Here is a 57,109-nt window from a genome sequence, read left to right on the forward strand (position 1 = left end):
TGATTACGAAGCCGATCTCAGCGGTGAAGTTAAGTTTGATGTGATTGAGCTGGTCTAAATCCATCGAGTATTGAGAAAAGGCCGGGTTTCCGGCCTTTTTTACGCCTGTCACCCAGCCGCTCATCAGTCCAGTTGATCGTTGACAGCAATAAATTATCGTTTTACGATAATTTATTGCTGTGTTTAAGGATGAAATCGCTATGGGCGCTGCGCCACGGATCCACCTTCCGCTTTATGTACGTTGCTTGTGTTTGTTGATCATGACGATGCTGATTGTCAGCACCGGCGTGGAGATGTTTATGATTGTCCAGGGTTGGGTGCAGGGCGAGGCGTTCAACAGCATCGTGGCGTCCTACCGTGACTATTACCCAGAACTGAACGCCTATGCCGTTCCGCAGCAACGCTGGGCTTTAGTGGCCACCCTGTTGTTGGACATGTTCGCCTACGTGCCTTATTACAGCGCATTACTGTGCGGCGCTGGGCTGTTTTACCAGTTCTATCGCGGCAACGTTTGGCACCGCAACAATATGCTGCTGTTACAGATCATCGGTATCCTGCTGATTGTCGATGTGCTTTTCCCCTCGCTGGCCGGGATGTTGCAGGTGATGATACTGACGGCCAATGAAAAAATGCTGCTAATAATTTATTATGGTATCAACAGCGAATCGGTACGCTCGCTGATCGTAGGCTGCGCAATCCTGGTGTTTAGCCGGGTGTTCCTGGAAGCGTTGCGGCTGAATGAAGAACAGCTTTCTTTCGTGTGAGAATAGAGTGGCGATAATAGTAAGTCTTGATGTCATGTTGGCCAAAAGGAAGATGCGTTCGAAGGAACTGGCGGAACAGGTGGGCATCACCGAACAAAACCTGTCCCTGCTGAAGAACGGCAAGGTGAAGGGCGTGAGGCTGGAGACGTTAGATAAAATCTGCCGGATCCTCGATTGCCAGCCTGGCGATCTCCTGGCCTGGCAACCGGATAACCAAGACTAGCGCGGTGGCGTGCTTTGCGCGCCATATCGTCAATATATTGATTAATTATTATCGTCGGTACTGTAAGCCTTTTTATTGTCAATTAAATCATTAGTCACCTTATTTAAAATTAATAAGGTCGTTTTGACGTTGCTCGCGTTTGAAGGGGGGTTATTAAACTAAAAAAAGTCATTTTTTTATTTACCGTTGCTAATGATAGCGTTTATTTTAAAGGAGGATATATGAAATTTTACCAAGGGATCCCGGTATTGTTAATTATGCTAAGCGGTTGCAGCAATATTCAACCCGGCTTTTCGTCTTCAAGCCCTGGCTGGGAACAGCCAAAGCCGGCGACACGTGAGCAACGGCAGCGCATCAGCGCGGGAGAGTCGGCTTCTGCGGTGCTTAACGAGAGAGGGCCGAGTATCGGTGGAACCATCGATTGGTCAACATTGTGGGATCGCTAATTCACTAAATATATTTATCCTGCGAATTAAAAACCCAATGGCACTCATTTAATTAAGGTTTACGCTTTGCCGGGTAATATGTTGTTCTTCTCGCGTTGTTTATTTTAACAGCAATAAGTACTTTTCATTATTTAATGGGAATGAGCGCCATTATGGGCCTTATTACAGGAGTTTATTGTGGAAAAAGGCATCCCCGTTATTTTCATATGTCTATTATTGCCCTGGTGCCAGCAGGCTGCCGCCGCGCGTTATGAGCGGGAGCATGAAGGCGTCTCTTCGGTGCTGTTTCGCAAGAAACTCAAAGAGGTGGCTCATGACTTCTGGGACGAGATGGGCAACGAGAAACAGCGACCTCTGGTATCGACGCAAAGTGAAGACAATACGCTGGCTCAGCGTAAAGCCTGCAAAGGGCAGAGGGGCAAGGCTGCCGCCGCGAGTGAACCGCATCCATCGGCATTGCCGCGCGAAGAACGACCGCTGCTTATCAACGGTTGCTAGCCTCATGCACTAATGGAGTTTTTGCTTTTGAAATTGACCTCTTTAATGGCAGCGGCACTCGCCCTGTTGGCGTCTTCTTGTTGCTATTCGTTTGTCGACAAGCACGCTCAGCGCGCCGGTTTCGAGACGGGGGAAAGCCGCGTGGATTACCGATTACGGTTTAACGGGCTGTTGCAACATCTGTGGTACGTAGAGCAAATACGTTCGGAACAGACGCGTCTTGCCGTGATACGCCTTGAGCGCAAAACGCTGGAGTCCGCGATGTTGCCGCGTGTATGTCGGGCAACACCTGTGCCGCTGTTTTTAGTCGGTAAGAGCGCCATAGCCAGAAGATAGTTTTGTGAGTCAACAGGTGAATTTAATATCAGGAGTCTATCAGTGAAACGGATTTTTCTTGCCTGCGTGGCGCAGTGGTCTTGCTTCTCATTGCAGGCGTCGGTTGACTGGCAATACCATGCCGCACAGCCGCTGGATAACAAAATCTCTGAGGAGTACCAGCAAAAGCGCAGCGGGTTAAAACATAAAGTATGGAGTGCCGAGGGCGTGGCGTTGGCCAATGAGAAGGCGCTTGAATTGGAACGGCAACGCGCCGCCGCCGAGCAGGCCAACCGGCAGCAGCTTAAAACGCTGTATGGCGAGTACCACTACCCTTGTGGCAAGCGGAAACAAGAATACCGCAAACTGTGCAACCTGCCGCGCGGGATGACGGATTTTCCCGGGCACAAACGCCACCTTTAGTTCCCTGGCAACTGGCTTGGCATCTGCGCCAGCAGGATGTCGATCGCCGCCCGCGTTTTGGCTGGTAAATAACGGCTGTGAGGCCAGACGGCGTGGATTTCACTGGGCAGCAGGCGAATTTGGCTGAGTACCGGCACCAGTTCACCGCTGCGCAGGTAACGGGTCGACAGCCAGTTGGGGAGCCACACCAGGCCGGTCACGGCGCTGTCGCATAATGAGTTGCTGGCCCGTACCGTCCCGGCAGCCGAATTGCTGGTGTTGCCGGTGGTGCATCTGTCCAACGTGGAGCGCCAAGAGGATTTTGTCGCCGCGCTGCGCACCTTTGTGTAAAGGTAGTGAGATTAAAAGAGTGGCCCCTGGACGCAATGATGCGTGATGAGCCCCCAAGGGGCATCGTCTAGCGGCAATACTCTTTCAGCATGGCGACCGCGTCCGGCTTTAACTGGTAAAGATAGACCGGTCTGCCGGTGGTGCCGTACAGGATGCGGGTGCCCAGAATGCCACTTTCCGCCAGATAGATAAGGTATTTACGGCAGGATACGCGCGAAATGCCGATAGCGTTGGCCAGGTTGTCTGTCGAAAACTCCCCATCGTGCTGCTGTTCGATCCATTCGCATACCGTACTTAGCGTAATGCTGGTTAACCCTTTCGGCAGTTTCTTGCCTTCGCTGCTGTTGGGCTGACGCCGCAGCAGGCTGTCGACATCGGCCTGTGAGAATTCGCGCTGTGCCAGGATCTGCGACTGCTGCTGGTAGTTACTCAGCGCCTCTTTGAAACGGCCGAACTGGAAGGGTTTAATCAGATAATCCACCACGCCGTAGTGCAAGGCGCGTTGCACCGTGTCCACGTCGCTGGCGGAGGAAATGATAATGACGTCGGTTTTTTCACCCAATTCGCGCAGGCCAGGCAGCAGATCCAGGCCATTCTCCTGCTGCATATAGATATCGAGCAGGACCAGATCGATACTGACATCGGTATCGGCCAGCAACTCGCGTGCCTGCGCCAGCGTAGCGACGGTGGCCTGACAGTGAAAGCCGCTTACCTGGCTGAGGTAGTATTTGTTCAACTCCGCTACCATCGGGTCGTCATCAATAATCAATACGTTAATCATGGGTCAGCCCTTGGCCTGATAGGGAATATGGACAAAGAACTGGGTCAGTACACCCGGTTCAGATTCAAAATCAATGCTGCCGCCCAGTTTTTCCAGGCTGCTGCGGATCAACGCCAGGCCGATACCGCGTCCCGGCCCTTTGGTGGACACACCCTGCTCAAAGATACGGGCGCCGAGAGCCGGATCGATGCCGGGGCCGTCGTCGCTGATTATACAGTGTAAGTGATTCTCATTGTGATGAAAGCTCAGGTTGATCTCGTGTCCCTCAACGCCGTCGATGGCGTCAATGGCGTTTTCAATCAGGTTGCCCAGCACGCTGATCAGCACATGGGTGGTTTCCGCGTCGTCGGTTTCCGGCAGCAGGATGGTCTCATCGATGGTCAGCTCAATGCCGGCCTCATGCGCGCGGCTGATTTTGCCGATAAAAAAGCCGGCGACCTCTGGCGACTGTATTTTTCGTAGCAGCGCGCCGATCTCTTCCTGGTAGTTACTGGCAGTGTTGATGATGTAGTTTTCCAACTGCTGGTAAGCCTTCATATGCAGCATGCCGAGGATCACGTGCAGTTTGTTCATAAACTCGTGCGACTGTACGCGCAATGCGTCGGCGTAGTGGGCCATACCGCTCAGGCGCTGCACCAACTGGCTGATTTCGGTTTTATCGCGGAAGGTGGCGATGGCGCCAATCACCTGGCCCTTGACGATCACCGGCACGGTATTGGTCAAAAGCTCGCTGCCGTTAAAACTGATCTGCTGGTCGCGTAACGGTTTGCCGCTGGCCAAAACTTCCGCCAGATGCAGTTGGGCCGGCCAGTACTTACTGGCGGACTCCAGCAGCAGATTTTCGAAGGGGCCACTTTGGCGCAGCAGGCGTTTCGCCTCGTCGTTAACAATGGTGATACGTGACTGGTTATCGACCGCGATGACGCCTTCTTTAATCGATTGCAGCATGGCGTTGCGCTGTTCAAACAGGTTAGAGATTTCGTAGGGTTCAAAACCGAGCATGATGCGCTTAAGCGCTTTCACCAGGAAGAAGATACCCAGCGTGCCGACCAGCGCGGCGAACGCGAGGGTTAAATAGATAATCCAGCGGCTTTCGGCCACCACCCGGTGGACGGTATCGAGAGCGATGCCCAGCGCCACTACCCCTATCTGTCGGCGCTCGCTGTCGTAGACCGGTGCAAAGACGCGCAGTGAAGGCGCCAGCGCGCCACGGTTGATGGCGCTGTTGGTTTTCCCGTACAGGGCCGGTTCTAAATCGTCGCCGATAAAATGCTTGCCGATCAGCCAGGGTTTAGGGTGCGAGTAGCGGATGCCTTTCATGTCCACCACGGTGACGAACAGCAGCTCGTTTTGATGTCTCACCTGCTCGGCGAAGCGCTGGATCGCGCCACTGTGATCTTCCCGCTGCAGGCCGTCAACGACGTTACCGGAAAGCGCCACCGTTTCGGCAATTGCCATCGCCTTTTGGCGCTGCTGATCTTGCCCCTCGTGACTCATCTGCACAAAAAACAGCGCGTACACCACCAGCAGCACCGAAGCAATAATGGCAGACACCATCAGCGTGAGGGTGGTGCTGAGTTTCAGCGGTATCCGTTGTTTGGGCATGGAGGTTCTCCGAATGGGCGTATCAGGATTTTAGCGGGGAATGGGGCGCGGGGCAGCGACCGGCAGCAGGTTATAACATGCTGCCGCCGGGGGAGGGATTATTTTAATTACAAAAGCCGGGATCAGGGTTGATGGTAGATTTCCAGCCCTTGCTGGCCGCTGGCTCCCTGATGGATGATCGCCATCAGCGCGCGCACCACTTTTGACGGATTATCGTGTTGATACACATTGCGGCCGTACACCATGCCGGATGCGCCCTGTGCCATCAGCGCCGCAGATTTCTCCAGCACCGCACCCAGTTCACCTTTACCGCCGCCGCGGACCAGCGTTGGGCAACGCGCCGCTTCAACGACGCGGTGGAAGTCTTCCACCCGTTCGGTAGGGTCGGCTTTGATGATGTCGGCGCCCAGCTCACGCGCCAATCGCACCAGCGGCACCATTTTTTCGACGTCGCCCAATGAGCCGTAAGCCGACCCTTGACCGGCCGGCGCCATAACCAGCGGTTCGACCATCAGCGGCATGCCATAGCGATCGCAGGCATGGCGCAGGCGGCCGATGTTTTCCACGCACTGGCGGAAAATGCCCGGTTCATCGGGGATCAGGTACAGATTCACCACCACGGCCGCGGCATCCATCTGCAGCGCGGCGAGGATCGGCGCTTCCGGATTATGCAACACCGCCCACATTTCACGGTGACGCGCGGCGTTATAAGCGTTGCCGACGTCGGTACGCATCACCAGGGCCGGTTTATCGCGTTGCGTCGAGCATTGCAGCAAATCCGCCTGGCCGTAGTTCACCTGAATGGCGTCGGGGCGGGCGACGATCAGGCTATTCATGACCCGTTCAATATCTTCCAGACCGATTAAAAAATCCGGTTCATTGGCAATGCCGTGATCAATCGCCACGTCGAGGCACTTGCCGTTATTGAATAGCCGGTTCATCCGTACCTTACTGCTGAGCTGCATGTCAGATCCTCCTGAAAACACATGTCCATTCAGTATTGTCGAGTAAACCGCGGGATGAAACCGTGGATCCACAAACTGCGCGCTCGCTCGCATATTTACTGAGAGAACCCCTCGCGTTTTTTCATCACGGCAGAGCGTTTCTCGTCGCTGAACGCACTAAAGGAACGCGTACGCTGATGGCTTTTGCGCCATTTGTTAGATCCGTGTCATGTTTTTGTTACTTGGTTATTCCAAAACGCATGTTTCGCTTGTTTGGGTTAAAAAGTTTCAATAATCTCAATTTTGAAATAAACATTTGAAAGTTACGATATGACGTAACGAGTTAGGCAAGGGTTTTATTTCAATTGATTGTTTTTAATCTATTTTGAGACATTGATCAAAATTTCACACACTGCCAGAAGACGGAAGAAAAGCGGTAAATCTGCCGTATCAAAGGGATATCACCGACCGGATTGTTGTTTGAATGTAAAAAATATTTTTCATTAGCTGTCAAATCAACAGGCCTCTTCACTCTAACGATTAAAGGGTACAGAACATGAAGCTGAAGAAACTGATCGTCACCTCGGTATTGATGTGCATGCTGCCGGCCAGCGTATTGGCAAAAGACATCAAAATCGGCGTTTCAATGGCTTATTTCGATGACAATTTCCTCACCATCCTACGCCAGTCCATGCAGAGCAAAATGAAACAGGACGGCAACGTCAGCGGTCAATTTGAAGATGCCAAAGGGGACATCGCTCAGCAGATCCAACAGATTGAGAACTTCGTCAGCCAGGGCGTCGACGCCATTATCCTCAACCCGGTCGATACCCAGGGCGTGAAGCCGATGATCAAACTGGCGGAAAGCGCCAAGATCCCGCTGGTGTTCGTTAACCGCCGTCCGGAAGTGACGCTGCCTGCGGGCATGGCCTACGTAGGCTCAGATTCCAAACTGGCCGGTAAGCTGCAGATGGAAGAGTTGGCCAAGCTGATGAACGGCAAGGGCAACGTGATGATCCTGATGGGCGAACTGTCCAATGAAGCGACCCGCGACCGCACCCGCGGCGTGGAAGAGGTGGCGGCCAAGTATCCCGGCATCAAAATTCTCGACAAGCAAACCGCCAAGTGGGGCCGTAAAGAAGCCGTCGACATTACCACCGACTGGGTGCTGACCGGTCAGCAGATTGATGCCATCGCCTCCAACAATGACGAAATGGCCATTGGTGCGATCCTGGCGCTGAAACAGGCGAAGAAGAGCGGCGTGCTGGTAGCTGGCGTGGATGGGACTCCGGATGCGCTGGAATTCATCAAGAAGGGCGATCTGGCATTGAGCGTATTCCAGGATGCTAAAGGCCAGGGCGAAGGCGCGGTGCAAACTGCCATTCAGCTGGTTAAAGGCGAGAAGGTGGAAAGCAACGTCCTGATCCCTTATCAGCTGATCACCAAGGCCAATTATCAGGAATTTGCCGACAAGAACAGAAAATAAGCGTTAAAGCAGCGCGGTTATATCCATTGCCGTATTTATCCGACACTCGACGGTAAATACGGCAGGGATGCATTGACGAACGGCGGAGGTTATCAGTATGTATCCTTATGTTCTTGAGGCTGAAGGCATCAGTAAGCAGTTTCCCGGCGTGAAGGCGCTGGATAAGGTCTCAATTAAAATCAAACCAGGCAGCGTGCACGCTTTAATGGGCGAAAACGGCGCGGGAAAATCCACGCTGATGAAATGTTTAATCGGTATTTATCACCCCGATGAAGGCACCATTAAAATAAAAGGCCAACCGGTGACCTTCAGCGACACGTTGCAGGCGCTGCATTCGGGCATTTCCATGATTCACCAGGAACTCAACCTGGTGCCTTATATGACGGTGGCGGAAAATATCTGGCTGGGGCGTGAGCCGGCGAAGCTGGGCTTCGTAAACCATGACCAACTGAACAAGAAAACCCGCGAGCTGCTGGCGCGGCTGAACATCAAACTCAAGCCGGAAACGCTGGTGGGTGAGCTGAGCATCGCCAGCCAACAAATGGTGGAGATCGCCAAGGCGGTGTCTTACAACGCGGACGTCCTGATCATGGACGAACCCACCTCGGCCCTGACCGAAGGCGAGGTGGTGCATCTGTTTGCCATCATTCGTGAGCTGCGTGAGCAGGGCAAAGGCATTATCTACATCAGCCACAAGATGGACGAGATTTTTGCCATCACCGACGAGGTGAGCATCTTCCGCGACGGCACCTTTATTGCCAGCGATAAAACCGAAAACCTGACCAAACAGTCGCTGATCACCATGATGGTAGGGCGCGAACTGACCCAGATGTTCCCTAAATTCAACAACAATATCGGCGAGGAAGTGCTGCGGGTGGAAGGACTGCGGCGTTCGGACTGGTTCCACGATGTCTCGTTCAGCGTGAAACGGGGCGAGATCCTCGGCGTCGCCGGGCTGGTGGGGGCCGGCCGCAGCGAAGTAATGGAAAGCCTGTTCGGCATGCACCCGGCGGACGGTGGCAGCATTTTTATCGAAGGCAAAGCGGCAAAGGTCGATTCACCCTCAAAAGCTATTGAACTCGGCCTGGCGTTCCTCACCGAAGATCGCAAAAAATCCGGGCTGTTTTTGGTGCTGTCGGTGGTTGAGAACATGAGCATCGTCAACCTGTCGGAGTACATCGGCAAGAACGGGTTTGTCAGCCATGTGCAAATGGCCAAAGACTGCATGGAGCAGATCAAAAAGCTCAACATCAAAACCCCGACCATGGACCAAATCATCAATAACCTCAGCGGCGGTAATCAGCAGAAGGTGCTTATTGCCCGCTGGCTGCTGGCCCAGCCCAAAATATTGATCCTCGATGAGCCAACGCGTGGCATCGACGTCGGGGCCAAGGCGGAGATCTATCGCCTGATCAGCGAGCTGGCGAACCGCGGCGTCGCCATTATTTTGGTGTCATCGGAATTACCGGAAATTCTCGGCATGAGCGACCGGGTGATGGTGATGCACGGCGGCCGTATTACCGGCATTTTGGATAAAGAAGAAGCGGATCAGGAAAAAATCCTGGCGCTGGCCTCTGAATAACGCAAAGGTGAACCACCATGAGTAATGTAAAAATTGAGAAGCCGCTTGCGGGTAAAGCGCCCCTGTTCTCTGGCCTGAGCGGCAAAATGCCGAAAGATACCGGCATCTTTATCGTGATGATCGGCATCGCGCTGGTCTTTGAAATCCTCGGCTGGTACATCCGCGACCAGTCATTTCTGATGAACCCTAACCGGCTGCTGCTGATCGTGTTGCAGGTAGCGATTATCGGCATCATCGCGGTGGGCGTGACCCAGGTCATTATCACCACCGGTATCGATCTCTCTTCCGGCTCGCTGATTGCGTTGACGGCGGTGGTGGCGGCCAGCCTGGCGCAAACCTCAGACAGCATTTCGCCGATGTACCCGGCGCTCCTCGATCTGCCGGCGGCGATCCCGATCGGCGCGGGGATCGGGGTAGGTATTGTTTGTGGGTTTATCAACGGCTTCCTGATCACCCGTACCGGCATTCCACCGTTTATCGCCACTCTGGGCATGATGGTGTCGGCACGTGGCCTGGCGCAGTACTACACCCAGGGTAACCCGGTCAGCTTCTTGTCCGACGGCTTCACCTCAATCGGCCAGGGCGCGATGCCGGTGATCATCTTCCTGGTGATTGCGGTGATCTTCCACATCGCGTTGAAGCATACCCGCTACGGCAAATACATCTACGCCATCGGCGGCAACATGACCTCCGCCAGAGTTTCCGGTATCAACGTCAATAAATACCTGGTGACGGTCTATACCATCGCCGGCGGTCTGGCCGGACTGGCGGGCGTGGTCCTGGCGGCGCGCGTCAGCAGCGGTCAGTCGAGCATGGGGATGTCCTACGAGCTGGATGCGATTGCTGCCGCGGTCATTGGCGGTAGCAGCCTGATGGGTGGGGTTGGGCGCATTACCGGCACGCTGATCGGTGCGGTGATCCTCGGGCTGATTAAAAGCGGATTCACCTTTATCGGCGTGGACTCCTATATTCAGGACATTATCAAAGGCGTGATTATCGTCGCCGCGGTGTCTATCGACATGCACCGTAACCGCAAAAAACACTGATTGCCGTAAATCTCCGCCGGTGCGGCTTGCCCGGCGGTTTTTTTTACCTCAGGGGAATCACCATGAAATACCTAAAAAGAATCGTGCTGGTGGCGGCGCTTAGCTGTTCCACCTCGGTACTGGCGGAAACTATCGGCGTGTCGATGGCCTATTTTGACCAGAATTTCCTCACCATCATCCGCCATTCGATCGACAAAGAGGCCAAGGCGCGCGGTATTACCGTGCAATTCGAAGATGCCCGCGGTGACGTTGGTCGCCAGACCGATCAGGTGCAGAGCTTTATCAGCGCCGGGGTGGACGCGATTATCGTCGACCCGGTCAACTCGGCGGGCACGCCTGCGATCACCAAGTTGGTGACCAAGGCGGGTATTCCGCTGGTGTATGTGAATCGTACGCCGGGCGACAGCACGCTGCCGTCCGGCGTGGTGTTTGTCGGCTCCGACGAGAAGCAGTCCGGCACCTTGCAGATGGAAGAGCTGGCGCGCCTGGCGAATTACCAGGGCAACGTAGCCATCATGATCGGTAACCTGACCGATGCCGGTGCACTGCAACGCACCAAAGACGTGGAGCAGGTGGTGGCGAAGTACCCGAAAATGAAAGTGGTGCAGAAGCAAAGTGCCAACTACTCACGCAGCGAGGGTATGGATCTGATGCTGAACTGGGTAACCAACGGCGAGTCCATTGATATCGTCGCGGCCAACAACGACGAGATGGCGATTGGCGCGATCATGGCATTGCAACAGGCCGGTAAAAAGGACAACAAAGTGCTGATCGGCGGAATCGACGCCACCCCGGACGGCCTGAAAGCATTATCTTCCGGCAAGATGCAGGTCACGGTCTTCCAGGACGCCGTCGGCCAGGGCAAGGCCTCGGTCGACGTGGCTCAGCGGATGATCAAGGGCGAAAAGCTGGAACCCTATTATTGGATCCCGTTTGAACTGGTCACGCCGGCCAATATGCAAAAATACGCGGCAAAGTAACAGACTGTACCCACATTGAAAGGACACTGCTTAGGCAGTGTTTTTTTTGCCGTTCGGTTGTGTCAGCGCTTGGCAGATTTTGCAATTAACTGGATTTATATACAGTTAATTGGCGGCAATCATGCCGTCACCTGGAGATGTACCATGACTGACACCTGCATAGATATCGTTGCTCTGGCCCAAAAAACGGCACCGACTGGCACCTTGATGGAGGTTGCTGCCTTCGATGCCGCGCGATTGAATAAACAAATCCGTAGTACCCTCGGGGGCGGCATATTTGTTTCGATCCCGGCCAGTGGAATTACCCTTGATGGCTGTATCTACGTTACTCAACCTGCAAGTTCACCCTATTGTTGGATGCGGAAGCTTGACGCAGATTCAGTATTAAATCCGGAAATGTTCGGCGCAGTGGGAGATGGAACCAACAATGATTACCTGGCGGTAAAACGCATGTTCAGTTACGCCGCTAGCGTTGCCAGCGCGCAGACGCCGCAAAAAATGATCCTCGAGGGGCGTTACCGTTTGGCTGATGTCGATGCTAATACCCCCTTTGTGACACTAGATGCTCCGGGTTTTAGCACTATTGTCGGCGGTGGGCAGCTTTATCTGGATAGTGATAAAACCAACTTAACCATGGTGCAGTTTGTTAATAAGAGCGATTTCGTAATCAACGGTCTGACGTTAACCCGTAAAGGCAGTGATCCGACTCGCCTGTGGTCAAAACAGGCCACTGCGTTATTTATTGATGGTGGCCAGCGTTTCCGATTGTCCGAACTCGATCTGTTTATGCACACCGATGCCATCAGCATCAGGCAGTCGGAAAGTTTTGAGGTTTATCGCAATAAGTGCCATGAACTGGGTGAGGAAGGCATTGCGGTGCGTGGCAGTCGTCGCTGGGTATTGAGAGATAACGAAATTTATCACCATAACGGCGATGGCATTTTGCTGAAGACCTCTTCGACCCCGAGCTTTGACGGCAAGATCCTCAATAATCGGCTGTACGACGCTATTGGTGCGCCAGATACTGCCCAAGGGCACCGTGGCGGTGGGATCACCCTCAATGATGAGAATGGCGGTTCAACGACTTTCTTCCAGAATTTGCTGGTTCAGGGCAATTCGCTTACCAACCTCTCATACGGTATCGCATTCACAAATATTGAAGATTGGGAGGTGGCGGATAACTTTGTCGATGTTATCGATCGTTTCGGCATTATCGTCGACAGTGAGCTCAGTAATAACCCGCAAAAGAACCCGATCCAACGCAGTAAATGTATTGGAAACACGGTGCGAAACACGGTTCAGAATGGCATCAGCTTCACTACGCTGAATGACATTAAAGTTCAGTATGCGCTTATCGCCAACAATCAGGTGGACACTTGTGGCACCAGTCCAACGGCCGAGTTTCCTGGTATTTCCGCGACCAACGCTACAATTAGCGGTAATCGAGTACTCAACTGCAAGGTGGGGCTTTCTGCCAATGGGTGCGTGACCAGCGGTAACATCTTTGAAGGATCGACGTTCACCAATGCCGGTTCTGGCAGCAATTACATTAAATTAGGGTCGGGTGGTAGTTTTGTTGGAAACCGGGTAACCGACACCAACCAGGGGCACATCCGCCTGTCTAATCCTGGCCGCTTCGTGTTTGCGGATAATATTGTGCAACTTAACTCTTCTTTTGCCGGGTTGTATTTCATGGGGACTGATTTTGGACCCAACACCCTGATCGGTAAAAACGTGTTTGATACCGCTTTTGTTCCGGTAACCAAATTCGAAATTGGTGCCGCCAGCATTCGTCGTATTCAGATGGACTCATCTGCTTATGGACGTCGCGAATTTCGTTATGATGGTCAAACCCCGACGGATATTGACGCTCGAGCTGGAGACGAAGTGTATAACTTTAGAGCCGTGCCGGGGCTGGCGCGTAAATACAGTTACGTTACGGTGGGGGAGAGTTCGGCTTGGGTAGCGGGGGATTTTGTCGATATTGTTGTCTCGTCGACGTCTCAGGATGTGACATTGGCACCGGGGGCGAGCATGGATATTGATGCGCAACTGGCGGCGGTACTGCCAACCTTTGTCGCTCATGGCGTGAAGTTCAACCAGAATCCAAAACGAGTGAAAAGTACGGTATGTGTCAGTGAGGCAGGTACGGTGACTTTTACGTTGATCAATCCGACGGCTACTGTGGTAACCCTCCCGGGCTTGATATTGACTACACGCTGTAATAACGCAGTCTAAACCTTTAGGCGCTGTTTGCCGCGTCATCATATAGCCAGCAGCGTATTAGTTGCTGCTGGCTATATTCGTCTATCGCAAGGGGTTTGGTCTATCAAAGCGCAGCAAGATGTTGTCGCACGATCTCGCGGCCGATCTCCAGTGAGGCGGTCGCCGCCGGGGAGGGCGCATTGCAGACGTGCAGCGAGCGGCGGCCCTTAACAAAATGAAAATCATCCACCAGTTTGCCGTCGGCGGTCAGCGCCTGGGCGCGAACCCCGGCCGGGCCGGGCCGGATATCTTCCGGTTGCAGCTCGGGGATAAGCTGGCGTGCGTTCTCGGTAAATAGTTTGCGTGACAGGGAGCGTCGAACTTCTGCCAGCCCCTCGCCAAGATAATTGCCGGCGATTTTCCAGAATCCTCGATAGCCGAGCACCTCGCTCAGATCCCGCAGGCTGAAATCGCATTTGCGGTAACCTTCACGTTTGAATGCCAGCACCGCATTGGGGCCAACGTCGCGCTTGCCGTTGTACATACGGGTAAAATGCACGCCGAGGAAAGGGAAGTCCGGGTTCGGTACCGGGTAAATCAGGTGGTTCACCAGATAGTTTTTTTCGTCGTTCAGCACAAAGTATTCACCCCGGAACGGCACTATCTTCATCCCGGTCTGATAGCCGGCCAGGGCGGCGATGCGGTCACTGAACAGGCCAGCGCAGTTAACCAGCCACTTGCCCTGATATTCTGCGTGAGGGGTGCGCACGCTGACGCCGTCACTGCTTTCAACGATGCCCTCAACCTGTTGTCCATAGTGGATCTCGCCGCCGCGTTGCTGGATCACTTCCGCCAGCTTTGCCGCCACCTCGCTGTAGTTGACGATACCGGCATCGGGCACCAGCAGTGCCTCAATACCGTTGACGTGCGGCTCACGTTCCTTTAACTGCGCCTGCGACAATCGGCTGACCGCCAGCCCGTTCTGTCGCCCGCGCTGGTAGATATTCTCCAGTAAAGCCAGCTCCTTCAATTGGGTGGCCACAATCACTTTGCCACATTGATCCTGATAGAGGTCATGCTCGCGGCAGAAGGCGAACATGCTTTGGTTGCCCAGTTTTGCCAGCCGTGCCTTCAGGCTGCCGGGTGTGTAGCAAATGCCGGAATGCACTACGTTACTGTTATGGCCACTTTGGTGGGCAGCCGGGCCATTTTCTTTTTCCAGGATCAGGATACGCAGCAGGGGGTTCGTTTCCTGCAGCGCGTTGGCGACGCCCAACCCCACCAGACCTGCGCCGATAATGATCACGTCATGCATGGTTATCCTAACTCCTCATGGTCCAGGCGGCGCAATTTGCCGCGTACGTTGCTGAGATGGTTTTGCATCGCGGCAGTGGCTGCCGCCGGATCGCGAGCCTTGATTGCCATAAATACCCGTTGGTGCTCGTCGATCACCCGTTGGCGCTCGTCCTGACGGCCCAGGTTCTTGCTGAGTGAATACACCAACACGCCGAGATACAATTCGTGCATGTTATCCAGGATCTGCACGAAAAACGGGTTGTGCGAGGCCTGCATAATGGCGCGGTGGAACAGATAATCCTCTCGATGACCAATCAAACCTTCGTCGAGGGTGCAGCGTTTGAAGTCGTTAAGGGCCAATTCAATCGCCCGCAGTTCCTGCTCGGTATGGCGTTCGGCGGCCATACACGCCGCCTGTTGCTCAATCACCTCACGCATTTCCAGCAGCGCTTCCACTTCACCCGGATCGGCTATTTCCAACACCAGCGGCTGGTATTTGCTCAGCAGGGAATGTTGTTCTACCCGATGGCCGCCCCCCTGCCGCGAGGAGATGATGCCGCTGACCTCCAGAATGCCGAGCGCCTCACGCACGGGTACCCGGCTGACGCCAAAGGCCTCCGCCAGCAGGTTCTCTGACGGCAGTTTTTCCCCGACGGGGAAGGTGCCGTTACAGATGCCTTCCTTCAACTGCGCCAGGACCTGATGAGAAGCTTTCTGGCGCGTAACCTTATTGATCATTTACAGCCCTCTGCGGATGACTCCGCCTGAAACGCAACAGATGCACGGACGCCGCAGTAACAATCAGCGCCGCGCCGCCCAAGTCGGTCAGCAGCCCCGGTTTAATCAGCAGGATAGCCGCAAAGGTAAACAATATCCGCTCCAGCCAGTGGGTTTTCATCATCCAGAAATTGGCGCTGGCGATCGACAGCGCATAAATCCCTACCAATGCGCTGATCACCATATGGATCACCGACAGCGCATTAAGGTCGTCGCCCTGCATCAGCAGCATCGGGTTATAGACCAGAATGAATGGGATGATAAAGCCCGGTAACGCCAGGCGCACGGCATCCCACGAGGTCTGCATAGGGTCGGCGCGAGCGATGCTGGCGGCGGTGTAACTGGCCAGCGCTACCGGCGGCGTGATGTTGGACAAGGCGCCAAACCAGAACACAAAGAAGTGCGCCGCCAGCGGCATCACACCGGCTTTGATCAGGATCGGCGAAACGGTAACCGCCACCACGATATACAGCGCGGTAGAGGGCAGGCCCATACTCAGTACGATGCACACCAGCATCACCACCAGCAGGATCATCCACAGGGTATTGTTGGTCATCGCGACGATATTAAACGCCAGCGTGGAGCCGATACCGGTCATGGTGACCACGCAGATGATTACCCCGATGGCGGCGCAGGCTATCGTCACCTGAATAGAACCGCGAGCCGCTTCGTTCAGTGCTTCAGCGATTTTTTTCGGCGTCATGCGTACGGTGGTATCGGGGGTGATCCAACTGGCGACGATGATCGAAATAATGCCGAGGAACCCGGCATAGATCGGCGTTTTGCCCAACAACAGGGTGCCGATAACGATGATCAACGGCAGCAACAGCAGGCCGCGCGCCTTCAGCACCGCTTTCACTTTGGGAATATTTTCTTTGCTGATGCCTTTCAGACCCTGCTTTTTAGCCTCCAGATCGATGGCAATAATCAGCGCCGCGTAATAGAGCAATGCGGGAATAATGGCGGCGATCACGATGGTGGTATACGAAATGCCGAGGAAGCCGGCCATGATAAAGGCGGCGGCGCCCATGATCGGCGGCATGATCATTCCGCCGGTGGAGGCGGTGGCTTCAACCGCACCGGCAAAGCGGGGCGACAGGCCGATGCTTTTCATCAGCGGGATGGTGAAGGTGCCGGTGGTGGCGACGTTAGCCACCGCGCTGCCGCTCAGGGAGCCGGTCAGCGCCGAGGAGATCACCGCGACCTGCGCCGGGCCGCCGCGGCGCCGACCGGCCATCGCCAGCGCCAAATCGTTGAACAATGCCGTGGCCCCGCTGACGCTGAGGAACGCGCCAAACAGGATAAATACCACGATAGCGGTGGAGGCGGTGGACAGGGTGATGCCGAAGATCCCTTCGCTGGTCATAAACAGCCGGTACAGCAGGCGTTCGAACGAGAAGCCGCCGTGGCCGAAAATGCCCATAAAGTACTGGCCGAACAGTGCATAGACGATCGCGAAGGTCGCCAGCCCGGGAATGAAATACCCCGTGGTGCGGCGTGCGGCTTCAAACAGCACGCCGATACCGATCACCGCCATCACGTAGTCGGTGGTATTGGGAATGCTTTTGCGCACCACGTGCAAGTCCAGATAGCTGGCGTAGAAATAGCCGTAGCTGACCAGCGTCAGGATAATGAACAGGTAGTCCCAGCGGTTGAATTTGCTGGTGGCGTGGCGGCGTGATACCGGAAACAGTATGAAGCCCAGGATTAAGATACCGCTGAGAAACGTGGTATTGCGATAAAACTCCTGGGTATTCGACAGCGCATTGGCATAAATGGCGTAAGCGGAAATCGCAATGGCCAGCACCGTGGCCAACTGCAAATAGATACCGCTCAGCGGGCGACTGCCGGCCCCGGCTTCTTTGTCCAGATCGACGGCATTTTGCGGCGACAGGTTGTTAGTGCTCATACGACCTCCTTATCGATTGACGGCAAGCGCTGCCGCTTCCGGTGGGATCAGATAGTCGGGCACGCTGACCCCGGCCTCGAGATAATATTTATAAGCACCGATATGCAGCGGTACAGAAACCCCTTTCAGCGCATTCTCCAGCGAAATGTATTTGGCGGCGCTGTGGACCTGATGCACTTCCGGCAGGTTTTCAAACAGGGTTTTGGTCAGGTCATACACCAGCTTTTCATCAAGGCCATTGAGCGCCACCAAAATATTGGGCTGGGCGATGGTGGAAACCGCCTGACTCTGCCGTGGGTAGGTATCGGCTTTAATATCAAAACGGAACCAGGAATTGGCGATGGCGTTGATGTTGGCCAACTGTTCATCGGTGACGTTGAGGATGCGTGAGGGCACGCCGCTGGCGAACATGTCGGTTACCGCTGCCGCCGGTACCCCGGCAGGCAGGGCGCCGCCGTCAAGTCGCCCGTCGCGCATGGCTGAAACGGTGTCGCCATAGCCCAGATATTCCGGCGTCAGCGATTTCTTGCTCAGGTTAACCCCTTGCAAAATGATCAGCGTGGACTGCTCGGTGCCGCTGGCCTGTGGGCCAACTGAGAAACGGCTGCCGGCGATGTCATTCAAGGTGCCGTCCTTGACTTTGTTTTCCAGCATCACAAAGTGTTCTACGTTCGGCCACAGCATCGAGATGGAACGCAGATGGCCGTAGGCGCGGCCTTCAAAGTTGCGTACGCCCTGGTAGGCTTCGACGGCGATCAGGCTTTGCAGGATCGCCAGCTGCGCCTCGTTTTTCTGCAGCAGATCGATATTCTCTATCGATCCCGCAGAGGATTGCCCGCTGACCTGGATGCCGTTCTGCTTCAGGCGGTTGCTCCAGACATTGGCCAGCCCGACGCCCATCGGGTAATAGGTGCCGCCGGTGGAGGCGGTGGCTACGGAAAGGAAGGTCTTGTCGGCATTCTCCACCTTGCCGGCGACCGCCAGCGCCGCGACGGCAGCCAGAGCACCCGCAGCCAGCAACAGCTTGATTTTTCTATTTTTCATTATTTTTACCCGAGGTTTTTGAAACAAATAGAAAACATTTACGCAAACTTGTATACAACATTGCAGCTTTTATCACCTAACACGCATTGTTTGATTTGTGATCAGGGCGGGTGAAAAGTGTTCAAAAAATGGCGAGAAATGTGAGGGAGGATGGGATAACCCCGTGACGGTTGCCACGGGGGAAATGCAGATTACCAACCTTTAACGGCATCGCCCTTGTAGATTTCGGCGGCGCTGGCGGCAACTTCATCGGTCTGATAGGCCTTGATCAGATCCTTCACGTTTTCGTTGTTTTGGTTATCCACCCGAGTGGCGAAAACATTGACGTAAGGCGAATCTTTGTCTTCGACAAACAGCCCGTTCTTGGCGGGCGACAGACCAATTTGGCTGGAGTAGTTGGTGTTGATGATCGCCAGGGCGATCTGTTTGTCGTCTAAAGCACGTGGCAACTGAGGCGCTTCAATCTCGACGATTTTCAATTTCTTCGGATTACTGACGATATCCAATGAGGTAGGCAGCAGCCCGACGCCCTCTTTCAGTACAATCAGCCCCTGTTTTTGCAACAGCAGCAGCGAACGGCCGAGGTTGGTCGGGTCATTGGGCACCGCAACCTGGGCACCGTCAGGCAGTTGGCTGAGCGACGTGATTTTTTTGGAATAACCGGCGATGGGATAAACGAAAGTATTGCCTACCGCCACCAGTTTGTAGCCGCGCTCCTGGATCTGTTTTTCCAGATAAGGCTTGTGCTGGAAGGAGTTGATGTCGAGATCGCCATTATTAAGCGCTTCGTTGGGCAACACGTAATCATTGAAGGTCACCACTTCCACATCCAGATCGTATTTCTGTTTGGCGATTTTCTGTACGGTTGCCCACATAGCCTGATCGATGCCGGAGCTGATGCCGACTTTGATGTGGTGGTTGTCTTGTTCTGTCGGTCCACAGGCAGTCAGCAGCAGGCTGCTTGTTACCACCAGCGCCGCGGCGAGTTTTTTCAGCGTAAATGTCATTTCCCAGAGTCCTTGTCAAAATAGCCTGCTGGTTATTGCAGGCTGAAGAGTGGCACTGACTCTAGATAATCGGCTGGCTAAAATAAAATACTGATTCTCTATGATTAATAGCGATTTGCTATGAGGGATTTCAGGCTCCGCGGCTGCGCCAAAATAGCGCAAACAGTTCGGACTGCGTGTTGATGCCCAGTTTCGAGTACAGGTGCTTTTTATGCGCTCGTACCGTCTCGATAGAAATCTGCAGGCGGCGGGCGATCTCCTTGGTAGAACAGCCTGCCAGCATCAGTTGGCTGACCTGGTTTTCCCGTTCCGTCAATTGCGCGCCGCCGGGCAACGACGACAGTGAGAAGTTGCTGTCGCCATCATCGCTGGCGTTTTCGAAACGCATCCGCTGACGCATCAATGGCAGTAGCCAACTTTCGACCAGAGCCAGAATGCCGAGGTGACGATCGCTGTAGCGCCGCGAGGCGCCCAACGACAGGCAAAGCATGCGCTGCGGCTCCACCAGCAGGTTGAAATGCACCTCATCGCCGCCGACGTTATGGTTGAAATAGTGTTGATAGTATTCCGTCGCCGCAAAATTGGCGGGTGCGACGTCATCCAGGCGCAACAGTCCGATGCGTTGGCGCGCCCAGGCGTCCAGGTAGAAAGGATCGAGCAGATAGAGGCCTTTCTGGTAATCGTGAAACAGCGCTTCGTCACTGCCGTCGCTTTCGTCGCTGGCAGCCAGGATCTGTGGTGGATGCTGTGGAGAAAACAGCAGCGCCACCCAGTTTTCGAACGGGATATGCCCCTTCAACAGGCGCGCACAGCTCAGCCAGAAATCCGCCCCGTCGAGGTTATCGACCAGTTGGCCGAATGCCCGATGCCAGGCCAGCGTCTCGGGAGAAATAAGGCTGCTGTTACCCACTGATGTTACCCCTGTCATGGAATAGCCAGAACGGCTGTTTCGGGCATACTACCATTATTACTACTGTGTTCCGCGTGGAGGATAAAATGGAAATAACCCTGGCCCAATTGCCCTGTCGTGAAGGCTGCGTTGCCGACAACCTGGCGCAGGCCCTGGCATTCATTGAGCGTTACGCTAAGGGCGGCAACCTTATCCTGTTCCCGGAAACCCAGCTCACCGGTTTCGCTGCGGCGCAGGGTGACACCGATTATGCCCTGCAAAGCGACGGCGCGGAGTTGCTGCAACTGGTTCAGGCCAGCCGCCAATACGATGTCGCGCTGGTGATTGGCTTTCTTGAACGCACCGATACGGGGGTGTTCAACAGTACGGTGCTGATCACGCCGGAACAGGGGGTTTATCTGCACTATCGCAAGACCCATTTGTGGCCGGATGAGCGTAATACCGTTCTTCGCGGCGATACGTTAGTGTGCGGCGTTTGGCGTGGAACGCGTATCGGGCTGCTGATTTGCTACGATCTTGAGTTCGCGGAAAATGCCCGGGCGTTAGCCGTTATGGGCTGCCAATTGCTGCTGGTGACGAATGGCAATATGGATCCCTATGGCCCGGTGCACCGCAATGCCGCGCTGGCCCGCGCGCAGGATAACCAGATGTTTGTCGCCATGACCAACCGCTGCGGTGAGGGTGATGGATTGCAGTTTGCCGGCGAAAGCCTGATTGTCGATCCGCTGGGGCGCGAAGTCGCAGGAATGGGCCGCGAAGAAGGGGCGCTGTCGGCCACATTGGATTTTACCCTGCTAGAGCAGGCTCGCCGCCACTACCGTTATCTGGACGATCGGCGCTTACCGTTAGCGGGAGAAGCGCAGTGGGTTGAAGGGGAAGAGGGGCGTCGGGGGTGGCCACTGGGGTAATCGGCCTGGCGTATCCTGTTTGTGCCCTGGTATACAGTTTGTTTTGACGGGGGATCCGCCTGCTTATTATGATGACGGAAAGCCCAACCGGGGCGCGAATAGCCAAAGGAAAAGACAATGCGATTTAACATGTGGCGCAAGGCGTTGCTGCCATTGGTGGTTTTGACTTGCGTATCAGCAGCTCAGGTTCAGGCGGCGGAGAGCGTGGCGGAACCGATCCCGAAAATGTTATTGGGCAACTGGCATATCAGCAAGATCCTGCCGACCCAAACCGTGGGTTGCTGGGATGAACAGCAGGCGAAAGGCCTGATCGGCGGCAAGATCGGTTATAAAGCAGGGAGTTTCACCTGGAACGGTACCGAGTTGAAAAGCGAGGGGGCAACCCTCAGCACGGTGGAAGCACAGGAGTTTGTTGAGGACAACTCCGGCAGCAGTTCTTATATCGACTTCCCGATGCTGGGCATCAGCACGCCAGCGGTTGAACGGGTGATGATCCAGCATGCCGATACCACAATCAAAGGCATTACCGATCAGGGTACCGACGGCGTACCGGGGGATAACGTGCTGGTAAAAGATGCCAACACGCTGATCCTGTCGGTGTGCAACGTGTGGTTCGAAGCCCAGCGCGTGCGGTGACCCCTGCCATCGGCTTATCTTGTCCTGCCCTCATTGCGTCAGCGCGATGCGACCGAAGAGGGCATGACTCCCTTGCGGGGTAATGGCCGAAAGCTGATCCAGGCGGCAAACCCGTTGATTATCGAAATAAATAAACTCTCCCTCATTCTCCAGCGTCTGGGTGGTTAACGCCGTTGCCTGGAAACACTGCCCGTTAACCAATTCAACGTTCAGCCGGTAACCGTAGAGGCAGGCAATTTCCAAATAATCATGCAATTCGCAGTCTATCGGCCGGTAAGCTGTCATGACATCCCCTGGCAACCCTGCATTTTAAAAATGTAATAGCCCGTTTGGCCAATAGCCTGCTCCACCTCAGGGCTGGAGGACTCGCTGTGGCAGAATGCACAGCTGCTTTGGCTGATATTGTCCTCCTCAATATTGTTCTGTTTGAGGAACTGTTGCGCATAGTGTCTTGCCTGAGCCAGATCGTTGCTGTCGGTGAACACGTCGAAATGCAGATAGCGACCATCCCTGGTATGTACATGAGTGTCAAAAACATTGATATACATAGTTATTTATCCTTTTGCTTGTTTATCTGAATGCAATGTTGGTATCGATTCGATACCATGATGCTCGCATTTGATGAAAATCCTGTCAACGGCGCTTTTAGCCAAAATGACCGGTTGAGAGCAGAGCACAAGGGAAGGGCCATAAACCCTAAAGAAGCGTTTCAATATGAAAATGAGCGGGTAGAGCCGGTGATTTATTTCTGTCGTCACGTTTACCGAATTAATTTTTTATAAAATCAAAGCACTATCCGGGTTTGGAAAATAAAGGGGCGTTTGAAATCTTGGGGATATTTCAATGCCGGGATGCTTCAAGAAATTAGCCGCCGATTTTATATCGGCACGCTGATAGGCAAACACTATTACAGCTATAGGCGCAGGCTGGGTTATTCATTGATTGTTATCAATTATGCAGCGCATCTTCCTCTCTACTATTACCGGGCGACTGTCTATTGGATGGGCAATACCTTATAAGGATTGAAAATGAAAAAGGTCACCCGTATTGCGGCGATGTCCCTTACCGGCATTGTCTTATGTTATCTGGGGCTTTCGGGCTATGTTTGGTATCACGATACTCAGCGTACGGTGTACAGTCAGGCACCGCGATCTGCGCTGGAGAAGAATAACCAGATTCTCGGATTGCTGAGAGAAAAGGGCTGCGATTATTGCCATACACCTTCTGCCGATCTTCCCTTCTATGCCTCATTTCCCATTGCCAAACAGCTGATGGAATACGATATCCGCCTTGGGTATCAGTCTTTTAACCTGGAACCTGTACGTGCCAGCCTGATCGAAGATAAAGCGGTATCACAAAGCGATCTGAACAAGATTGAATGGGTAATGCAGCATAAGACCATGCCGCCGACACGGTATGTCGCCTTGCACTGGGCGGGGCAGGTGGATGAGCAAGAGCGCGAGACCTTGCTTGGCTGGATAGCGCAGCAGCGCGCGCGTTACTACGCCAGTAACGAGGCTGCCGCGGAACACCGTAATGAGCCGATTCAGCCGATCCCCAAGGCATTGCCTGTCGACGCACAGAAAGTGGCGCTGGGTTTCCGACTGTATCACGACCCGCGCCTTTCCGGAGACAGCACTCTCTCTTGTGCCCACTGCCATTCGCTCAATACCGGAGGCGTAGACGGCAGAAAAACGTCGATTGGCGTTGGCGGCGCGGTAGGGCCGATAAATGCGCCAACGGTATTCAACTCCGTGTTCAACAGCGAGCAGTTCTGGGACGGACGTGCGCCAACGCTGCAGGTACAGGCCGGTGGACCGCCGCTCAACCCTATCGAAATGGCTTCCAAATCCTGGGAGGAGATCATCGGCAAGCTGGACAAGGATCCGGTACTAACCCGTGATTTTGTCGCCGCCTACCCGCAGGGCCTCAGCGGCGACACTATCACGGATGCCATCGCCGAATTTGAAAAAACCTTAATCACGCCGGATTCGCCTTTCGATAACTGGCTGCGCGGCGATGACAAAGCCATGACGATGCAGCAGAAACACGGTTATCAACTGTTTAAGGACAACAAATGCGCCACTTGCCACGGAGGAACCATTCTCGGTGGGCGTTCCTTCGAGCCTTTGGGGCTGAAACGCGACTTCAATTTTGGGGAAATTACCGCCGCGGATATCGGGCGGATGAACGTCACCAGCGAAGCGCGCGACAGGCTACGGCAGAAGGTGCCCGGCCTGCGCAATGTGGCACTGACGGGGCCTTACTTCCATCGCGGGGATGTCGCCACGCTGGATGAGGCGGTCAAACTGATGCTGCGCTATCAGGTGGGTACCGAACTGCCGCAGCAGGATGTCGATGATATTGTTGCCTTCCTCGAGAGCCTGACGGGCGTATATACCCCTTACACCCAAAGCCAGAAATAACGGGCTGACGGCCCGCGTCATCATGGTATCTCCAGCCCCGGTAATGGGGCTGTTCCAACGGCAAGATGCCCGTTCATCTCTCCGGTTTCTGAACTAAAATTATCCATAACGGGACAACAGAAATGTTGCCGTGCAAACCGGGGTCTCTATGAATCAATGACAGGAGGCGCTATGTGCTATCAACATATTATGATTGCCACCGACCTGAGTGATGACGGAAAACGGCTGGTGGAAAAAAGCGCGAGATTGGCCGCGGCGCTGCAGGCCAGGCTCTCTCTGATCTACGTGGATATCCACTACGATACCTACCATGCGGCGATTGGTTTTTCTGAGCGAAGCTACGACGGCGTACCTTTTGAAGAGAAGATCAAGAAAGAGCTGGAGCCGCTGACCCAGAATGTGAATTACCCGATCAACGAGGTGATCATCGGACACGGCGATTTTATCGAAGAGTTGAAGAATGCCGTGGTGGATAAAAGTGTCGATCTGGTGGTTTTTGGCCATCACCACGATCTGTGGAACAAGCTGTTTTCCTCAACCCAGCATGCCATCAACCAATTGAATGTCGACGTACTGGTCATCCCAATCAAACAGTAGCCAGTCGATTAACCCTGCCAGTATTCACTCTGGCAGGGTGACGGACAGATTAGCGGGTGAAAAAGTCGTTATACAACATGTAAAGGTGCGCCGCGCTCCAGGAGAAATTCGGCGCGCCCTGTTGCATGCCGGTCAGCGGGTTGTAGTTCTCGCGGATGGGACCGTCGGTCATCAGCCCGTCGGCATGGTTGAAGAAAGCCTGGGCCATGGCAACAGCGTCGGCGCGATAGCCGTAGCTCTCCATGCCTTTCAGCCCGAAATACAACTGATCTACCCAGACCCGCCCCCGCCAGTAAATATCGGCACCGAACGCCGGATTGGTCAGCGCTGCCGTACCGAGAGGGACGTAGGTGTTGAATTCGCGCGGATCCTTCATCACTTTAACCACTGCGTCGGCATGTTGTTGGCTGGCGGCGCCATTAAATAGTGGAGACCAACCTTCAGGCCCTTTACCTCGCTCTACGATGGGGTAACCGGCGCAGCCATTGGGCAGCGGTTTATCCTCGATGCGGATGTCGTAGAAGAAACCGCTGGTGCTATCGAACATGCAGTTATTAATGTAATCCGCCAGTTTATCGGCCTTGCTGCGGAAGGTAGCGGCCTCGGCATTGTGGCCCAGAATATCGGCCATCTCGGCCAGGTATCTGTTGTCGCTGTACATGTAGCTGGCCTGATCGACAGATTCCTGCAGCAGCGAATAGCCGAGCAGAGTACCGTCCGCCGCGCGGTTTTCAGCAAACTTCACCTGCCAGTCCTGTCGTTTACCGCCCTGCGCCAGGTAACGGGCCAACTGATCCGGGTCGATAAAGCCAAAGGCGGCGGCGTCGTCACGGCCCGACTCCCAGGACGCGGCGACCTGAGCCGGGATTTCAATGCTGTCGAAACGCCCGGAACGTACCACCCGATTATAGTTGTTCAACCCGGCAAGCTTTTGCTGATGCTGCCCGCGTTTAACGGTAAACAGCATCTGACCGTCCGGCGTGTTGTGTGCCTTGTCGCGCGTGGCGCCATACTCTGGCACCCCGTTGCCGTTATGGTCCCGGTTGCGCAACCACCAGTCGTGATAGGCGACCAGCGTCGGATACATCTCGGCCAGCCACTGTTTATCGCCGGTGGTGTTGTACACCTCCATCACCGCCCAGGCCGCCAGGCTGGGTTTGGTATTGCGTTCATTCCAGTTACTGCCATCGCCGCCGCGTTCCGGGCTGGGGTTATAGGCGATCAAATCGGGAATAAAGCCGGCATCCCACGGGCGCAGCGGGTCGTCTGGCTGGATCTGGAAAGCGAACACCGCACGGATATTATCCTTGGCGACGTTGGGATTAAAATGCGCCATTGCGTACGCCTGCTTCCAGGTATCCCAGGGCCAGGTCTGGTTGCCGGAGAACCAACGCCCGGTGACAGAAGGCGTCACCGAATCAAATTTCATCGCACCGGCGGCCCCGCGCCAGTTGGCGTTTAAGGTTTCTATCGCTTTAACCGCCACGCGTTCCTGCGCCTGGGTGGCATGCGGATTCGACAGCCCCTGGTCGAGATAATTTTCCCAACGCTGCGCCGATGCGCTCATGTAGCGCTGGGGATCGGCGAGGATCGAAGCAATCTTGCTTTGTTCCTGCTGGACTTCTGCGGCGGTGAGCAGGTGAGAGTAAGTGGTATAGAAGGTGGTGGAGCCGGAAATCGTGGCTTTGGCGATAAACCTATGGCCATTGACCGTCGTTTGCTGCGGCAGCGATTTATGAATTTGGTATTCGGACTCGCCGGAGGTCATCAGTTGTGAAGCCGCGCGCACCCTGCCGAAGGTAACCCGCAGGCCGTCCTTGGTCGGCAACAGCTGCCGCGTATAGTCAGGGAATGCCTGCTCGATGGTTGGCGGGGACTGTGGTTTTTGTTCTTTGGCATAGTATTTTTCCAACAGTTCGCCATCCCACACCAGTTCCAGCGGCGTATCGCTAGTGATTTGGGTTTCGAGCAGTGAAGTGCGGGCAGTAGCGAATCGCAGCGTCAGTTTAACCGTGATCCCTGGGGCGGTAAGCCGCTGGATCAGCGCGCCGGGGATGCTGTAGGCGGTCATGCTGAAGCGGACTTTCTCCCCGTTTTTATACAGGCTGAGTCGGTCGAAGTTATTGGCCATAAAGTTAATGTATTCTTCGGTGAGCAACGCCGGACCCGGGAAGCCGCCCATGCCTTCCGGGCCGTTTGGCAGCAAATGACCATGCCAGGCGCCAAGATCAAAAAACGGATTAAAGCGTTGGTGTTCATCGAAATCGTAATCGAGCATGTAGTGTGGGGCACCGCTGCGATTAATCACGTTTTTATAGGCTTCCGCCCGCAGGGGGCTTTCGTTACCCGGGTGAGAGATGCAGCCTGGTATCATCAGGGCCGCGGAGATAACCAGGGCCAGAGACGGCAGTTTATTAATCATCTTCATTATGTTTGCCTTTATGCGTTACCAATAAAAATACTGCATCAGAAACACCGAGTTGCTGGCGTCGGTGCTGTCGTTGGTCATATAAAATTTGCTGTCCAACGCGGTGGCCAGCCTGCCGCCGGCATATTCGTACCAGATACCGACCTGCGCGTAAGAGGTTGCGGTGTCCGGCGCATTGTCCAGCCGGTGGCGGGCGTAGCTGTAGGCCGTCGAGAAATACAGTCCCTTGGCGGCCTCAACCATGGCGCTCAGCATCAGGCCCGACTCCGAGCCCGGGTGATTGCCGTCCCCCTTGCCGGTGTGCTGCCAGACCCGACCTGCCAAATTTTTCCCTTTCAGCCCCAGCAAATAGAGTTGTCCCATGCCGTCGGTGATTTCCAGACCGTTTAATAACGTCAGGCCTTCCTGCAGATCGTATTGCGTATAGCCGTTGACCATAGCCCGGTAGCGGTACTTATCCGAATAGCGGTCATATTTGCCAAAGTGCAACAGCGCCTTGCTCTCGTCGATGCGGCTTTCTGGCGCGGCAGTCAGGCTGTAGCGGAATTTACCGGTCAGGTTCTGCAGCTTGGCTGCATAGGTGAGATCACGGGTATTGGGGATCACATAACCGTATTCCGGGGTAAAGTCTGCCCACCATTGCAAATCGTCCAGCGAAGAATCATTACGCAGGCTAAGCATCATTTCGGTACCGTCATCGGTGCGGTATCCAGCGTAAAAGCGGTTGATGCCGCCCTCAAACCCGCCCCAACTGTGGTCCGGCGTCCAGGCATTACCCTGATGGTCGGCCTGTACCGTCCAGCCTTCGCCGTAGAGCAGGCCGAACCAGTGGCCGTGCTTGATCTCCAGTCCGCCTTCGATATAGGTGCCATCGCTGTATTTGTGTTGGTGCTCCCCGTTTAAATAGACGCTGCCGCCGATACCCAACTCGCCGTAAAAGCGCAGGGCGGTCGGGCCGGTATTTGTCAGTTCGGGGGGCGGCAGAACGTTATGTTCCGCCGGCACCACGGATTCCTGAGCTAACAGCGGCAGCGGCAATATCAGCAGTAACGTGGGCAATATTTTATTATTGGATTTAATTTTCATCTGGACACGCATTGGGTTTGGGTCAATGGCGAGCCTGCGGGGGGATCCGCCAACTCGAACCGTTAACGCCATGTGGGCCGGCCCCATTCCCTGGGAGGAGATAAAAATACCGTCGCATAGCGGCGGTAAACGGAGAACATATTAGTAAATGTTTTAGTAAAAAATACCGAAAAATCAGTAAATCGTTAACTTGATCACAAAGGGTGAAATGGGTATCTTCGCTACGGGCGTTGCGAACCGCAGAGCTACGCATAGCACCAGCTACCGCCGCGCTGGAGGTAAAAGGACGTTTCTGGCGGTTTAAAGGGGGGGGGGGGAGTATCGAGGCGTATACCTCGTTGAGCTGTCCCGGTAAGCTAGCGTTTTTGTCTATTCGTTGAGACTCTATGGCCACACTGAAAGAAATCGCAGAAGCTGCAAACGTGTCTGTCGCTACCGTTTCGCGGGTGCTGAATGACGACCCCACGCTGAGCGTGAAGGCGCAAACCCGGCAAAAAATCCTGGAAGCGGCGGAGCGTCTCGAATACAAAGTCCAGCCCTCAAAACGTCACAGCGGGCATCGGCTGACTTTCGCCGCGCTTTTCACCTATAAACAAGCCATAGAGATTAACGATCCCTACTATTTGGCGATGCGCTATGGCATTGAAACTCAATGCGAAAAGTTGGATGTTTCGCTGGTGGCCTGCTACGACTTCAACGGTGAAAAACCCTTGCCTGTGGCTGACGCGCTGTTGGTCATCGGCCGGCCGCAGCCTGCGCTTTACGAACAGCTAAGCCAGCAGCGAGTGCCGGTGGTGTTCGTGGACGGTGTCATCGACGACCCGCAGTTCGACTGTGTCAATGTCGATCTGACCAAGATCAGCCAGAAGGTGATCGACTATTTCATCGAATGCGGTTACTCGCGCATTGGGTTTATCGGCGGACGTGACGATCCGGCGCTGGCCGATCAGCGCGAGCAAGCCTTTGTGGAATACGGCCGCTTGAAAAACGTGGTGCGGCCGCAGGATATTTACACCGGCGACTTCAGCAGCCAGGCGGGCTACCAGTGTGCCAGGCAAATGCTGGAGAAGAAGGGCGGTTATCCGCCAGCTCTGTTGGTCGCGACCGACTCTATCGCCATCGGGGTACTGCGTGCCTTGCACGAGCATTCGGTTCAGGTTCCTGGCCAGATTGCGCTGATCAGCGTGAACGATATCCCCACGGCACGCTTTATTTTCCCTGCGTTATCAACCGTTCGCATACCCTCTGAAACCATGGGCGCTCAGGCCGTCAATCTGTTGACTGAGCGTATTCGTGACGAACGGACCATTCCATTATCGATCTTTGTTCCCAGTTCGCTTCAGTTACGCGATACCACCGTTGCCTGAAAAGGTCCCCTGTGCCCTATGCCGATTGCGGCAGCACAGGGAGGCCGAGCGGCCAAAAATTAACGTCATGATTAAAAAAGACATTTCATATTTATTGTGATCCCGTCGTCATTAGGTAAATATGATCTGTAGTTTTTACTAAATATTTACTATCGTTCTCCCATTGAAAGCTGTCGGGAGACGTGACGTGAATAATTGGGAAAACATAGAAAAACAGTCAGAGAATCGCTTACCGCCGCGAGCGAGCTTCTTCAGCTATCGTAATGCCACGCAGGCATTAAGCTTCGATCGCAACGCCAGTGCGGCATTTCAACTGCTGAGCGGCCGTTGGCAGTTTCGTTACTTCGAACACCCTGATCGGGTGCCGGCGGCGTTCTATAGCCAACTGATGGCGGACTGGGGCGACATCACCGTGCCGGGCATGTGGCAGATGGAAGGTCACGGCCAATTGCAGTATACCGATGAGGGCTATCCCTTCCCGATCGACGTGCCTTACGTGCCGACCAACAATCCGACCGGTGCCTATCAACGCCAGTTTACGCTGGACGGCGACTGGGAAAACCAGCAGGTCATCATCAAGTTTGACGGCGTGGAAACTTACTTTGAGGTGTATCTCAACGGCCGCTACGTCGGTTTCAGCAAAGGTAGCCGTTTGTCCGCCGAATTTGATCTTAGCGACTATGTGAAAGCGGGCGAAAACCTGTTGTCCGTTCGCGTTATGCAGTGGGCCGACTCGACGTATATTGAAGATCAGGACATGTGGTGGATGGCCGGCATCTTCCGCGACGTTTACCTGATCGGTCAACAACGCACCCATATTCATGATCTCACGCTGGTCACGCGTTTCGATGAACAGTATTGCGACGCAGTGCTGGCACTGGATGTCGAGCTTGGCAACCTGAACCCGTCCGTGGCAAGCGGTTATCGCCTGCAGGCTCAGCTTTTTGACGGTGAAGCCTGCGTCGCCGAACGCTGGGAAAATGAGCTCAGTATCGGGGCCAGTGCCCGCTGCCGATTTGAGATCCCGGTCAGCCAGCCGCAGCAATGGAATGCAGAAAACCCTTATCTGTATCAATTGCTGCTTAGCCTGTATGACCACGCCGGTAATCTGGTGTCGGTGGTGCCGCAGCGCGTCGGGTTCCGTGAGATCGGCGTGCGTGAGGGGCTATTTTATGTCAACGGACGCTATTTAAAGCTGCATGGCGTGAACCGCCACGATCACGATCATCGCAAAGGGCGCGCGGTGGACATGGCGCGGGTTGAGCGCGACATCGTGTTGATGAAGCAACACAACATCAACTCGGTGCGAACCGCCCACTACCCGAACGATCCGCGCTTTTACGAATTGTGTGATATCTACGGCCTGTTTGTGATGGCGGAAACCGACCTGGAAAGCCACGGTTTCGCTAACGTTGGCGATATTAGCCGCATCACCGACGATCCTCGCTGGGAAAATGCCTACGTCGAGCGCATTGAGCGCCATGTGATGGCGCAGAAAAACCATCCCTCAATCATTATCTGGTCCCTGGGCAACGAGTCCGGTTATGGCTGCAACATCCGCGCCATGGCTAAACGCTGCAAGGCGCTGGATCCCACTCGCCTGGTGCATTACGAAGAAGACCGCGATGCGGAAGTGGTCGATGTGATCAGCACCATGTATTCGCGCGTGGCGATGATGAATGCCTTTGGCGAGTATCCCCATGCCAAGCCGCGAATTTTGTGTGAATACGCCCATGCCATGGGCAATGGGCCGGGAGGCCTGTTCGAATATCAGTCGGTGTTTAACCGCCATGCCAGCCTTCAGGGGCATTACATCTGGGAGTGGTGCGATCACGGTTTGCTTAGCCATGACGCGCAGGGACGCGAACGCTATCAGTACGGTGGTGATTACGGCGATTACCCGAATAACTATAACTTCTGCATGGATGGCCTGATCTACCCGGATCAGCGCCCCGGTCCTGGCCTGCGTGAATATAAGCAGGTGCTGTGTCCGGTAGAGGTCAGCGGCGCAGGCGAGATGACGCCGGTGCTGCGAGTTAAAAACCGCTATTGGTTCAGTTCGCTGGCCGATATTACGCTGGTCGTCAGCGTGAAGGCCGGGGGGCGTCAACTGGCCAGCTATGACATCAAACTGCCGCACCTGCAGCCGGGCGAGTCTGAAGAACTGCATTTTCCTGAGCTGGCGCTGGGCACGCAAGAAACCTTTATTGACGTTGCCGTGTATAAGGACAGCGCCACCCGTTACAGCGAAAGTGGCGATTTGCTTGGGCAGTATCAGCATCTGTTGCAACCCGCTGCGCCGCTACTCATTGCGCCGCCGGGAGATAAACGCGCTTCGCCGCTGCAATGCCATGAAGAAAACCACCGGTTGGTGGTCAGCGGCGACAATTTCAGTTTGGCTTTCTCACGTCTGAGCGGTGAACTGCTCTCTTGGCAGGTGGCGGGGGACGAAGTGGTGGGGCGTGCGCCACACCTTTCCTTCTTCAAACCGGTGATCGACAACCATAAGCAAGAGTACGAAGGGATTTGGCATCCGCACCACCTGCAGATTATGCAACATCACTTCCGCAGTCTGCACTGGGAGCGTCAGGGCGACGACCTGGTGATTGAGGTTTGCACCCTGATTGCACCGCCGGTGTTCGATTTTGGCATGCGCTGCCGTTACCGCTGGCAGATATCGCCGCAGGGGCATATCAGCCTGGATCTGTCTGGCGCGCCTTATGGCGACTTCCAACAGGTCATTCCGAAGATTGGGCTGGATTTCGGCCTCAGCCGCCGCTTTGAACAGGTGGAATACTATGGCCGTGGGCCGGGTGAAAACTATCAGGACAGCTGCCAGGCCAACCTGATCGGCCATTATCAGCAGCGGGTGGGCGAGTTGTTTGAACACTATCCGTTCCCGCAGGATAACGGCAACCGCCAAGAAGTCCGTTGGCTGAGCCTGCAGGATGGCGAAGGCAAAGGGATATTTATTCAGCCGCGACGGCCGATCAACTTCAGCCTGTGGCCTTATAGCGCCGACATGCTGCATCAGGCTCAGCACATTAACGAGCTGCAAGAAAGTGATTACCTGACGTTAAACCTTGACGATCAAATTCTGGGCCTTGGTTCCAACTCCTGGGGATCGGAGGTGCTGGATTCGTATCGGGTTTATCTGTCGCCGTTCAGCTACGGCTTTACGCTGGTGCCTTTCAATCGGCAGGAAACCCAGGCAGAGAGGCTGGCCGAGTTTAATTACGCGCCGGTCAATAATAACGCTCAGTCAGAAAAGGCGAACTCATGATTATTGTCGAATCATTAGCGGAGTTTCAGCGTATTTACCGCTCAGGGAAAAAATGGCTACGCTGCATGGAGGCCATCAATAATATTAATAATATCGAGCCGAATGTCTTTCATTCTGTCGGCGACTCGCTGGTCTACCGACTGGCGTCCGGCCCTGGGCAGCAGCATGGTGGATTGGAGGGGAATCGCCGCTATTTTGATCTGCACTATTACCTGGCCGGCCAGGAGAACATTGAGGTTGCTGATAAAAGCGAACTGACTTCGGTAGTGGCCTATCAGGATGAAACCGACCGCGAAATTTTCAACGGGCAGGGGGAAATACACCGCGTAGGCGAGGGCAACGTGGTTATTTTTGAGAACCATCAGGCGCACCGATTCAAAGAGAGTCACCAGGTAAAAAAAGTCATTTTAAAAGTGACCGTCGAAGACAGCTATTTTATGAATAAATAGCGGCAATCTCTTATTCCAATATATACCCAAAATAATTCGAGTTGCTTGTAGGCGGCAACTGAGCGAAGCCCCAGGAGCTTACTCAAGTAAGAGACTGGGGTGAGTGGCAAATCTGCCGGGAGCAGATTTGAACGTTGCTTGCAGCGGCCCCGTAAGGGGTGAGGCCCAAGGATGGGCCGAATAGTGCAGCCAACACCCAAGTAGCTTGAAGTATGACGGGTATAAGTACCCTACAAATTTCGGAGAGTGTCTATGGCTGTGTCGAATAGAAATACTATCGGCAAGTTTGGCCTGCTGGCGATGACGTTCGCGGCAGTGTTCAGCTTCAATAATGTGATAAATAATAATATCCAGCTTGGCATCGCATCCGCCCCGGTATTTTTGGTGGCGACCATTATCTATTTTATTCCTTTCTGCCTGATCATTGCTGAGTTCGTCTCGTTGAATAAAAACTCCGAGGCGGGCGTATACGCTTGGGTAAAAAGCGCGTTAGGCGGACGTTGGGCATTTATGACCGCCTATACCTACTGGTTCGTGAATTTATTCTTCTTCACCGCGCTGCTGCCGAGGGTCATCGCTTACGCCTCCTACGCGTTTTTGGGGTATGACTACGTCTTTACGCCATTAACTACCGCGATCATCAGTATTTTCCTGTTCGCATTTTCGACCTATATCTCAAACAGCGGTGCCAAACTGCTGGGCCCGATGACCTCTGTGACCTCATCGTTGATGCTGTTGCTGACGTTTTCCTACATCATTCTGGCCGGTGCGGCGGTAATTGGCGGTATAGAGCCGGCTAACCCGATTACCGTAGAAGCCATGACCCCAAGCTTTAGCTGGGCCTTCCTCGGCATTACCGCCTGGATTTTTCAGGCCGCGGGCGGGGCAGAGTCGGTTGCGGTGTACGTCAACGACGTCAAGGGCGGCAGCCGCTCTTTTGTTAAGGTGATTGTCATTTCCGGGCTGGTGATTGGCGTGCTGTATTCGGTAGCGTCCTTGCTGCTTAACGTGTTCGTTAGCCGTGCCGATTTGCACTTTACCGGTGGCACGGTGCAGGTATTCGAAGGCCTGTCGGCGCACTTTGGCCTGCCTGCGGTGCTGATGAACCGTTTCGTGGGGTTGGTTTCCTTTACCGCGATGTTTGGCTCATTGCTGATGTGGACCGCCGCACCGGTCAAAATCTTCTTCACCGAGATCCCCAAGGGCATCTTTGGCGAGAAGACCATTCGGTTGAATAAGCATGGCGTGCCAACCCGCGCCGCCTGGCTGCAGTTCTTTATCGTGATCCCGCTGATGCTGATCCCGACGTTGGGTTCGGACAGCGTGCAGGAGTTAATGAATACGCTGATAAACATGACCGCTGCCGCTTCGATGTTGCCGCCGTTGTTCATCATGCTGGCCTATCTGAACCTGCGTTTGAAGTACGACCGCGTGGAGCGTGATTTTAAAATGGGCTCCCGGCTGCAGGGGATTGCGATTGTCAGCACGCTGATTGTCATTTTCACAGTGGGCTTTATCGCGTCAACCTTCCCGACCGGCGCCAGTATCATGACCATTGTGTTTTATAACGTAGGGGGGCTGGTGGTGTTCCTCGGCTACGCCTGGTGGAAATACAACCGCTATTCGAAGAGCCTGGACGCCCAAGCCCGCTATGATGAGGACACGCCATTAGCGAGGATTGCGCTGGAGTCGCAGGAGGGTAAAAAGGCCCCAAGTGGCGATCTGGGCTGTACCACTTTGTAAGCGTATTAGTGATTTATCCACGTCCCCTCGGCATTCGCTGAGGGGCACCAACTTTCCAGAACGCGACTTCATTTCAATACAAATGTGAAAGCCATCCCTTTTCGATGAGAACACCGGCTGCCCCAACCCTCGAAAAAAGCGCAAGATGCGACTAACCAAACATAAGTTAGGTTATACGCATGGAAATCCTATCCGGTTGTTTTATTAAGATTATTATAAGAATAAAATGCTGTGTCTCGGCTAATGATTATTTTTGACTCTTTTTGAAGGATAAAACCGACTTTATTATTTGATGGGTATCACAGAATTAACGCTGAAACCCGGTTCATTCATCTTACGATCCTCTTCCCAAATCTTCGCTAAAGCCTTTAATCCCACTTTACTGTTTTTCATGCCCGATATAAAACAAACGTATGTTTAAAAACAAACAAGTGTCCAATATGACCAGCAGAGAAAAACAGATATTGCATCTTCTGAGACGTGATCCTTTGATCCCACAGCAGGAAATTGCCGATGTTTTAGGTATTAGCCGCTCTGGTGTCGCCGGACACATTATGAATTTAATGAATAAAGGATATATAAAGGGTAAGGGTTATATATTGTCGGAGCACAGCTATGTGGTAACCGTAGGTTCCACCAATATGGATGTCTGCGGTTATGCTTCCTCTAAATTAGTGTATGAAGATTCCAACCCGGGAAAAATAAAATGCACGCCAGGTGGGGTGGGCAGAAATATTGCGCAGAATGTCGCCTTATTAGGCCGGGAATGTCACCTTATTTCCGTCGTCGGTGACGACTTCTATGGCGAAACCTTATTCGAACAGGCAAAGCTGGCGGGGGTACATGTCGACAGCTTCCATAAATTGCACGGTGAAAATACTTCTACCTATGTCTCCTTACTCGATAACAACGGCGAAATGCTGGTGGCGATTAACGACATGCGCATTCTCGAGAAACTCACACCGGCGTTATTGGCCACGTCTAAAGAGTTGTTCCTGCATGCGGGCGTGCTGGTGGTTGACTGCAACCTGACCGAGGACGCACTGGCCTGGCTATTCGGGCACTCCGGCAGCGTGCCGGTGTTTGTTGACACCGTATCGGCATTTAAAGCGCCCAAAATCCGCCGTTGGCTCTCGCATATCCATACTCTCAAGCCCAATCGCCTCGAAGCCGAGATCCTCAGCGGCATGGCGATCCACGGGCCGCAGGATGCGCCAGCGGTGGCCCGCTGGTTCCATCAACAAGGGGTACAACGCCTGGCGCTCAGCATGGGGCCAGCCGGGGTTTATTACAGCGAAATTGATGGGCAAAACGGCTGGTCGCAGCCACTGGTCGTCGACATCGTCAATGTGACTGGGGCCGGCGACGCCATGATGGCGGGCCTGGCCCATTGCTGGCTGGAAGATATGACGCTGGCGGACAGCATTCGTTTTGCGCAGGGTTGCTCGGCATTGACGCTGGCATCCGAATTTACCAATAACCCGAACCTGTCGAATGGCAGCGTACAAAAACTGTTGGAGCTACAAGCATGAAAAATAAAATGATTTCCCATGACTATCTGGACATTTCGCCGGAGGTTGCCGAGGCTTTGGCCCACAAACGCCCGGTTGTGGCTCTGGAATCCACCATCATTTCTCACGGCATGCCGTACCCACAGAACGCGCAGACGGCGCTGGAAGTGGAACAAAAGATCCGCGATCACGGCGCGGTGCCCGCGACCATCGCCATCATTAACGGCCGCATGAAGGCGGGATTAAGCCGTGAGGAAATAGAGCTACTGGGTAAAGAGGGCCATAAGGTGGCGAAAGTGAGCCGTCGCGATCTGCCGTTCATCGTCGCCGCCGGTAAACACGGGGCGACCACCGTGGCCTCAACCATGATTATTGCCGAGATGGCGGGCATTCACGTCTTTGCCACCGGTGGCATCGGCGGCGTGCACCGCGGCGCAGAACACACGTTTGATATCTCGGCGGATCTGCAGGAGCTGGCACGCACCAATGTCGCGGTGATCTGTGCCGGTGCCAAGTCTATTTTGGATTTGGGGCTGACCACCGAATACCTCGAAACCCACGGTGTACCGCTGATCGGCTACCAGACCCAAACGCTGCCGGCATTCTTTTGCCGTACCAGCCCCTTCAGGGTCAGCATTCAGCTAGATGCCCCGGCGGAGATCGCCCGCGCCATGGCCACCAAGTGGCAGACCGGGCTGGAGGGCGGCATGGTGATTGCCAACCCGATCCCGGCGCAGTATGCGGTGTCGGAGGAAAAAATTAATGCCGCCATTGAGCGTGCCGTGCGGGAATCGGTTGAACAAGGCGTTCAGGGCAAGGACAGCACGCCATTTTTGCTGGCCAGAGTGGCTGAATTGACCGGGGGCGACAGCCTGACCGCCAATATTCAATTGGTGTTCAACAACGCCAAGCTGGCCGCGCAAATTGCGTGTTGTTATCAGGAGGCCGCCGCCTAAGACGACGCGTTATTCCTTAAGTTTTACCCTATAAACAACATTAAATAAAAACGCCAGCCTGAAAGGTGGAGGGGAGTGCTTTGCCCTTTTCACCTTTCAGGACAGGTACATTTACATACCCAATGACTTTTCCGCTACGGCTGAAATACGACGGGTATTAAGGGACGGATTTATGGACTTACTACGCAGCCTGTCAGGTATCTGTATTCTTCTCCTTATTGCTTTTATTTTTTCCAACAACCGTAAACGAATCAGCATGAGAACCGTTTTCAGCGCATTAATACTGCAAGTGCTGTTGGGCGCAATTATGTTATATGTGCCCGCCGGTAAGTGGGTGGTTAATGCTATTGCCGGTGGCGTCAATAAAGTCATTTCGTACAGCGATGCCGGTAGCTCATTTATTTTTGGCGGACTGGTCGGCCCTAAAATGAATGTCTTGTTTGACGGCGCGGGTTTTGTTTTCGCTTTTCATGTTCTGCCGGCCATTATTTTTATTACCGCACTGATTTCGATTCTCTATTACCTCGGCGTGATGGGGTGGGTGATTAATCTGTTAGGCTACGTATTCCAAAAGATGCTGAGCATCAGCAAGGTTGAGGCTTTTGCCGCGGTGACCACCATCTTTTTAGGGCAAAACGAGCTGCCCGCGGTGCTTAAGCCTTTTATTAACAAGATGAGCCGCAATGAGCTGTTTACCGTCATTTGCAGCGGAATGGCGTCGATCGCCGGATCGATGTTGGTGGGGTATGCCGGCCTTGGCGTACCGATTGAATATCTGCTGGCGGCATCGTTGATGGCGATCCCCGGTGGCATTCTGTTCGCACGTATGCTGAGCCCGGCAACCGAGGCGTCGCAGGTCGAGTTCAGCCAGATGGCGTTCAGTGAAAAACGCCCGGCGAGCATTATCGAAGCCGCGGCCAGCGGCGCGATGCTCGGGCTGAAAATAGCCGTGGGCGTCGCTACCGTGGTAATGGCCTTTGTGGCGTTAATTGCGCTGATTAATGGCCTGATTGGCGGCGTCGGCAGCCTGTTTGGCTGGCAACAGCTTAGCCTGGAAAGGTTGTTCGGATATGTGTTCTCGCCTTTGGCTTATATCATGGGGGTTAGCTGGGATAACGCTGGGGTAGTAGGTGGGCTGATTGGCCAGAAGCTGGCGATAAACGAATTTGTCGCATACGTGAATTTTTCAGCCTATCTCAAAGACAGCGTCGCGGTGCTCGATCCTAAAACCATCGCCGTCATCTCTTTCGCACTGTGCGGGTTCGCCAACTTCGGCTCGATAGCCGTGGTGGTGGGGGCGTTCAGCGCGGTAGCACCGGAACGCGCTTCGGATATTGCCAGCCTGGGCTTGCGCGCGCTGCTGGCCGCTACCTTGTCTAATCTGATGAGCGCCACCATCGCCGGGCTGTTTATCGGTCTCGGTGCTTTGAGCGTGGCATTATGATCACGCCCTTTCTTTGGCGTGAGCGTTATTATTTTCCGCGCTAAACTTGCGCATTAGATAAGTGACTACTAATGTGTAGTCATGAATGAAAATGACCTCTTCAAAGCGCTGGCGGATCCCACCCGGCGCAGCATCTTCGAAAAACTGGCCGCTGGCGGCATGAATGCCAGCGCACTGCGTGAAGGCATGTCGATCAGCCAATCTGCGATGTCTCAACACCTGGCCGTGTTGCGGCAGGCGGGGCTGGTGTGCGAGGCGCGCCAGGGGCGTTTCGTCAATTATCAGGTTGACCCGCAAGGGTTGGCGGTCATCGCGCAATGGCTGGACAAATACCGTGCCTTCTGGCCGGCACGCATCGACAGGCTGAACGTTTTGCTAAAGGACATGGATCAATGACCCCAACCGACGCCACGCAGCCGCCGCTGGTGCTGGAGTATCAACTCGATGCGCCGCCAGAGAAAATCTGGAGGGCTATCGTGATCCCGGCATTGCGCGAACAATGGTTACCGAATGCCGAACTGGCCGATACCGAACCGGTAGCGATAACGCCGGGCGAAGCAATCAGCTACCGGATGCGTGATGACCGACCGCCGTACCTCGAAAGTACCGTGACCTTGCAAATTCTGCCCGCCGCCGACGGCGGAAGCCTGTTACGCGTCATTCACCGACTCGACGACGAAGGGTTGACGGCAGCGAACGACGGTGGATTGCAGCTGATGCGCGCTGCCTGACGCTCAACTCATTATTCCAATCTGAAAACAGGAGTTCACCGATGCGTGAATCGATGCTGCTCGTCCCGATGGTGGTAGAACAGACCAGCCAGGGAGAACGTTCGTTCGACATTTATTCGCGGCTGCTGCGCGACCGCATCGTTTTCCTGAACGGGGAGGTTAACGATCAGGTGGCAGAAATGCTTTGTGCTCAACTGCTGTTTCTCGAAGCTGAGAACCCGGAGAAACCCATAAATTTATATATCAATTCACCGGGCGGGGTGATCACCAGTGGCTTTGCCATCTACGACACTATGCAGTACATCAACGCACCGGTGCATACGCTGTGTATGGGCACAGCTCGCTCGATGGGGTCATTCCTGCTGATGGCGGGTGAGGCAGGCCACCGGATGGCGCTGCCCAATGCCAGCCTGCACGTGCACCAGCCACTGGGCGGTTTTCAGGGGCAAGCGTCAGATATCCTTATCCAGGCCGAAGAGATGAAACGCACCAAGCACACCGTGATCCGCCTGTACGCCGAACACTGCGGTCGTAGCTACGAAGAGGTTGAGCGCGCACTCGATCGCGACCGCTTTATGAGCGCCGACCAAGCGGTAGAGTGGGGGCTGGTGGATAAGGTGCTACGGGCGCGATGATACGCTGCTCAGCAGACGATCAAGGGCCTGTAGATACTGTTCTTGCAGGCTCTGCGCCTGTAGAGAGTCTCCCCGTACCGCGACAAGGGCCAAACCGCTGCCATGGGCATGATCAATCAAAATATCGCGCCACTGTAGGGGCTCTGTCGTCATCTCAGCCAGCAAGGCCGTAAGGCGATCGGTAATCTGACGGGTGACCCCGGCAAAGGCCTCTGGCGTGGCAAAGATTGCCAGCGTGAGCTGGGGATGATAGCCGACTGCGCGATGATAGCGCGTGAGCAATGTTCGAATTTCTGTCCGCGGGTCAGCCAATCCGCTCAACCCCTCCATGGCTTCGGCATAGACGCGATCGGATAAAGCACGCAATAGCCCGGCCAGATCACCAATATGGTGATAGAGGCTCATCGGCGTGACGCCCAGCCGAGTGGCGAGGGTACGCATCGTCAGCCCTTGTCCGCCACTTTCATCCAGCAGGCCAAGAGCGGAATCCAGAATGTCATCCCGCGTTACTCCTTTTCCGTTGGTTGGACGCCCACGTGGACGAGTCATTGGGGCAATACCTGATAGTGGGTTTGCACCAGGCCCGAAGGAAAGCTCCGGTTCGACAGTAATTTTAAATCAATGTCCTGTTGCAGTGAGCCGAACAGAGGTCTGCCCGAGCCAAGCAGTACGGGAACCTTGGTGATCACCATATCGCTAATCAACTCTTCGCGCAGAAAGGACTGTATTAATTGCCCACCATCCACATAGACGCGGTGCACATTCTGCGCGGCCAACTGCTCAAGCGCATACTTTGGCGTGAGGTTGGCGAACCGAACTTTACCTGTCAGGGCTGGAGGGACCGGCTCATTGGCCAGTTGTTTGGACAGTACGAGTACCGGGAGGTCATAAGGCCAGCTATCGAAGGTGAGTACCTTTTCATAAGTCCCTCTCCCCATCAGGATCATGTCTTTGTCAGCGATAAAGGTATCGAAGCCATGATCTTCGGCCGAGGTGTCGCGTTGCAATAACCAGTCGATGTCGCCATCTTGCCGAGCGATAAAACCGTCCAGGCTGGTGGCGATGAAAACGTGTGTAGTGATCATTGAATGCTCCATATTTATACGCTGTATATTATTGCGTTGGTATGGCCCAAAATCAACATTACCGGTTAAAACAAAAAATCCACGCCGGGGCGTGGATTTTGGAGTTTGCTGCAGAGGCGGGAGTTAGACGTTGAACAAGAAGTTCATCACGTCGCCGTCTTTAACGATGTAGTCTTTACCTTCTGAACGCATCTTGCCGGCTTCTTTGGCACCTTGCTCACCCTTGTAGGTGATGAAGTCTTCAAAAGCGATGGTTTGAGCGCGGATAAAGCCTTTTTCGAAGTCGGTGTGGATCTTGCCAGCTGCCTGCGGGGCGGTAGCGCCAACCGGGATGGTCCAGGCGCGGACTTCTTTCACACCGGCGGTGAAGTAGGTCTGCAGGTTCAGCAGCTCGTAACCGGCGCGGATCACGCGGTTCAGGCCCGGCTCTTCCAGGCCCAGTTCGGCCATGAATTCTTCGCGATCTTCGTCTTCCAGCTCGGCGATATCGGATTCTACTGCGGCGCACACGGCAACCACAACCGAGCCTTCGCCCGCAGCGATTTCACGCACTTTGTCCAGGTACGGGTTGTTTTCGAAACCGTCTTCGTTGACGTTGGCGATGTACATGGTTGGTTTCAGCGTCAGGAAGCTCAGGTAGCGGATTGCCGCCTTGTCTTCTTCGGACAGATCCAGCGCACGCAGCATGCCGGCGTTTTCCAGCTGTGGCAGGCATTTTTCCAGGGCTGCCAGTTCCGCTTTCGCGTCTTTGTCGCCGCCTTTGGCTTTCTTCTGCACGCGGTGGATCGCGCGTTCGCAGGTGTCGAGATCCGACAAGGCCAGTTCGGTATTGATGACGTCGATGTCGTCAGCCGGGTCAACTTTGTTGTTAACGTGGATGATGTTGTCGTTTTCGAAGCAGCGAACCACGTGGCCAATCGCTTCGGTTTCGCGGATGTTGGTCAGGAACTGGTTACCCAGACCTTCACCTTTGGACGCGCCCTTGACCAGGCCGGCGATGTCGACGAATTCCATGGTGGTCGGCAGGATACGCTGTGGCTTGACGATCTCGGCCAGCTGGTCCAGACGCGGATCGGGCATCGGCACCACACCGGTGTTAGGTTCAATGGTGCAGAACGGGAAGTTGGCTGCTTCGATACCCGCTTTGGTCAACGCGTTGAACAGGGTGGATTTGCCTACGTTAGGCAGGCCGACGATACCGCATTTGAATCCCATGTTGTTATCACCTTAAATATCTTAACTATCAGCCGGTTAGGTTTAACCCACTGCATAAAGGACGAAATAATGGCGCCATTATACACGTAATGGCCGTTTTTCTCGATCTGGCTGTGTGTGATGGGTAAATGCCGAGGCAGTGCCGGTTTTTGATTGAGATTTGGATCACATTTACACATACTGACACTTCTGATTAACCTACAGGAAACGTGCCGGATGTCCTTCTTGCCCAGTCCACCCTAAGCTCTCTCCCTCCTGAGGTTTGCCGCGCCCTGCGGCCTTGCTTCCCGTGCTGCGGGAATGTGTTTTATCTGTCAGAAGTGAATAATCCATGTTTAACCTGAACAATTTCAGGCTGTCGGCCGTCAAGAACGAGGTGCTGGCGGGCTTTGTGGTGGCGGTTTCAATGATCCCGGAAGCGGTCGGCTTTTCGCTGGTTGCCGGGCTTTCTCCGATCGTCGGGTTGCACACCGCCTTTATTATCGGGCTGGTCACCGCGCTGTTTGGCGGCAAGCCGGGCATGGTGTCGGGTGCGGCCGGGTCGATAGTGGTGGTGCTGATGAGCCTGGCGGCGCAGTACGGCATGGGGTACGTACTGTGGGCGACGATTTTTGCCGGGGTTATCCAAATCCTGATCGGCATTTTCCGCCTGGGTAAGTTTATCCGGCTGGTGCCGCTGCCCGCGGTTCACGGCTTCGTGAACGGGCTGGCGATTGTCATTATGCTGGCGCAACTGCATATGATTGCCGGGCAGGGGCCGCTGATGTATGGGCTGGTGGCTCTGGCGATCCTGGTGGTGGTGTTCTTCCCACGGTTGACGCGTGTCATCCCCGCGTCACTGGCGGCGCTAATCGTGGTGTCTGCTCTGGCAATCGGGTTTAACCTGCAAACGCTGCGGGTCGGCGATTTGGCGGACATTTCCGGTGCATTACCGCACTTCAGCCTGCCGATGGCGCCTTTTACCCTCGAGATGCTGAAAGTGGTGTTGCCGTACGCAGTGGTAATCGCGCTGGTGGGGCTGATCGAATCGCTGCTTACCATGACGGTGCTGGATGAAATGGGCGGCAAGAAAGGTAACGGCAACCGCGAGAGCATCGCCCAGGGGGCTGGCAACGCGGTTTGTGGCCTGTTTGGTTGTTTCGCCGGTTGCGCAATGATTGGCCAGTCGATCATCAACTTCACTTCAGGCGGGCGTGGGCGTATTTCCGGCGTGGTTGGCGCGATACTTCTGATTCTGTTTGTGGTCAGCCTGTCGGGCTATATCGGCCTGTTGCCGGTGGCGGCGTTGGCCGGGGTGATGCTGGTGGTGTGTTACAACACCTTTGAGTGGAGCTCGCTGCGCCGTCTGCGCCGGATGCCGAAGGCGGATGCGCTGGTGATGCTGCTGGTGACCCTGATTACCATCTTTACCGATCTGGCGATGGCCGTGATCAGCGGGGTGATCATTTCGGCGCTGGTATTTGCCTGGCAGCAGGCACGTATTCGCGTGCGTCAGCATCGGGTGGAAGGTGAGGTGGCGGTATATCAGTTGGACGGGCCGCTGTTCTTCGGCTCCACCACGGCCTTTGCCGAACTGTTCGAACCGAAAAACGATCCGCAAAATGTGGTGCTGGATTTTGCCGGTACCCGGGTGATGGATTCCAGCGGCGTGGAGGCGATTGATAAGCTGACGGCACGCTATCTGGCGGCGGGGAAAACCATTCGGCTACGTCATCTGAGCGGTGACTGTGTACGCCTGTTGAAACAGGCCGGCCCGTTTTGCAGCCATGAACTGGACGATCCGCAATATTACGTGGCGGAAGAGGGCTACCAAACCGATGACGCTAACGTCGGCGAAGAAACCTTTAAACTGCGCACCTAAGGCAGATTGCAGCGGGCGCGATGCCCGCTGCAACGATGATCAGGCCTGTGCCTTGAAGCTGTGCAGGCGACGAACGGTTTTTTCCAACCCGTCAGTCAGCAGCACTTCCGTACAGCGTGCTGCTTCATCGATCGCTTCATCAATCATTTTTTGTTCGCTGGCCGGTGGCTTGCCGAGCACGAAACCTACCACTTTGTTTTTATCGCCCGGGTGGCCGATGCCGATGCGCAAGCGATAGAAATTCGGGTTATTGCCAAATTTGTTCTGAATATCCTTCAGCCCGTTGTGGCCACCGTTGCCGCCGCCCAGTTTGATCTTGGCAACGCCGGGGGGAATATCCAGCTCGTCATGCGCCACCAGGATTTCGTCCGGCTCGATGCGGTAGAAATTGGCCATTGCCAATACCGCTTTGCCGCTGAGATTCATAAAGGTGGTAGGCACCAACAGCCGCACGTCGTTGCCGGCCAGGTTCAGCCGGGCGGTGTAGCCGAAGAACTTGCTCTCTTCTTTGAGCTGCTGGTTATGGCGCTGGGCCAGTAAATCGACGTACCAGGCGCCGGCGTTGTGCCGCGTCTGCGCGTATTCAGCGCCCGGATTCGCCAGGCCGACTATCAATTTAATACTGCTCACTGGGAGATTCGCTATGATCGATATAATGGAAAGGGCAATAGTCTACCTGCCGACGCCACGAATGACAAAATCCTGATATGTCCGGTCGCGCATTGACGGAACTATAGTCAGAAAAGAGAATAATTCATTAGCGGAATCATTCAATTTGATCGCTAATAGACTCATTCTGGTAAAGTTTTGTCATGTTTTCTTTACCATTTGTGATCCTCTCCGCAATCACCTTGTCCAACCAGGGGCTATACTTAACTTATCAAAGTGGGTTAACCAGTTAGAGAGTTATCCCGGTTGGCACATGGCACTATGGAGGTGGCATATGAAACGTAGAAACGCGGACAGAATGGGCAACTTTTTTATGGGGCTGGGCCTGGTCGTGATGATCGGCGGTGTCGGATACTCCATTGTTGCTGAAGTTTCGCAGTTCAACCTGCCGCAGTTTTTCGCCCATGGCGCAATCATGAGTATCTTCGTGGGTGCGTTGTTGTGGCTGGTAGGTGCGCGTATTGGCGGTCGTGAGCAGGTAGCGGATCGTTACTGGTGGGTAAAACACTTTGATAAACGTTGCCGCAACGATCATCATCGTTCGTCACATTGATTAGAAAGAAGGGAACAGGCGTTACGGCAAAGGAAATCTGCCGCGCATTAAGGCTTAAGGTCATGTTTGACTACCCGTAGAAAACCCGTTGCTGCTATGCACCAACGGGTTTTTCTTTTTCTGCTTTTAGGCCATCAATCTCTTCGGTACGGCAGGGTGCCGCACCGAAAAGAGAACTGATTAATGCTCGAACATCGCAGAAATTGACTCTTCGTTGCTGATACGGCGGATGGCTTCAGCCAGCATGCCAGACAGCGTCAGAGTGCGTACGTTTTTCAGAGCCTTGATTTCTGGAGACAGCGGAATGGTGTCGCAGACAATCACTTCATCAATTACCGAGTTGCGGATGTTTTCCACGGCGTTACCGGAGAAGATCGGGTGCGTCGCGTAGGCAAATACGCGCTTGGCACCGCGTTCTTTCAACGCTTCAGCCGCTTTACATAAGGTACCGCCGGTATCGATCATATCGTCAACCAGTACACAGTCACGGCCTGCTACGTCACCAATGATGTGCATCACCTGAGAAACGTTCGCGCGCGGGCGGCGTTTATCGATGATAGCCATATCGGTGTCATTCAGCAGTTTGGCGATTGCGCGGGCGCGCACTACGCCGCCGATGTCTGGGGAAACCACGATTGGGTTCTCCAGATTCTGTTGCAGCATGTCTTCCAGCAGGATCGGGCTACCGAACACGTTATCTACCGGAACATCGAAGAAGCCTTGGATCTGTTCAGCGTGCAGATCCACCGTCAAAACGCGGTCAACCCCTACACTGGAGAGGAAATCGGCTACAACTTTGGCCGTGATTGGCACACGAGCAGAACGCACGCGGCGATCCTGGCGGGCATAACCGAAGTAAGGGATAACAGCAGTAATACGACCTGCGGAGGCGCGACGCAGGGCATCTACCATAACGACCAGTTCCATCAGGTTGTCGTTGGTAGGGGCACAGGTGGACTGGATGATGAAAATATCACCGCCGCGTACATTTTCGTTGATTTGCACGCTCACTTCGCCGTCGCTAAAACGACCTACTGCGGCGTCACCAAGGCTGGTGTACAAACGGTTGGCAATACGTTGTGCTAGTTCCGGGGTGGCGTTACCAGCAAAAAGCTTCATATCAGGCACGAGAAGAACCTCAGGCATGCGTCCAGAGAAGATATTGTCATTCGGCCTTCGCTAAGGGGCAGTTAGCGACGCCGGCGCAATATCATACGGGTGTGTAAAAAAACAACGTGAAACCGAAGCGGCGCAGGGATTACAGGGCCAGGTGTGAATGACCCTGCGCAGCGAAACGAGAACTACGGTTTCATCTGCCCGGAACGGATGCGATGTAGTGGAGAGACGTTAACGCCACGCGCTACAAAACCACGTATCCACTCCGGGGCTTGATTTAACACCTGACGGGCGGCGGTTTCTGTGTCGAATTCAGCAAACACACAAGCACCTGTGCCAGTCAGGCGTGACGGCGCGTATTCTAACAGCCAAGAAACAAGCTGTTCAACCTCGCGAAAACGTTTTCTTGCTATAGGTTCGCAATCATTTGCGTAAGTTGCCTGTAACAGCACACTTAACGGACGAACCGGGGTGTCTCTTTTTAATTCCGCATCGCCAAAAATTGCCGGGGTAGGGATGCTGACCCCCGGATGCGCCACCAGATACCATTTTTCCTGCGGGTTGGCCGGCTGCAAACGCTCACCGATGCCTTCGGCGAACGCTGCATGGCCACGCACGAAAACAGGGACGTCGGCACCGAGCACCAGCCCCAGTTCTGCAAGCTGGTCGTCGCTCAAACCGCAGCGCCACAGTTCATTCAGCGCAACCAGCACCGTAGCGGCGTTGGAGGAGCCACCGCCCAGCCCGCCGCCCATTGGCAGCCGCTTTTCGATGCTGATGTCGGCACCCCGTGGCGCGGTATCCAGCCCATGGCGATCGCAATACTGTTGCAGCAGACGTGCGGCGCGGACAATCAGGTTTTCTTCATCCGGCACGCCCGCCACCGGGGTCAGCAGGTGAATACGGTCATCCTGTCGCACATCGATGGTCAGCGTGTCGCCGTAATCCAGAAACTGAAACAGCGTCTGCAACAGGTGATAGCCGTCTTCACGTTGGCCGGTAATGTATAAAAACAAATTAAGTTTAGCTGGCGATGGCCACTGACGGATCATTTGAGCGTCCAATTATCCATTTTCAGTTTGATGCGCTGGTCACCCTGTTTCAGCTCAAGTCGGCTTGGCAACTGCGGTTGCAGGCTGTTGTTGTAGTCCTGGTAGTCAACGGTCCAGGTCTGTCCGCCTTGCTGGTAGGTCAGCGAGTTCAGGCGATACTGGTCATCCAGCTTGAAGTCGTTGGCTTCACCCGGCAGGCCGAGCATCCATTGGCGCAGGTTATCCAGCGGGATTGCCATACCGGTCAGTTTGCGGATCATCTCTTCGGCATTGTCGCTGACATAGCGCTTGCCCTGATTGTCGGTCAACTGCACCACATTTTTCTGCACGTTGAGATCAAGCTCGGTGCTGCCAAGTGGGTTGGTCAGCAGCAGGCGGTAACGATCAGACGAATACTGCTGCCAGAAGAAGCGCGCGTAGACTTTTTTCTGATCGGACAGGTAGGCGAAAGAGCCCCGGGTCTGATACTGCTCAAGCTGTTGCACCGCTTGCTCATGGGCGCGCCATTGCGGTGATGTCGGGCTGGTGGCCGGGCCGCTGGGTTTGGTGGTGGTACAGGCAGCCAGCACCAGGCTGGCCAGCGGGATCAGGCGTAGCAAACTAACTTTGCGGATTGGCATAACTTTCTCTTGTCCTTTTGTCCTTACGGGCACGCACAGCGAGACCTTGGTATTAGCGTTTACGCTAGCGGGGCAGCGCCGGCGCGTCAATTTTTTGCTGCATCGCTTTGAATCTGCCCGGCTTTGTCACCGCTGTTAGCCTCGAGGGTATGCGCTGCGTTTGCACATAAGATTAACACAATCACCCAACCCTGCCGCTGTGGGCACAAGAATATCTCTCTGGTCGGGCGGAGGCCGTTGGCGTTTAGTTGAGGTTGCTAGCGGTATGCTGCAATAGTTTATCGCCGGAGGAGAATACAAGGTCATGAAGCTGTCAGTACGCATTGTTATTTCGCTGTTATGCTTCGCGGGCGCGGCATTTTTTTATCTTCAGGCAAAGCATGTTTTTTGTCAGCAGGTCTCTTTTCTTTTGGATCCCACCTTTCGTTGCGGCACTTTAGGTTGGTAAACGCCGGATATTTGATCGCCGCCTGGCGGCTTAGGGGTTATCGTTATTGCTGAATACTGTGCGGAATATCGCATACTGCACTAAAATTCAGTATGTTATGTCGTCGAATTAATAGTCATCCCGCTGTATTTATTAGCGATTTATCGATTGATGCTGACTATTTCAGCGATTGAACGGAAGATGCGGTTGTTACTTTTATTGAGCCCGCGCATCAAGTAGAATGCCGTTCAACGAGAACCCGTACCAAAAGAAGTATTACTCGAAGCAATGACCCTGCTGGCGTTAGGTATAAATCACAAAACCGCTCCGGTTTCTCTGCGTGAAAGGGTGACCTTCTCCCCAGAGTCGATCGAACAGGCGCTAACCAGCTTGCTCCAACAGCCGTTGGTGCAGGGCGGTGTCGTGTTGTCTACCTGCAACCGCACCGAACTTTATCTTAGCGTGGAGCAACAGGAACATATTCACGAACAGCTGGTTGCCTGGCTGTGTGAATACCACCATCTGCGCCCGGAAGAAGTGAGCAAAAGCCTGTATTGGCACCATGGCAACGACGCCGTCAGCCATCTGATGCGAGTAGCCAGCGGGCTGGATTCGCTAGTGTTGGGTGAACCGCAGATCCTCGGCCAAGTGAAAAAAGCCTTTGCCGAATCGCAACGCGGCCAGTCGCTTTCCGGTGAGCTTGAACGGCTGTTCCAAAAATCCTTCTCTGTCGCCAAACGCGTACGTACCGAAACCGAAATCGGTGCCAGCGCGGTCTCTGTGGCCTTTGCAGCCTGTACGTTGGCGCGCCAAATCTTCGAATCACTTGCCGAATTGAACGTGCTGCTTGTGGGCGCCGGTGAAACCATTGAACTGGTGGCGCGCCATCTGCGCGAGCACAAGGTACGGCATATGATTATTGCCAACCGTACCCGCGAACGTGCGCAATTGCTGGCGGACGAAGTTGGCGCGGAAGTGATCACATTACCGGAAATCGACGAACGCCTGGCGGACGCCGATATCATCATCAGTTCTACCGCCAGCCCGCTGCCGATCATCGGTAAAGGGATGGTGGAGCGCGCGCTGAAAGCGCGCCGCAACCAGCCGATGCTGCTGGTGGATATCGCCGTACCGCGTGATATCGAACCGGAAGTGGGCAAGCTGGCCAACGCCTATCTGTACAGCGTGGACGATCTGCACGCCATCATTCAAAGCAACCTGGCGCAGCGCAAAGCCGCGGCGGTGCAGGCGGAATCAATCGTTCAGCAGGAAAGCACCAACTTTATGGCCTGGCTGCGCTCACAGGGCGCAGTGGAAACCATCCGCGACTACCGCTCGCAGGCCGATCAGATCCGTGCGGAAATGGAAGCCAAAGCCCTGGCCGCGATTGCGCAGGGCGCCGACGTGGAGCAGGTTATCCACGAGCTGGCCCATCGGCTGACCAATCGTCTTATTCATGCCCCTACCAAATCCCTCCAGCAGGCCGCCGGCGATGGCGACGTGGAGCGGTTGCAATTATTACGCGACAGCCTCGGGCTGGATCAGCATTAGTTTTCTCTTTTAACAGGGTTTAATACCACGCATGAAGCCTTCTATTGTTGCCAAACTGGAAGCGTTACAAGAGCGCCATGAAGAAGTGCAGGCGCTGCTCGGCGATGCCGGCGTTATTGCCGAGCAGGATCGGTTCCGTGCGCTGTCGCGCGAATATGCACAGTTGACCGATGTCAGCCGCTGTTTCCTGGAATGGCGTCAGGTGCAGGACGATCTGGCTACGGCGGAAGTGATGTTGGACGATCCGGAAATGCGTGAAATGGCGCAGGAAGAGTTGAAACAGGCCAAGGCCGCGACGGAAGAGCTGGAACAGCAGCTGCAACTGCTGCTGTTGCCGAAAGATCCGGATGACGAGCGCGGTTGTTTCCTGGAAGTGCGCGCCGGGACCGGCGGCGACGAAGCGGCGATTTTCGCCGGCGACCTGTTCCGCATGTACAGCCGCTATGCCGAAATGCGCCGCTGGCGCGTTGAGATCATGAGCGCCAACGAAGGCGAGCATGGCGGTTATAAAGAAGTGATTGCCAAGGTTTCTGGCGACGGTGTTTACGGCCAGCTCAAATTTGAATCCGGCGGTCATCGCGTACAGCGCGTGCCGGAAACCGAGTCGCAGGGGCGTATTCATACCTCCGCGTGCACCGTGGCAGTGATGCCGGAAATACCGGAGGCTGAACTGCCGGAGATCAACGCGGGCGATCTGAAAATCGACACCTTCCGTTCCTCAGGCGCAGGTGGTCAGCACGTTAACACCACCGACTCGGCGATCCGTATTACCCACTTGCCGACCGGCATTGTGGTGGAGTGTCAGGACGAGCGCTCACAGCACAAGAACAAAGCCAAAGCGATGGCGGTGTTGGGTGCGCGTATCCGTGCAGCAGAAATGGCCAAGCGCCAGCAGGCGGAAGCTTCAACCCGTCGTAACCTGCTGGGCAGTGGCGATCGTTCAGACCGCAACCGCACCTATAACTTCCCGCAGGGGCGTGTCACTGACCACCGTATCAACCTGACGCTGTACCGTCTGGACGAGGTGATGGAAGGCAAGCTCGACATGCTGATCCAGCCGATTGTGCAGGAATACCAGGCCGACCAGCTCGCTGCGCTGTCCGCCGAGCAGGAGTAATGGACTATCAATCCTGGCTGAAGGCTGCGGTTGCCCGCCTGACGCAGAGTGAAAGCGCCCGACGCGATGCGGAAATCCTGCTGGGGTTCGTGACCGGCCGGGCCAGAACTTTCCTGATGGCGTTTGGCGAAACCGTGCTGACGCCGCAAGAGCAAGAGCAGTTGGAGAGATTGTTGGCGCGCCGTGAACGCGGTGAACCGGTAGCTTATCTGATTGGCGAGCGCGAATTTTGGTCGTTGCCGCTGTCGGTATCGCCCGCCACCCTGATCCCGCGTCCGGACACCGAATGCCTGGTGGAGTTGGCGCTGGAGCTTTTGCCCTCATCCCCTTGCGCCATTCTCGATCTCGGTACCGGTACCGGCGCCATCGCCCTGGCGTTAGCCAGCGAACGCCCAGACTGCGAAGTGACCGGCGTCGATTTACAGCCGGAAGCGGTGGCGTTGGCCCAGCACAATGCGCAGAAGCTGTCGATCGGCAACGCGCAGTTCCTTCAGGGCAGTTGGTTTGCCCCACTGGTCGGAGAAACTTTTGCTCTGATCGCCAGCAACCCTCCTTATATCGACGCCGCCGACCCGCATTTGGCACAGGGCGACGTACGTTTTGAGCCAAGTAGCGCGCTGGTGGCGCCACAGCAGGGGCTGGCGGATTTGTCCGCTATCGTGCAGCAGGCGCCGTACCACCTGCAATCACAGGGCTGGCTGCTGCTTGAACATGGCTGGCAGCAGGGAGAAAGCGTACGCGCACTGCTGCAGGCCGCCGGTTTTATTTCGATCGATACCCGACGCGATTATGGCGGTAACGATCGCGTCACCTTTGGCCAATGGCCGCAGCAATCACTGAAAACCAACAATAACGAAGCACACAGCGATTAAATAAGGAAGCGATATGGCAGTCTACTCGGCGTTAAAACATCTGCATTTGTTGACGGTCACCATCAGTATTGTCTTGTTTGTATTGCGTTTCTTCTGGAAATGGCGCAATTCGGCTATGATGAACAAACGTTGGGTGAAGATAACCCCGCATATAAATGATACGGTGTTGTTCGTCAGCGGCATCGCGCTGGTGGTGATGTTCAAGTTATATCCGCTGTTGGGTATGGACTCGTGGCTGACCGAGAAGCTGTTTGGCGTTATTATCTATATCCTGCTTGGCTACGTCGCATTGGGCAAGAAGACCAAAAACCAGAACCTGCGCACACTGGCGTTTGTGCTGGCATTGGGCTGTTTGTACCTGATAATTAAACTTGCCACGACGAAAATACCCTTTCTGATGGGATACTTATGAGTAGTATTGCTGATTTTGAATTTAACACCTCGCTGCTGAGCGAGGGCGTGATCCTGGTATCGCAGTCCGTGCGGCGTGATTTCCCCGCCGCCGAGGTCGAACGCAAGCTGCAACAGCTGGTCGACGAAGCGCGTGCGGCCGTGCCGCAGGATCTCAGCCAGGAACAGCAACTGGACGCACTCATTGAATTGTTCTTCAAAACCTGGGGTTTTGGCGGCGCCAGCGGCGTGTATCGTCTGTCCGACGCTATTTGGCTCGACAAGGTGCTGGAAGGTCGTCAGGGCACGCCGGTTTCGCTCGGCACCATTTTCCTGCATATCGCCGCTCATCTGGATTTACCGCTGCTGCCGGTTATTTTCCCCACTCAACTGATCCTGCGGGCAGACTGGCTGGATGAAGAGATGTGGTTGATCAATCCATTGAACGGCGAGACGCTGAACGAACACCAGTTGGAAGTGTGGATCAAGGGCAACCTGGGGCTGGGCGCCGAACTGGAAGACGACGATCTCGATGAGTCAGAAAACGTCATGGTGGTGCGTAAGATGTTGGATACGCTCAAAGCCGCCCTGATGGAAGAAAAACAGATGGAAATGGCGCTGCGCGCCAGCGAAACGGTGTTGTGCTTCGATCCGGAAGATCCTTACGAAATCCGTGACCGCGGGCTGATTTACGCCCAGTTGGAATGCAATCATATCGCGATTTCCGATCTTAACTATTTTGTCGAACAGTGTCCTGAAGACCCAGTCAGCGAAGTGATCAAGGTACAGATCCACTCGATTGAACCGAAACAGGTCACGCTGCATTAATTCATTTACTATGCCCTGAACGCGACAGGCCAAGGCTTGCGGCACGACGGGTAACTTCAATAAAGGCGAAAGCATGAAACAGAAAGTGGTTAGCATTGGTGACATCGACGTAGCGAACGATCTGCCGTTTGTGCTGTTTGGCGGTATGAACGTGCTGGAATCGCGCGATCTGGCGATGCGCATCTGTGAACACTACGTCACCGTGACGCAAAAACTGGGCATCCCTTACGTTTTCAAAGCCTCCTTTGACAAAGCCAACCGTTCTTCTATCCACTCCTACCGGGGGCCGGGTCTGGAAGAGGGGATGAAGATCTTCGAAGAAATCAAAAAAACCTTCGGCGTGAAAATCATCACCGACGTTCACGAAGCGTCACAGGCTCAGCCGGTGTCCGAAGTGGTTGACGTGATCCAACTGCCGGCATTCCTGGCGCGTCAGACCGATCTGGTGGAAGCGATGGCGAAAACCGGTGCGGTGATCAACGTCAAGAAGCCACAGTTCGTCAGCCCGGGCCAAATGGGCAATATCGTCGACAAATTCAAGGAAGGCGGTAACGATCAGGTGATCCTGTGCGATCGCGGCAGTAACTTTGGTTACGATAACCTGGTGGTCGATATGCTTGGCATCAACGTTATGAAAAACGTGACGGGCGGCCATCCGGTGATCTTTGACGTGACCCATGCTCTGCAGACTCGCGATCCCTTCGGCGCAGCTTCTGGCGGCCGTCGGGCGCAGGTTGCCGAACTGGCGCGTGCCGGTATGGCGGTTGGCCTGGCAGGTCTGTTCATCGAAGCGCACCCAGAGCCAAACAGCGCCAAATGCGACGGCCCGTCCGCGCTGCCGCTGGACAAGCTCGAGCCGTTCCTGGTGCAGATGAAAGCCATCGACGACCTGGTGAAGAGCTTCCCAGAGCTGGACACCAGCAACTAAACATTTTCACAGCTGTTATTTGTAGGGGCGCAGCATACTGCGCCCGCTATGGTTTAAAGCCCGATTCGTCGGGCTTTTTGTTTTTCAGGCATCGAGCGCTGCAAGCGCTTCAGGCAGCGTCGCGTAGAAATGCAGTTTCCCCTCAATCGGCTGTATTCGTGCCCTTGCCAGCGTTTTCAACGGCTGGAAAGGCATGTCGGTGATTGCCAATTGTTTGCCGGCCGGCAGGGCTTCGATAAAGCGTTGCAAGGCATCCAGTCCCCCGGCATCCAATACCGGCACCGCATCCCACTGCAAGACGATCACGTCATAACTTTCGCTGCGCACCAGTAGCTCGTTAAAAATACGCTCGGCGGCGGCGAAGAACAGCGGGCCATTCACCCGCAGCACTAATCGGCCGTTGTCGGCACTCAGTTCGCTCAGGCGCGTCATGCGCGCAATGCGGCGCATAAACAGCAGCGAGGCCAGCACAATGCCTACGGTAATGGCGATCACCATATCGAACAGCACCGTCAGCGACATGCATAGCAGCATCACCAGAATGTCGTCTTTCGGCGCTCGCCGCAGCAGATAAACCACCTTGTGCGCCTCGCTCATATTCCAGGCCACCATTAGCAACAGCGACGCCATTGCAGCCAGCGGCAGCCAGGACAACCACGGCGCCAGCACCAGCAACGCCAGCAGTACCAACAACGCATGGATGATGGCCGAGACCGGTGAGGTGGCACCGGCGCGTACGTTGGCGGCAGAGCGCGCAATGGCCGCGGTGGCGGTAATGCCGCCGAAGAAAGGCGCAATGATGTTGCCCGCACCCTGGCCGATAAGTTCGGTATTGGAGTTGTGCTTCTTGCCGGTCATCCCGTCCAGCACCACCGCGCACAGCAGGGATTCTATGGCCCCGAGCATCGCCATGGAGAAGGCGGCTGGCAGCAGGGCGGAGAGTGTTTGCCAGCTCAGCGCCATAGGCTTGCCGTCACCGGCCGGTAAATCCCACGGCAGCATCAGCTGCGGCAGAATGGGCGGTATGCCCTGGCCGTGGGTGCCGTCGGCCAGCAGATAGCTGAAGCGCGAGCCGATGGTCGCAACCGGGTGGTCAAACAGCGCCAGAATACCCATAACCGCGGTACCCGCCAGCAGTGCGGGTAAATGGCCCGGTACCCGCAGGCCGAGCTTGGGCCAGAAGATAAGGATCAATAGGGTCACTGCGCCGATCAGGGTGTCGCCGAAGTCCAGCGTCGGCAGCGCCTGCAGCAGGGCGTAAACCTTGCCCACATAGTGTTCTGGCACCACCGCCATTTGCAGGCCAAAGAAATCCTTCACCTGCATGGTAGCAATGGTGATGGCGATACCGGAGGTAAAGCCTAACGTCACCGACAGGGGAATGTACTCAATCAGGCGGCCGAAACGCGCCAGTCCCATGATGACCAGAAAGAGTCCGGAAAGCAGGGTGGCGATCAGCAGGCCTGAGAGGCCGAACTGCTGCGACACCGGATAGAGGATCACCACAAACGCGGCGGTAGGCCCGGAGACGCTGTAGCGCGAGCCGCCGCTGATGGCAATGACAATCCCGGCAACCGCCGACGTATAGAGTCCATATTGGGGGGGAACGCCGCTGGCAATTGCCAGTGCCATTGCCAACGGGATGGCGATAATACCGACGGTGACGCCGGCGATGGCATCTTTTAGCAGGCGTTGCAGGGAATAGGGATCTCGCCAACAGGCATCAATCAGCGCGCTGAACGGCCTAATGCCGTTAATTTCATGCGTTTTCATCTAAGGTGTAAACCAAGTCTATAAAAGAGAACGGAATGGCGGGCCGGATGCGGTCCGTCTCGAATAGCTGATAGACACCATACGCCAGTTGTGACGGCGATTCCTAGATATACATCAATGCACTTCGGAAAATCAGACTTATACTCTTTCAGGAACGGGATAAATGACAAGTTACAGACAGGCCGCGGTTTAGGCGGCCTGCGCAGAAAGAATAGGCCAGGTTATACCGCTTAGTGGACCGCGGGTAGGGATAATCCGAGAAAATGCGCCAGGGTGCCGAC

General features: G+C 54.8%; 57 protein-coding genes (2 of these 57 running past the window's edge). 34 read left to right on the top strand and 23 right to left on the bottom strand.

Annotation, left to right across the window (positions count from 1 at the left end; all coding sequences use genetic code 11):
- The 7 genes from fabV to NR114_RS03600 all read left to right on the top strand — a co-directional run.
- A protein-coding gene (gene fabV, locus NR114_RS03570; protein ID WP_020826387.1) for an enoyl-ACP reductase FabV crosses the window boundary here: on the top strand, window positions 1-58 show its final stretch. It extends 1,142 nt beyond the left edge of the window; only the last 58 of its 1,200 coding nucleotides appear in the window; the start codon falls outside the window, past its left edge; its stop codon occupies window positions 56-58.
- 142 nt (window positions 59-200) lie between these two features.
- A complete protein-coding gene (locus NR114_RS03575; protein WP_048760583.1) occupies window positions 201-764 on the top strand; it encodes a DUF2975 domain-containing protein in 564 nt (187 codons plus the stop codon).
- Window positions 765-771: 7 nt separating this feature from the next.
- A complete protein-coding gene (locus NR114_RS03580) occupies window positions 772-987 on the top strand; it encodes a helix-turn-helix transcriptional regulator (protein ID WP_041415317.1) in 216 nt (71 codons plus the stop codon).
- A gap of 221 nt (window positions 988-1,208) precedes the next feature.
- Window positions 1,209-1,433: a hypothetical protein gene (locus tag NR114_RS03585; protein WP_122078620.1), complete on the top strand. Its 225-nt coding sequence runs from the start codon at window positions 1,209-1,211 to the stop codon at window positions 1,431-1,433.
- A gap of 177 nt (window positions 1,434-1,610) precedes the next feature.
- A complete protein-coding gene (locus tag NR114_RS03590; protein WP_234529575.1) occupies window positions 1,611-1,931 on the top strand; it encodes a hypothetical protein in 321 nt (106 codons plus the stop codon).
- 27 nt (window positions 1,932-1,958) lie between these two features.
- On the top strand, window positions 1,959-2,267 hold the full coding sequence (locus NR114_RS03595) for a hypothetical protein (RefSeq protein ID WP_234529574.1): 309 nt from the start codon (window positions 1,959-1,961) through the stop codon (window positions 2,265-2,267).
- Between the two features lie 42 nt (window positions 2,268-2,309).
- Window positions 2,310-2,669, top strand: coding sequence for a hypothetical protein (locus NR114_RS03600; RefSeq protein ID WP_020826392.1), 360 nt, complete (start codon window positions 2,310-2,312; stop codon window positions 2,667-2,669).
- On the opposite strand, the gene NR114_RS03605 is transcribed toward NR114_RS03600, so the two are convergent.
- The 4 genes from NR114_RS03605 to NR114_RS03620 form a co-directional block, all read right to left on the bottom strand.
- Window positions 2,666-2,950: a LysR substrate-binding domain-containing protein gene (locus NR114_RS03605; RefSeq protein ID WP_218167532.1), complete on the bottom strand. Its 285-nt coding sequence runs from the start codon at window positions 2,948-2,950 to the stop codon at window positions 2,666-2,668. The two genes, NR114_RS03600 and NR114_RS03605, sit on opposite strands and share 4 nt — an antisense overlap.
- A 116-nt stretch (window positions 2,951-3,066) precedes the next feature.
- On the bottom strand, window positions 3,067-3,780 hold the full coding sequence (gene dcuR, locus NR114_RS03610; protein ID WP_048760591.1) for a two-component system response regulator DcuR: 714 nt from the start codon (window positions 3,778-3,780) through the stop codon (window positions 3,067-3,069).
- 3 nt (window positions 3,781-3,783) lie between these two features.
- Window positions 3,784-5,385, bottom strand: a complete 1,602-nt coding sequence (locus NR114_RS03615; RefSeq protein WP_256813998.1) for a sensor histidine kinase — start codon at window positions 5,383-5,385, stop codon at window positions 3,784-3,786.
- A gap of 122 nt (window positions 5,386-5,507) precedes the next feature.
- Window positions 5,508-6,350 (bottom strand): class I fructose-bisphosphate aldolase, encoded by an 843-nt coding sequence (locus NR114_RS03620; protein ID WP_048760595.1) that lies wholly within the window; start codon window positions 6,348-6,350, stop codon window positions 5,508-5,510.
- A 535-nt stretch (window positions 6,351-6,885) separates the two neighbouring features.
- Here NR114_RS03620 and NR114_RS03625 point away from each other — a divergent pair.
- The 5 genes from NR114_RS03625 to NR114_RS03645 all read left to right on the top strand — a co-directional run bounded on the left by NR114_RS03625 (window position 6,886) and on the right by NR114_RS03645 (window position 13,661).
- Window positions 6,886-7,815, top strand: coding sequence for a sugar ABC transporter substrate-binding protein (locus NR114_RS03625; RefSeq protein WP_020826397.1), 930 nt, complete (start codon window positions 6,886-6,888; stop codon window positions 7,813-7,815).
- 97 nt (window positions 7,816-7,912) lie between these two features.
- Window positions 7,913-9,397: a sugar ABC transporter ATP-binding protein gene (locus NR114_RS03630; protein WP_020826398.1), complete on the top strand. Its 1,485-nt coding sequence runs from the start codon at window positions 7,913-7,915 to the stop codon at window positions 9,395-9,397.
- 17 nt (window positions 9,398-9,414) lie between these two features.
- On the top strand, window positions 9,415-10,443 hold the full coding sequence (locus NR114_RS03635; protein WP_020826399.1) for an ABC transporter permease: 1,029 nt from the start codon (window positions 9,415-9,417) through the stop codon (window positions 10,441-10,443).
- A gap of 62 nt (window positions 10,444-10,505) precedes the next feature.
- Window positions 10,506-11,423, top strand: coding sequence for a sugar ABC transporter substrate-binding protein (locus NR114_RS03640; RefSeq protein WP_048760600.1), 918 nt, complete (start codon window positions 10,506-10,508; stop codon window positions 11,421-11,423).
- A 144-nt stretch (window positions 11,424-11,567) separates the two neighbouring features.
- Entirely contained in the window at window positions 11,568-13,661 is a 2,094-nt protein-coding gene (locus NR114_RS03645; protein WP_234529572.1) for a right-handed parallel beta-helix repeat-containing protein, read from the top strand.
- A gap of 91 nt (window positions 13,662-13,752) precedes the next feature.
- Here NR114_RS03645 and lhgO read toward each other — a convergent pair whose 3' ends face one another.
- The 6 genes from lhgO to NR114_RS03675 form a co-directional block, all read right to left on the bottom strand.
- On the bottom strand, window positions 13,753-14,943 hold the full coding sequence (gene lhgO, locus NR114_RS03650; protein ID WP_256813999.1) for an L-2-hydroxyglutarate oxidase: 1,191 nt from the start codon (window positions 14,941-14,943) through the stop codon (window positions 13,753-13,755).
- A 2-nt stretch (window positions 14,944-14,945) separates the two neighbouring features.
- Entirely contained in the window at window positions 14,946-15,662 is a 717-nt protein-coding gene (locus NR114_RS03655) for a FadR/GntR family transcriptional regulator (RefSeq protein ID WP_234529571.1), read from the bottom strand.
- Window positions 15,652-17,610 (bottom strand): TRAP transporter permease, encoded by a 1,959-nt coding sequence (locus NR114_RS03660; protein WP_234529570.1) that lies wholly within the window; start codon window positions 17,608-17,610, stop codon window positions 15,652-15,654. Before NR114_RS03660 ends, NR114_RS03655 begins: the two co-directional genes overlap by 11 nt.
- Before the next feature lie 9 nt (window positions 17,611-17,619).
- Window positions 17,620-18,654 (bottom strand): TAXI family TRAP transporter solute-binding subunit, encoded by a 1,035-nt coding sequence (locus NR114_RS03665; protein WP_046373844.1) that lies wholly within the window; start codon window positions 18,652-18,654, stop codon window positions 17,620-17,622.
- Between the two features lie 191 nt (window positions 18,655-18,845).
- On the bottom strand, window positions 18,846-19,661 hold the full coding sequence (metQ, locus tag NR114_RS03670) for a methionine ABC transporter substrate-binding lipoprotein MetQ (RefSeq protein ID WP_234529569.1): 816 nt from the start codon (window positions 19,659-19,661) through the stop codon (window positions 18,846-18,848).
- Between the two features lie 130 nt (window positions 19,662-19,791).
- Window positions 19,792-20,571, bottom strand: coding sequence for a LuxR family transcriptional regulator (locus tag NR114_RS03675; protein ID WP_020826406.1), 780 nt, complete (start codon window positions 20,569-20,571; stop codon window positions 19,792-19,794).
- A gap of 86 nt (window positions 20,572-20,657) precedes the next feature.
- Between NR114_RS03675 and NR114_RS03680 the strand changes: the two genes are divergently transcribed.
- Together NR114_RS03680 and NR114_RS03685 are read left to right on the top strand one after the other, a co-directional pair.
- Window positions 20,658-21,479: a carbon-nitrogen hydrolase family protein gene (locus tag NR114_RS03680; protein ID WP_234529568.1), complete on the top strand. Its 822-nt coding sequence runs from the start codon at window positions 20,658-20,660 to the stop codon at window positions 21,477-21,479.
- A 117-nt stretch (window positions 21,480-21,596) separates the two neighbouring features.
- Window positions 21,597-22,115 carry a hypothetical protein gene (locus NR114_RS03685; protein WP_187962723.1) on the top strand — a complete coding sequence of 173 codons (519 nt, stop codon included), beginning with the start codon at window positions 21,597-21,599 and terminating at the stop codon, window positions 22,113-22,115.
- Window positions 22,116-22,145: 30 nt separating this feature from the next.
- Here NR114_RS03685 and NR114_RS03690 read toward each other — a convergent pair whose 3' ends face one another.
- Together NR114_RS03690 and NR114_RS03695 are read right to left on the bottom strand one after the other, a co-directional pair.
- Window positions 22,146-22,400, bottom strand: a complete 255-nt coding sequence (locus tag NR114_RS03690; protein ID WP_020826409.1) for a Rho-binding antiterminator — start codon at window positions 22,398-22,400, stop codon at window positions 22,146-22,148.
- Window positions 22,397-22,663 (bottom strand): DUF2024 family protein, encoded by a 267-nt coding sequence (locus tag NR114_RS03695; protein ID WP_020826410.1) that lies wholly within the window; start codon window positions 22,661-22,663, stop codon window positions 22,397-22,399. The genes NR114_RS03690 and NR114_RS03695 overlap by 4 nt, the downstream gene beginning before the upstream one ends.
- Window positions 22,664-23,143: 480 nt before the next feature.
- Here NR114_RS03695 and NR114_RS03700 point away from each other — a divergent pair, with 480 nt between their 5' ends.
- On the top strand, window positions 23,144-24,541 hold the full coding sequence (locus NR114_RS03700; RefSeq protein WP_234529567.1) for a cytochrome-c peroxidase: 1,398 nt from the start codon (window positions 23,144-23,146) through the stop codon (window positions 24,539-24,541).
- A 171-nt stretch (window positions 24,542-24,712) separates the two neighbouring features.
- Entirely contained in the window at window positions 24,713-25,138 is a 426-nt protein-coding gene (locus NR114_RS03705; RefSeq protein ID WP_046373839.1) for a universal stress protein, read from the top strand.
- 49 nt (window positions 25,139-25,187) lie between these two features.
- Here NR114_RS03705 and ygjK read toward each other — a convergent pair whose 3' ends face one another.
- Together ygjK and ygjJ are read right to left on the bottom strand one after the other, a co-directional pair.
- Window positions 25,188-27,566: an alpha-glucosidase gene (gene ygjK / locus NR114_RS03710; RefSeq protein WP_256814000.1), complete on the bottom strand. Its 2,379-nt coding sequence runs from the start codon at window positions 27,564-27,566 to the stop codon at window positions 25,188-25,190.
- Between the two features lie 18 nt (window positions 27,567-27,584).
- A complete protein-coding gene (gene ygjJ / locus NR114_RS03715; protein WP_176983928.1) occupies window positions 27,585-28,652 on the bottom strand; it encodes a protein YgjJ in 1,068 nt (355 codons plus the stop codon).
- Between the two features lie 386 nt (window positions 28,653-29,038).
- Here ygjJ and ebgR point away from each other — a divergent pair, with 386 nt between their 5' ends.
- The 10 genes from ebgR (at window position 29,039) to NR114_RS03765 (ending at window position 40,771) form a co-directional block, all read left to right on the top strand.
- Entirely contained in the window at window positions 29,039-30,019 is a 981-nt protein-coding gene (gene ebgR, locus NR114_RS03720; protein WP_116690719.1) for a transcriptional regulator EbgR, read from the top strand.
- Between the two features lie 187 nt (window positions 30,020-30,206).
- Window positions 30,207-33,302, top strand: coding sequence for a beta-galactosidase subunit alpha (gene ebgA, locus NR114_RS03725; RefSeq protein WP_234529566.1), 3,096 nt, complete (start codon window positions 30,207-30,209; stop codon window positions 33,300-33,302).
- The gene (locus NR114_RS03730) at window positions 33,299-33,751 is read left to right on the top strand and encodes a beta-galactosidase subunit beta (protein ID WP_116690717.1); all 453 of its coding nucleotides are present in this window, start codon (window positions 33,299-33,301) and stop codon (window positions 33,749-33,751) included. The genes ebgA and NR114_RS03730 overlap by 4 nt, the downstream gene beginning before the upstream one ends.
- A gap of 252 nt (window positions 33,752-34,003) precedes the next feature.
- On the top strand, window positions 34,004-35,494 hold the full coding sequence (locus NR114_RS03735) for an amino acid permease (protein ID WP_176983930.1): 1,491 nt from the start codon (window positions 34,004-34,006) through the stop codon (window positions 35,492-35,494).
- A 413-nt stretch (window positions 35,495-35,907) separates the two neighbouring features.
- Window positions 35,908-37,026 carry a PfkB family carbohydrate kinase gene (locus tag NR114_RS03740; RefSeq protein ID WP_234529565.1) on the top strand — a complete coding sequence of 373 codons (1,119 nt, stop codon included), beginning with the start codon at window positions 35,908-35,910 and terminating at the stop codon, window positions 37,024-37,026.
- The gene (locus NR114_RS03745) at window positions 37,023-37,961 is read left to right on the top strand and encodes a pseudouridine-5'-phosphate glycosidase (protein WP_234529564.1); all 939 of its coding nucleotides are present in this window, start codon (window positions 37,023-37,025) and stop codon (window positions 37,959-37,961) included. Before NR114_RS03740 ends, NR114_RS03745 begins: the two co-directional genes overlap by 4 nt.
- Window positions 37,962-38,133: 172 nt before the next feature.
- Window positions 38,134-39,405 carry a NupC/NupG family nucleoside CNT transporter gene (locus tag NR114_RS03750; RefSeq protein ID WP_020826415.1) on the top strand — a complete coding sequence of 424 codons (1,272 nt, stop codon included), beginning with the start codon at window positions 38,134-38,136 and terminating at the stop codon, window positions 39,403-39,405.
- 81 nt (window positions 39,406-39,486) lie between these two features.
- A complete protein-coding gene (locus tag NR114_RS03755; protein ID WP_129940302.1) occupies window positions 39,487-39,801 on the top strand; it encodes a helix-turn-helix transcriptional regulator in 315 nt (104 codons plus the stop codon).
- Window positions 39,798-40,136, top strand: a complete 339-nt coding sequence (locus tag NR114_RS03760) for an SRPBCC domain-containing protein (protein ID WP_234529563.1) — start codon at window positions 39,798-39,800, stop codon at window positions 40,134-40,136. The genes NR114_RS03755 and NR114_RS03760 overlap by 4 nt, the downstream gene beginning before the upstream one ends.
- A 41-nt stretch (window positions 40,137-40,177) precedes the next feature.
- Complete coding sequence (locus tag NR114_RS03765; RefSeq protein WP_234529562.1) at window positions 40,178-40,771, top strand: ATP-dependent Clp protease proteolytic subunit; 594 nt, start codon at window positions 40,178-40,180, stop codon at window positions 40,769-40,771.
- On the opposite strand, the gene NR114_RS03770 is transcribed toward NR114_RS03765, so the two are convergent.
- The 3 genes from NR114_RS03770 to ychF form a co-directional block, all read right to left on the bottom strand.
- The gene (locus NR114_RS03770) at window positions 40,757-41,320 is read right to left on the bottom strand and encodes a TetR/AcrR family transcriptional regulator (RefSeq protein ID WP_234529561.1); all 564 of its coding nucleotides are present in this window, start codon (window positions 41,318-41,320) and stop codon (window positions 40,757-40,759) included. The two genes, NR114_RS03765 and NR114_RS03770, sit on opposite strands and share 15 nt — an antisense overlap.
- Window positions 41,317-41,856, bottom strand: a complete 540-nt coding sequence (locus NR114_RS03775) for a dihydrofolate reductase family protein (protein ID WP_234529560.1) — start codon at window positions 41,854-41,856, stop codon at window positions 41,317-41,319. Before NR114_RS03775 ends, NR114_RS03770 begins: the two co-directional genes overlap by 4 nt.
- Before the next feature lie 123 nt (window positions 41,857-41,979).
- Window positions 41,980-43,071, bottom strand: a complete 1,092-nt coding sequence (gene ychF / locus NR114_RS03780) for a redox-regulated ATPase YchF (RefSeq protein ID WP_020826439.1) — start codon at window positions 43,069-43,071, stop codon at window positions 41,980-41,982.
- A 331-nt stretch (window positions 43,072-43,402) separates the two neighbouring features.
- On the opposite strand from ychF, the gene NR114_RS03785 reads away from it, so the two are divergent.
- Window positions 43,403-44,932 carry a SulP family inorganic anion transporter gene (locus NR114_RS03785; RefSeq protein WP_115059073.1) on the top strand — a complete coding sequence of 510 codons (1,530 nt, stop codon included), beginning with the start codon at window positions 43,403-43,405 and terminating at the stop codon, window positions 44,930-44,932.
- Between the two features lie 39 nt (window positions 44,933-44,971).
- On the opposite strand, the gene pth is transcribed toward NR114_RS03785, so the two are convergent.
- Window positions 44,972-45,562, bottom strand: coding sequence for an aminoacyl-tRNA hydrolase (gene pth, locus NR114_RS03790; protein WP_020826441.1), 591 nt, complete (start codon window positions 45,560-45,562; stop codon window positions 44,972-44,974).
- Between the two features lie 313 nt (window positions 45,563-45,875).
- Here pth and ychH point away from each other — a divergent pair, with 313 nt between their 5' ends.
- Complete coding sequence (gene ychH / locus NR114_RS03795) at window positions 45,876-46,154, top strand: stress-induced protein YchH (RefSeq protein WP_041414467.1); 279 nt, start codon at window positions 45,876-45,878, stop codon at window positions 46,152-46,154.
- A gap of 180 nt (window positions 46,155-46,334) precedes the next feature.
- Here the strand turns inward: ychH and prs are convergent, their stop codons facing one another.
- The 3 genes from prs to lolB form a co-directional block, all read right to left on the bottom strand.
- On the bottom strand, window positions 46,335-47,282 hold the full coding sequence (prs, locus tag NR114_RS03800; RefSeq protein ID WP_041414469.1) for a ribose-phosphate diphosphokinase: 948 nt from the start codon (window positions 47,280-47,282) through the stop codon (window positions 46,335-46,337).
- Between the two features lie 173 nt (window positions 47,283-47,455).
- Complete coding sequence (ispE, locus tag NR114_RS03805) at window positions 47,456-48,322, bottom strand: 4-(cytidine 5'-diphospho)-2-C-methyl-D-erythritol kinase (RefSeq protein WP_048760649.1); 867 nt, start codon at window positions 48,320-48,322, stop codon at window positions 47,456-47,458.
- Complete coding sequence (gene lolB / locus NR114_RS03810; protein ID WP_020826445.1) at window positions 48,319-48,942, bottom strand: lipoprotein insertase outer membrane protein LolB; 624 nt, start codon at window positions 48,940-48,942, stop codon at window positions 48,319-48,321. The genes ispE and lolB overlap by 4 nt, the downstream gene beginning before the upstream one ends.
- A 715-nt stretch (window positions 48,943-49,657) precedes the next feature.
- On the opposite strand from lolB, the gene hemA reads away from it, so the two are divergent.
- The 6 genes from hemA (at window position 49,658) to kdsA (ending at window position 55,055) form a co-directional block, all read left to right on the top strand.
- Window positions 49,658-50,920, top strand: a complete 1,263-nt coding sequence (hemA, locus tag NR114_RS03815) for a glutamyl-tRNA reductase (protein ID WP_037420462.1) — start codon at window positions 49,658-49,660, stop codon at window positions 50,918-50,920.
- Window positions 50,921-50,951: 31 nt separating this feature from the next.
- Window positions 50,952-52,037: a peptide chain release factor 1 gene (prfA, locus tag NR114_RS03820; protein ID WP_048760652.1), complete on the top strand. Its 1,086-nt coding sequence runs from the start codon at window positions 50,952-50,954 to the stop codon at window positions 52,035-52,037.
- Entirely contained in the window at window positions 52,037-52,909 is an 873-nt protein-coding gene (gene prmC / locus NR114_RS03825; RefSeq protein WP_048760655.1) for a peptide chain release factor N(5)-glutamine methyltransferase, read from the top strand. Before prfA ends, prmC begins: the two co-directional genes overlap by 1 nt.
- Window positions 52,910-52,922: 13 nt before the next feature.
- A complete protein-coding gene (locus tag NR114_RS03830) occupies window positions 52,923-53,321 on the top strand; it encodes a SirB2 family protein (protein WP_046373829.1) in 399 nt (132 codons plus the stop codon).
- On the top strand, window positions 53,318-54,127 hold the full coding sequence (gene sirB1, locus NR114_RS03835) for an invasion regulator SirB1 (protein ID WP_020826449.1): 810 nt from the start codon (window positions 53,318-53,320) through the stop codon (window positions 54,125-54,127). Before NR114_RS03830 ends, sirB1 begins: the two co-directional genes overlap by 4 nt.
- Before the next feature lie 73 nt (window positions 54,128-54,200).
- Window positions 54,201-55,055 carry a 3-deoxy-8-phosphooctulonate synthase gene (gene kdsA, locus NR114_RS03840; protein ID WP_020826450.1) on the top strand — a complete coding sequence of 285 codons (855 nt, stop codon included), beginning with the start codon at window positions 54,201-54,203 and terminating at the stop codon, window positions 55,053-55,055.
- 84 nt (window positions 55,056-55,139) lie between these two features.
- Here kdsA and dauA read toward each other — a convergent pair whose 3' ends face one another.
- Both dauA and NR114_RS03850 read right to left on the bottom strand, forming a co-directional pair.
- The gene (gene dauA / locus NR114_RS03845; protein ID WP_048760659.1) at window positions 55,140-56,828 is read right to left on the bottom strand and encodes a C4-dicarboxylic acid transporter DauA; all 1,689 of its coding nucleotides are present in this window, start codon (window positions 56,826-56,828) and stop codon (window positions 55,140-55,142) included.
- 230 nt (window positions 56,829-57,058) lie between these two features.
- A protein-coding gene (locus NR114_RS03850) for a heme-degrading domain-containing protein (RefSeq protein ID WP_046373827.1) crosses the window boundary here: on the bottom strand, window positions 57,059-57,109 show its end. The gene runs 435 nt beyond the window's last position; only the last 51 of its 486 coding nucleotides appear in the window; its start codon lies beyond the right edge, outside the window; it ends in the stop codon at window positions 57,059-57,061.

The sequence above is a fragment of the Serratia sp. Ser99 genome (assembly GCF_024519545.1).
In the GTDB taxonomy this organism is placed as follows: domain Bacteria; phylum Pseudomonadota; class Gammaproteobacteria; order Enterobacterales; family Enterobacteriaceae; genus Serratia; species Serratia liquefaciens.

Excerpts from the sequence above, each read along its gene's own strand:
- NR114_RS03735 (WP_176983930.1), top strand. The coding sequence starts at position 34,004 with ATGGCTGTGTCGAATAGAAATACTATCGGCAAGTTTGGCCTGCTGGCG.
- NR114_RS03620 (WP_048760595.1), bottom strand. The coding sequence starts at position 6,350 with ATGCAGCTCAGCAGTAAGGTACGGATGAACCGGCTATTCAATAACGGC.
- NR114_RS03750 (WP_020826415.1), top strand. The coding sequence starts at position 38,134 with ATGGACTTACTACGCAGCCTGTCAGGTATCTGTATTCTTCTCCTTATT.
- NR114_RS03655 (WP_234529571.1), bottom strand. The coding sequence starts at position 15,662 with ATGATCAATAAGGTTACGCGCCAGAAAGCTTCTCATCAGGTCCTGGCG.
- NR114_RS03765 (WP_234529562.1), top strand. The coding sequence starts at position 40,178 with ATGCGTGAATCGATGCTGCTCGTCCCGATGGTGGTAGAACAGACCAGC.
- NR114_RS03680 (WP_234529568.1), top strand. The coding sequence starts at position 20,658 with ATGGAAATAACCCTGGCCCAATTGCCCTGTCGTGAAGGCTGCGTTGCC.
- ispE (WP_048760649.1), bottom strand. The coding sequence starts at position 48,322 with ATGATCCGTCAGTGGCCATCGCCAGCTAAACTTAATTTGTTTTTATAC.
- NR114_RS03615 (WP_256813998.1), bottom strand. The coding sequence starts at position 5,385 with ATGCCCAAACAACGGATACCGCTGAAACTCAGCACCACCCTCACGCTG.
- NR114_RS03700 (WP_234529567.1), top strand. The coding sequence starts at position 23,144 with ATGAAAAAGGTCACCCGTATTGCGGCGATGTCCCTTACCGGCATTGTC.
- NR114_RS03685 (WP_187962723.1), top strand. The coding sequence starts at position 21,597 with ATGCGATTTAACATGTGGCGCAAGGCGTTGCTGCCATTGGTGGTTTTG.
- ychF (WP_020826439.1), bottom strand. The coding sequence starts at position 43,071 with ATGGGATTCAAATGCGGTATCGTCGGCCTGCCTAACGTAGGCAAATCC.
- prfA (WP_048760652.1), top strand. The coding sequence starts at position 50,952 with ATGAAGCCTTCTATTGTTGCCAAACTGGAAGCGTTACAAGAGCGCCAT.
- NR114_RS03770 (WP_234529561.1), bottom strand. The coding sequence starts at position 41,320 with ATGACTCGTCCACGTGGGCGTCCAACCAACGGAAAAGGAGTAACGCGG.
- dcuR (WP_048760591.1), bottom strand. The coding sequence starts at position 3,780 with ATGATTAACGTATTGATTATTGATGACGACCCGATGGTAGCGGAGTTG.
- NR114_RS03785 (WP_115059073.1), top strand. The coding sequence starts at position 43,403 with ATGTTTAACCTGAACAATTTCAGGCTGTCGGCCGTCAAGAACGAGGTG.
- prmC (WP_048760655.1), top strand. The coding sequence starts at position 52,037 with ATGGACTATCAATCCTGGCTGAAGGCTGCGGTTGCCCGCCTGACGCAG.
- NR114_RS03690 (WP_020826409.1), bottom strand. The coding sequence starts at position 22,400 with ATGACAGCTTACCGGCCGATAGACTGCGAATTGCATGATTATTTGGAA.
- ygjK (WP_256814000.1), bottom strand. The coding sequence starts at position 27,566 with ATGAAGATGATTAATAAACTGCCGTCTCTGGCCCTGGTTATCTCCGCG.
- NR114_RS03660 (WP_234529570.1), bottom strand. The coding sequence starts at position 17,610 with ATGAGCACTAACAACCTGTCGCCGCAAAATGCCGTCGATCTGGACAAA.
- lolB (WP_020826445.1), bottom strand. The coding sequence starts at position 48,942 with ATGCCAATCCGCAAAGTTAGTTTGCTACGCCTGATCCCGCTGGCCAGC.
- NR114_RS03635 (WP_020826399.1), top strand. The coding sequence starts at position 9,415 with ATGAGTAATGTAAAAATTGAGAAGCCGCTTGCGGGTAAAGCGCCCCTG.
- dauA (WP_048760659.1), bottom strand. The coding sequence starts at position 56,828 with ATGAAAACGCATGAAATTAACGGCATTAGGCCGTTCAGCGCGCTGATT.
- NR114_RS03625 (WP_020826397.1), top strand. The coding sequence starts at position 6,886 with ATGAAGCTGAAGAAACTGATCGTCACCTCGGTATTGATGTGCATGCTG.
- NR114_RS03645 (WP_234529572.1), top strand. The coding sequence starts at position 11,568 with ATGACTGACACCTGCATAGATATCGTTGCTCTGGCCCAAAAAACGGCA.
- NR114_RS03755 (WP_129940302.1), top strand. The coding sequence starts at position 39,487 with ATGAATGAAAATGACCTCTTCAAAGCGCTGGCGGATCCCACCCGGCGC.
- metQ (WP_234529569.1), bottom strand. The coding sequence starts at position 19,661 with ATGACATTTACGCTGAAAAAACTCGCCGCGGCGCTGGTGGTAACAAGC.
- ychH (WP_041414467.1), top strand. The coding sequence starts at position 45,876 with ATGAAACGTAGAAACGCGGACAGAATGGGCAACTTTTTTATGGGGCTG.
- ygjJ (WP_176983928.1), bottom strand. The coding sequence starts at position 28,652 with ATGAAAATTAAATCCAATAATAAAATATTGCCCACGTTACTGCTGATA.
- hemA (WP_037420462.1), top strand. The coding sequence starts at position 49,658 with ATGACCCTGCTGGCGTTAGGTATAAATCACAAAACCGCTCCGGTTTCT.
- NR114_RS03640 (WP_048760600.1), top strand. The coding sequence starts at position 10,506 with ATGAAATACCTAAAAAGAATCGTGCTGGTGGCGGCGCTTAGCTGTTCC.
- NR114_RS03705 (WP_046373839.1), top strand. The coding sequence starts at position 24,713 with ATGTGCTATCAACATATTATGATTGCCACCGACCTGAGTGATGACGGA.
- sirB1 (WP_020826449.1), top strand. The coding sequence starts at position 53,318 with ATGAGTAGTATTGCTGATTTTGAATTTAACACCTCGCTGCTGAGCGAG.
- NR114_RS03575 (WP_048760583.1), top strand. The coding sequence starts at position 201 with ATGGGCGCTGCGCCACGGATCCACCTTCCGCTTTATGTACGTTGCTTG.
- kdsA (WP_020826450.1), top strand. The coding sequence starts at position 54,201 with ATGAAACAGAAAGTGGTTAGCATTGGTGACATCGACGTAGCGAACGAT.
- NR114_RS03585 (WP_122078620.1), top strand. The coding sequence starts at position 1,209 with ATGAAATTTTACCAAGGGATCCCGGTATTGTTAATTATGCTAAGCGGT.
- NR114_RS03830 (WP_046373829.1), top strand. The coding sequence starts at position 52,923 with ATGGCAGTCTACTCGGCGTTAAAACATCTGCATTTGTTGACGGTCACC.
- NR114_RS03695 (WP_020826410.1), bottom strand. The coding sequence starts at position 22,663 with ATGTATATCAATGTTTTTGACACTCATGTACATACCAGGGATGGTCGC.
- lhgO (WP_256813999.1), bottom strand. The coding sequence starts at position 14,943 with ATGCATGACGTGATCATTATCGGCGCAGGTCTGGTGGGGTTGGGCGTC.
- ebgR (WP_116690719.1), top strand. The coding sequence starts at position 29,039 with ATGGCCACACTGAAAGAAATCGCAGAAGCTGCAAACGTGTCTGTCGCT.
- NR114_RS03760 (WP_234529563.1), top strand. The coding sequence starts at position 39,798 with ATGACCCCAACCGACGCCACGCAGCCGCCGCTGGTGCTGGAGTATCAA.
- NR114_RS03745 (WP_234529564.1), top strand. The coding sequence starts at position 37,023 with ATGAAAAATAAAATGATTTCCCATGACTATCTGGACATTTCGCCGGAG.
- NR114_RS03775 (WP_234529560.1), bottom strand. The coding sequence starts at position 41,856 with ATGATCACTACACACGTTTTCATCGCCACCAGCCTGGACGGTTTTATC.
- NR114_RS03665 (WP_046373844.1), bottom strand. The coding sequence starts at position 18,654 with ATGAAAAATAGAAAAATCAAGCTGTTGCTGGCTGCGGGTGCTCTGGCT.
- NR114_RS03630 (WP_020826398.1), top strand. The coding sequence starts at position 7,913 with ATGTATCCTTATGTTCTTGAGGCTGAAGGCATCAGTAAGCAGTTTCCC.
- NR114_RS03740 (WP_234529565.1), top strand. The coding sequence starts at position 35,908 with ATGTTTAAAAACAAACAAGTGTCCAATATGACCAGCAGAGAAAAACAG.
- NR114_RS03730 (WP_116690717.1), top strand. The coding sequence starts at position 33,299 with ATGATTATTGTCGAATCATTAGCGGAGTTTCAGCGTATTTACCGCTCA.